A 56320-nucleotide genomic window follows, 5' to 3' on the forward strand; every position below is an offset into this window, starting at 1 on the left:
GAGGTGATCCGCATCGAGGACCGCAACCGGCTCGACATGCCGCGTCGCCTGCCGATCTACAAGGGTGGCAATGCCCGCACCTATGGCGAGGAAGACGCCGACCCCGATCCCAACAAGGGCGGCCTGTTCAACAATTACAACCGCAACAAGCTCGGCATCACCATCAACATGCGCGACAAGCGCGGCCGCGAGCTTTGCGAAAGGCTGATCCGCACCTCCTCGGTCGTCACCGAGAATTTCGCGCCCGGCGTGATGGAACGCTGGGGCCTGACCTACGACGCGGTGAAGGAACTCGTCCCCAACGTCATCATGGCGCGGATGAGCGGCTTCGGCCATTCGGGCCCGCATGCCGAGTTCAAGAGCTTCGGCCCCGTCGTCCAGGCGGTGAGCGGCCTCTCCTATATCAGCGGGCTTCCCGGCCAGGAGCCGTCGGGCTGGGGAATGTCCTACATGGACAACATGGCCGCCTATTATAATGCGGCGGCGCTGCTGATGGCGATCTACCACCGCAACAACACCGGCGAAGGCACCGAGATCGACGTCTCGGCGATCGAGGCGGGCATCAACCTGGTCGGTCCGGTGCTGCTGGACGTGTCCGTCAACGGCCGCAAGACGCGCGACCGCGCCTACCCCACCGGCAACCGGCTGGAGTTTCAGGAGGCCGCGCCCCATGGCGTCTTCCCGACCCGTGGCGATGACCGCTGGATCGCGATCAGCGTCTTCAACCAGAATGAATGGCAGGGCCTCGTCGCCGAGATGGGCTCGCCCGCCTGGGCCTTCGAGCCGCGCTTCGCGACCCAGGCCGATCGCTACGCCAACCAGGATGCGCTGGAAGAAGCGCTGGCAGCCTTCACCCGCACGCGTGAACGCTATGATCTGATGCACCGCCTCCAGGCGCGCGGCGTGGCCGCCTCGGTCGTCCAGAATGCCGAGGACCTCAACGAGCATGACCCGCAGACCGCCGAGCGCGGCCTGTTCTTCGAGATGGACCATCCGGTGATCGGCCCCGCCCGCTTCGAGGGTACGCCGATCCGCTTCTCGCGCCTTGAGCAGGAGAATTGGCGCTCGGCTCCACTGCTCGGCGAGGACAACCGCTATGTGACCCGCGAGATATTGGGTCTCAGCGAGGAGCAATACGAAACCTATGCCGCGGAAGGGGTGATCTGATGCAGGCGACTTCCGAGCGGACCCTGCCCGCGCCCTATGCGGGCCTGAAGGTGATCGAGCTGGCCGAAGATACCGGCGGTGAGTTCCTTGGCCGCACCCTGGCCGAGATGGGCGCCGACGTCACCAAGGCCGAACCGCCCGAGGGATCGCCGACCCGGCGGATCGGCCCCTTCGCCAAGGGCGAGGCGGGGCCGGACCGCAGCCTCCATTTCTGGCTGTACAACAGCAACAAACGCAGTGTGACGATCGATCTTGGCGAGACCGGGATCGAGGCGCTCGCGCCGCTGCTCGACGATGCCGATATCTTCATTTCCACCCTCCAGCCCGCGCGGCTGGCGGCGGCCGGGCTCGATCTCGACGCCCTGTCGGCACTCTTCCCGCGCCTCATTATCGTCTCGGTCACGCCATATGGGCTTACCGGCCCGTGGAAGGACTATAAGGCGTCGAACCTCACCGGCCTCGCCGGGGGCGGCCCGCTGAACATGTGCGGCTATGACGATCATTCGATCCCGCCGATCAATCCGGGCGGCGACCAGGCCTATCACAGCGCGACGGCATTCGGGCATATCGGCACCCTGCTGGCGCTGCTCGACCGGCAGCGCACCGGGCTCGGCCAGATCGTCGACGTCGCGATGCACAATGCCGCGACGATGAACGTCGAACTGGCCAATCCCTTCTGGTTCTATCCCCGGGTCAACGTCCAGCGGCAGACCTGTCGCCACGCCCAGCCCTCGCCCACCCAGTCGGCGCTGTTCCAGTGCGCCGACGGCCGTTACGTCTATTACACGCTGATCCTGTCCGACAGCCGCGCATGGGACATGCTGGTCGCGTGGATGGACCAGAAAGGCATGGCGGCGATGCTGACCGAGCCCGAGTTCAAGGACATCGCCTACAGGCAGCAGCGGTTCGACGAGATCCAGTCGCTCGTCGAATGTTTCTTCCTGTGCCACGACAGCCGTGAGATGTATCTGGAGGGCCAGGCCCAGGGCTTACCGGTCGGGCTGATGAACGCACCCGAGGACCTGTTCGAGGACGAACATCTCCGCGCGCGCGATTTCTTCGTGCCCGTCGACATGGGCGGGGATGTCGGCGTCGTCGAATATCCCGGCGACAGCTACCGCTTCACCGCCTTCGGCAGCGTGCCGCGTGCCCGCGCGCCGAAGCTCGGCGAACATGACCACGAACTGCTTGGCCACCGCGCGGCGGCCGAATGAGAAGGGATCGAGCAGCATGACCAAGCCCACCCCCGGATCGCGCTGGAAGAGCGCGGTATGCGACACCGAAGCGGTCGTCGTGCGCCCGGCCAGCAGCGGCGCGGTGCCCGAATGCGGCGGCGTGGCGATGGTCCCTGCGGCCGAGGCGAAGCCCGACGGCGGCACCATCGCCGCCGGCTTCGACGGCGGATCTCAGATGGGCAAGCGCTATCATGACGAGGCCACCGGCATGGAGGCGCTTTGCACCAAGGCGGGCCAGGGCACGCTCGGCGTCGAGGGCCGCGCCTTTGCCCTGAAGGAAGCCAAGAAGCTTCCCTCTTCGGACTGAGGACTCCCCATCATGAACATCGCGCTGCTCATGGAAATGGCGGCATCAGGCCTGGGCGATCGCACCGCGATCGTCTCGGGTGGCCAGAAGCTGAGCTATGACGAACTCCAGCGCCGCGCGTTGATCAGCGCGGAACTGTTCGCGGCCAGGGCCGGCGAGAAGATCGCCTATGTGGGCGTCAACTCGATCGCCTTCCCGCTCGCGCTGTTCGGCAGCGCGCTGGCCGGCAAGCCGTTCACTCCGCTGAACTATCGCCTGCCCGACACCGAATTGCGTCGACTGGTCGCGCGCACCGCCCCCGCGACGCTGGTGGCTGACGACGACATGGCCCCGCGCGTGGCTGGGATCGACGGGGTCGAAGTCGTCACCGTCTCCGAACTGCTCGCCGCCGCGCCGCAACCCGCCGGCTTCGTCCCCGCCGAACATGAGATCGCGGTGCTGCTGTTCACCAGCGGCACGACCGGCGAACCCAAGGCCGGCGTGCTGCGCCACGCGAACCTCACCTCCTATGTCATCTCGACCGTCGAGTTCATGGCCGCGGGCGAGGATGAGGCGGCGCTGGTCAGCGTGCCGCCCTATCATATCGCCGGCATCTCGGCGGTGCTCACCTCGATCTATGCGGGCCGCACGCTGGTCCAGCTTCCGGCCTTCACGCCCGAGGGATGGGTGGAAGCGGCGGCCGAGCACGGCGTGACCCAGGCGATGGTGGTGCCGACCATGCTGGGCCGCATCCTCGACACGCTCGATCAGGAAGGCAAGGACCTGCCCGCGATGCGCCACCTGTCCTATGGGGGCGGCCGCATGCCCGAGCCGGTGATCCGGCGCGCGATGGCGAAGCTGCCGAATGTCTCCTTCGTCAATGCCTATGGGTTGACCGAGACCAGCTCGACCATAGCCTTCCTGAGCCCCGAGGATCATCGCGCCGCGATTGCTTCCGATGATCCGAAATGGCAACGGCGGCTGTCCTCGGTCGGCATCCCGATCCCATCGATCGAACTCGACATCCGCGATCCCGAAGGCCAGCCGGTGCCGCGCGGTACCGCAGGCGAGATCTGGGTGCGCGGAGAGCAGGTGTCGGGCGAATATCTGGGCCGCTCGGCGCTGCGCGAGGGGGGCTGGTATCCCACCAACGATGCCGGCTGGATGGACGAGGACGGCTATCTGTTCGTCGAGGGCCGACTGGACGACGTGATCGTGCGCGGCGGCGAGAACATCTCCCCCGGCGAGATCGAGGATGTGCTGCGTGAGCATCCGGCGGTTGCCGACGTGGCCGTGCTCGGCGTGCCCGACGACGAATGGGGCGAGGCGGTCGCCGCCGTGCTGGTCGTTCGCGAACCGACCCCGGCCGAGGAACTGCGCGACTGGGTCAAGACCCGCCTGCGCTCGACCAAGGTGCCGGGCCTCGTCCTGTTCCGCGACGCGCTGCCGTATAATGACACGGGCAAGCTGCTGCGCCGGGTGCTCAAGCAGGAGCTGGTTCCCGCCCAGGCTGCGTGAGGCGACAGCTCCGCAACGAGCGTCGGCCCGGCGAAGGCCGGGGGCAACGATATCGATCGAACGCCTCTACGCAAAAGACTAGCTTCAGTCCCTCGTCTCGCTGGTGCATCTCCACGCCGACACAGAGGAGCCGAGCATGACCACCCGCACCACCGACGTCGCAACCTTTCCGACCCATGAGGACCGCTTCCGCCTCGACGGGCGCACGGTGTTCCTGTCGGGCGCGGCTGGGCATCTCGGCCGGGCCATGGCGATCGGCTTTGCCCAGGCGGGCGCGCATGTGATCCTCAACGGGCGCACCGCTTCCAAGCTGCAGGAATTCGCCGACGAACTGGCGGCCGCCGGCCATTCGGCCTCGATCGCCGCCTTCGACGTGATGGACCGCGACGCGGCCAACGCCTTCCTCGGCGGGCTCGACCGGCTGGACGTCCTCGTAAACAACGCGATCACCGGGCTCGGCCCGTCGGCCAGTTCGTCGCTGGAGGCTTTCCGCGCGATGGTCGACAGCGGCCTGATCGCCTCCCAGGACAATGTCACCAACGCCCTGCCCGCGCTCGAGGCGGCAGTCGCCGCGACCGGCTCGGCCTCGATCATCAACATCACCTCGATCTGGGCCCATGTCAGCCCCACACCGTCCCTCTATGAGGGCACCGGCCGCCTGACCCCGCCGCAATATGCCGCGACCAAGGGCGGCCTGCTCCAGCTGACCCGCTATCTCGCAGTGCAGCTCGCTCCCAAGAAGATCAGGGTCAATTCGCTGAGCCCGGGCATCTTCCCCTGGGATGACATCACCAACAACGAGCCGGATTTCGTGGAGCGTATCTCGCAAGGGTCACCGATGCGGCGGCTCGGCGAGGCGTGCGAGCTGACCGGCCCGGCGGTGTTCCTCGCCTCCGACGCCTCGACCTACATGACCGGCGCGGATCTGCTGATCGATGGCGGCTGGACGGCCTGGTAAGAGCCGCCCCCGGCTTCTTCCATAAGCCTTCCACTCTTCCCGCAAGGGCGAGCGGAAGGCTTTTCATTCACCTCGCGCGGCGAAAACGGATCGGTAGCCGCTCGATATTGCGATGGCGCCAGTTGGCCATGTGCGGATTGGGCAGGTCCTCGGCCAGCTCGATATCCTCGATCCGGCGCAGGATGGTCGAGAACGCGATCTGCAGCTCCATCTTCGCCAGCAGCCGGCCGGGGCAGGTGTGCGGCCCGAAGTTGAAGGTGATGTGCGATCCCGCCCCCTGCCGCTCGATGTCGAAGGCATGTGGGCAGGCGAACTTGCTGGGATCGTGATTGGCGCCCGACAGGCACAGGCCGATCAGCGCACCTTTCGGGATGGTCACGCCGTGCATCTCGACCTCGCGGGTGGTGATGCGCGGAAACACCGCGATCGAGGTGTCCATGCGCAGGGATTCCTCGACGAAATTCTTCATCAGATCGGGGTTCGCACGCAGCTTCGCCATCTGTTCCGGATGGGTGAGCAGCAGATAGAGCGAATTGCCGAGCATGTTGATGACGGTGCCGAAGCCGCCGGTGATCACGTCGCGCAGGACATTCTGCAGTTCCTGCTCCGTCAACGGCTGATTGTCGACATTCTCGCCGCTGTTCTCGATCACGATCCGGCTGAGCAGATCGCTTCCGGGCGAACGCTTGCGCTGCTCCATCACCTCATGGAGATAATGCTGCATCTCCAGCTCGGCTTCGGCACACTCGCGCAGTTCCTCCTCGGAGAGGACGTGATTGGTGATCCGCGATGTGGTCGTCGCCCATCGCAAGAAATTTTCGATGTTGTCCGGATCGAAGCCGAGATGCTCGGCGATGATCAGCGAGGGGAGCTGGAAGGCAAACTCGCGCATGAAGTCGCATTCGCCCCGATCGATGAAGCGATCGATCAGCATGTCAGTCACTTCCTGGATGCGCGGCTTCAGCGCCTCGACGTTGCGCGCGTTCAGGACCGAATCCAGATATTTGCGGACGCGCCGGTGCTCGGGCAGGTCGGCGCCGTTGAGCACCCGCTTGATCCCCCATCCCCGGCTCTCGAGAATGTCCTGGTACAGCTTCCACCGTTCGCCCTGGATCATGCCGTAGGACAGGTTGTTCGAGAAGGTGGCCGGATCGAGGCTGATCGCCTTGATGTCGTCGAAGCGCGAGACGAGATACACGTCGGTGCCCGGCATATTATACACCGGCGCCTCCTTCTGGAGGCGCTCGTAGAACTCGAACGACTCCTCCTGGAACTCCTTCGACATCAGGTCATAATCGTCGAGTGCCTTCATGGGCTTCATTCTTCCTCTCCTTCGGTCGCGCTAACCCGGCCGACGCATGTCCTCCGCGATCAGTTCGGCGGCGCGCCAGCCCACCGCCATGGCGGGCGCATTGGTGTTGCCTGAAATCAGGGTCGGCATGATCGAGCAGTCGGCCACACGCACGCCGTCGACGCCATGAACCCTCAGCCGCGGATCGACCACCGCGTCCCCACCCGGCCCCATCGAGCAGGTGCCGGTGGTGTGGTTGCCGGTGCGCGCGGTCAGGTCCATTTCGCGCGCGATCTCTTCGTCGCTGGCGGCCTGCGGGCCGGGTACCGTCTCGTGCGCTATAAACGGGGCCAGCGCCGGCTGTGCGAGCATTGTCCGCGCATAGCGCACCATGCGGATGATGCCGGTGCGGTCTTCGGGGGTCGCAAGCCAGTTGGGATGGATGGCGATCTGCTCGCCCGGGTCAGGTGAGCGGATGGCGACATGGCCTTCGCTGGTGGGCCGCAGCAGATAGGCGCCGGCGGTCAGGCCCGGTTCCGCCTCCAGCCCACCGACATAGCCCTGGCCCGGCACGATCGGCTCCATGCTGATCGGCGCAAAATAGAGCTGCACGTCGGGCCGGTCGAGCGAGGGATCGGTGCGGGCGAACGCCCCGACCTCGAACGGGCCGGTGCTGAGTATCCCGTCGCGCCGGAGCAGGTAGCGCGCCACGCTGGCCATGAGGCCCATGCCGCGCAGCCGCCGGTTGTGTCCCGGCTCGTCGCGAAGCCGGTAGCTCATCGAGAGGCCGATATGGTCGCGCATATGCGCGCCGACGCCGGGGCTGTCATGGACAACCGGCAACCCGAGTTGCTGGAGCAACGCGGCCGGGCCGACACCCGACAACTGGAGCAGTTTGGGGGACTGGATCGCGCCCGCCGACAGGATCACCTCCCGGTCGCAGCGGAACTCGACGACCTTTCCCCCCACCGACGCTCGCACGCCGATAGCGCGGCGTCCGTCCCAGACAATCCGCTCGGCATGGGCATCGCGCACGATATGGAGATTGGGTCGATGGCGAATCGGATCGAGGAAGGCCGCCGCCGCGCTCATCCGGCGGCCATCGGCTATGCTGTGCGCGAAATAGCCGATGCCTTCCTGCGAAAGTGCGTTGAAATCCTCGCTGCGGGGCAGCCCCATCTGCTCGCCGGCCGCGATGATCCTTTCGGCGAAGGGGTAGCGGTAGTGGCCGGCGGTGACGGGCAACGGCCCGCCCGCCCCGCGCGTCTCGCTGGCACCGAGGCTGTGGTCCTCCATCTCGCGGAAGACGCGCCACATCTCCGCGCCGTCCCAGCCCGCATTGCCCCGCGCCGCCCAGTCGTCATAATCCTGACGCTGGCCGCGAATGTAGATCATGCCGTTGATCGAGCTGGAGCCCCCCAGCACCCGCCCGCGCGGCCACATCTCCCCGGCGCGGCCACGATGCGGCTGCGGCTCGGTCGCGAAGTTCCAGGCTAGATCGGGGCGCAGCGCCGCCTTCGCGAAGCCCTTCGGCATCCGGACCAGGAAATGGCCCGGCCTGGCACCGGCTTCCAGCAGGATCACCGTGACGTCCGGATCGGCGCTCAGCCGGTTGGCGAGCACGCAGCCCGCCGAGCCGGCCCCTACGATGATAAAGTCCGCACGCTGGATCATGGTCCCTCCCAGCTTCCAGCCCTATCGAAAGACCCCGCCCGGGCCGGCCCGTTAAAAAGGCTAGGTCAGCGACGGAGGAACCTCCGGACGGCCGGGGACGAGGGCCGCGATGGTCATGAGAAATCGCATTCATGCTCGCTTCACGGCAACTGGCCTTTTGGCCAATGCGGTCGGACGCGCAGAGCCATTATATCGATCATCGCGTCTTCGCATCGACACGATATGCGCGGCGCAACTCAAGAGTGATGGGGCAACAAGACCCACAACGGAAGGGGATTTGCATGCAGGATTTCCGAGCAATGGCGTCGCGCAACCGCGCCAGCCTGAAGAGCAGCACCTTGCTGACCGCCGCCGCACTGTCAGCGGCTTTCGCGGCACCGGCATTTGCCCAGTCCGCTGCCACCGCCCCGCAGGCTGCCGGGGAAGCGGCATCGATCGCCGACGGTAGCGAGATCCTCGTTACCGCCCGCCGCCGCGCAGAGCGCCTGCAGGACGTGCCGGTCGCCGCGGCAGCCGTCAACGCCGCGCAGATCCGCCAATATGACATGACCACCCTGGCCAATATCCGCATCGTCGCACCGCAGATTTCGTTCGATCGCGGCTTCACCGGATCGGGCGCGTCGATCGCGCTGCGCGGCGTGAGTTCGTCGAACCTCGACGCCGGCATCGAGCAATCGGTGCTGCTGGACGTCGACGGCCTGCCGACTAGCCGTGGCCGCCTGCTGAACGACGCGATGTTCGACATCCAGGAAGTCACCGTGATGAAGGGCCCGCAGTCGCTGTTCTTCGGCAAGAACAGCCCCGCCGGCGTGGTCGCGCTGAAGAGCGCCGGCCCGACCTCCAGCTTCGAGGGCTATGCGCGCGTCGGCTATGAGTTCACCAACGACCAGTCGTCGATCGAGGCCGCGATATCGGGGCCGATCAACGAGAATTGGGGCTATCGCGTCGCCATCTACGGAAGCAACAGCGAAGGCTATATCCGGAACCAGAGCCCTGGCATCGCCGATCCGTTCCGCACGACCCCCGCGCTCCAGGCAGGGGGCACCTTCGTACCCGCCGGCTACAAGCGACTGGGCGCGGAAAAGAAGCTCTCCGGCCGTCTGACGCTCGCCTATGACAATGGCAACGGCTTTGATGCGACCTTCAAGCTGCTCGGCTCGCATTATTCCGGCCAGGGCCTGCAGTCCTTCTCCGAAGTCATGGGTTGTCCTGCGGGACGCACCCAGCCCGCCTCGTCGGGCCGGATCGATCCCTATGGCGACTGCAAGCTGAACGATCGCTCCTCGCAGGGCCACCTGCCGCCGGCGGTGGTAGCGGCCTGGCCCGAAATCCGCAGCTGGAACACGGGCGGTCCGTCGGCCCGGAACAAGTCCATCGTCCCGACGCTGTCGATGAACTACAAGGCCGGCGATATCACGCTGACCTCGGTCACCGGCCTCTACCATTATGATTTCCGCAGCTCGGGCAACGCGGATGCAACCGCCTATACCTTCTTCTGGTCGTACAACACGGAGAAGAACACCAGCTTCTACCAGGAAGTCCGCGCTGTCTCGGATTTCGAAGGTCCGCTGAACTTCGCCGCGGGCGGCCATTACGAGAATAACGACCGCACCTTCACGGTCGGCGGCTTCCTGGGCCCGATCGCAGCCGATCCGCGCAACGGCAGGCTGCACAGCCATGACAATATCCAGGACAACAAGAGCCACGCCTTCTCGGTCTTCGGCCAGCTGACCTACAAGTTCCTGGATAACTTCGAACTGGCGGGCGGCGCGCGCTATACCCGGGAAACCAAGAAGGCCGATCTGTCCAATGCCTTCGTGAACCGGAACCAGCTCGGCCTGAAGGCCGAAGGCGATCATATCATCGGCAAGCAGACCCAGACCAACACCTCGCCCGAAGCAACCCTGACCTGGCGTCCGTCGAGCACCCTGATGATCTACGGCGCCTACAAAACGGGCTATCTGTCGGGCGGCTTCTCCAATCTCGGCACGCTCGCCGCCAGCAACAACCTGGCCAATGTGACCTTCGGTGCGGAGAAGGCGGAAGGCTTCGAGCTCGGCACCAAGTTCCAGGCGTTCGATCGTGCCCTGTCCGGCTCGCTCACGGCCTATCGCTACAAATATAAGGGCCTGCAGCTGACCGCGCTCAACGCCGTCACCGCTGTGTTCCAGACCCAGAACGCGGCGAGCACCATCACCAAGGGTATCGAGCTGGAAGGTTCGTACCGGACGCCGATGGATGGGCTCACGCTCCGCGGCAGCGTCTCCTACAACCGCGCGGAATATGAGGATTTCGCGGGTGCGCAGTGCTACGCCGGTCAGACGGCGGCGCAGGGCTGCCTGCCGGTGCCGGGTTCAGCCACCGCGCGCGCGCAGGACCTCAGCGGCCGGGACGTCTATCGCGCGCCGCATTGGACGATCACGGGCGGCGGCGTCTACGACATACCGATGTCGAACGACTATAAGCTGTCGCTCAACGCCGACTATCGCTGGACTTCGGGCTATTATGCCTCGCTCCAGGAAAATCCGGCGGGCTATCAGAAGCGCTATCTGGTGCTGAACGCGGGTGCCCGCTTCAGCCCCGGCAGCGACAACTGGTCGCTGGCGGTGATCGGCCGCAACCTGACCAACAAGCGCTACGCGACGATCGGCGTCGACAAGCCGGGCGGCACCGGCGAGGTGTTCGCCGTGGCCGGCGAGCCCCGCGCGGTGGTCCTGCAAGCGGAGGTCCGCTTCTAGGCATCCTCTGAGATGGGAAAAGGGCCCGGTGCCGGGTGGCGCCGGGCCCTTTTTCTTTGTCCATCGCCCCGGCGGAGGGCGTGGCCGTGAGCGGTTCTTGCGAGCCACACCGGGCAGGGACCTTCGATGGCCCCGGCCTCCGCCGGGGCGGCGCTCTAACCGCCCATCACCGTTCCTGCCGCGCGCAATCCGGTGGTCAACGCCGCCGCCAGACCACCGCCATATCCGCCACGATAGACGTCGCCGACATCGGCGCCCGCCGCGAGCAGGCCGCCGACAGGAGCACCATCCGCCCTCAGCACACGCATCCGATCGTCGCAGCGCAGGCCGGCGAAAGTGAAGGTGATCGCCGGATAGACGATCAGCCCATAATAGGGCGCCCGCGCGAGCGGCTTGTGCGGCTGATGCACGCGGGGCGGCGAGAGATTCTCCCAATCCTCGCGGGCGCAGCGATTATAGTCGCTCAGCGTCGCGAGACATTGACCGCGGTCGAAGCCATGCGCTCCGGCGAAGGAGGCGATTTCGTCGAGCGTGTCCGCCACGATTCCTTCGCCGCCATGCTCCAGGGCGACCTGCATCCGGTCCTCGGGCGGTGCGACCTCGACGACGGCGGTGACGCCATGGGCCTGGTGGATCGCATCGTCCGACACCATCAGCGCCCGACCGCCCGGCTGCTGGAGAGTCTGGTGGGTGTTGGCGTGATCGCCCTCGCTCTCGTCGCAGAAGCGATGACCGGCCTCGTTGAGCAGCACCGTATAATCGCTGTGATATTGCGACAGCCGGGTGAACAGCCGCGGGTCGCCCCAGGCGGGGGAGCCGCTGACCAGATGGCCGTAGAAGCCGAGATTGCCCTTGGGCGCGTCGCCGCCCGCCGCCGTACCCAGCCGCAGTCCGGCACCATCGCTGGTGGGATTGGATCGCAGCAGCACGCTCCGCCCGTTGGGCCCCAGATAGGCTTCGCGCAGCTCGGCCGATCCCTGGAAACCGCCCGTGGACAGCAGCGTCCATGGCGCAAAGATATCCATCTCGCCGTCGGCATGCACGGTGTGCGCGCCGACCACGCGGCCTTCCGCGTCAGTCAGCAGCCGCTCGACCCTTGTATCGCGCACGACGATGCCGCCGGCGCCTTCCACCGTCACCACCGCCTGGGCGAAATGGCCGAGCAGATCGGCCTGGTAGCCCCGCCCGTTGAGTGGATTGACGACGTTGGACATATGCACGTCACGGCCGCGCAGCCAGGCGACGCCATCGCGGTAGCCCTGCGCCACCAGCGCCGAGAAAGCCGGATCGCCGCCGCCATGATAGGCCATCTTGGCGGTGGACTCGAGCGTCCAGAGGATGCCGCCCGACATGGCCGCCGATCCGCCGACCTCGGCCGCCGCCTCTATCACCACGACCCGCAACCCCGCTTCGGCCGCGCGCGCGGCGGCGCTGAGGCCGGCCATGCCGGCTCCGATCACGATTAGATCGAATGTGAGCTGCTCGTCCTGCATGGCCTCTTCCATCATGATTGTCGCGAGGGAGCATGCCGTTCCGGCCCTGATCCCGCCTACCGATCAAAAGGACAGGTCGGCCCGCCATTGGGAAGACCGATTCGAGGGAGGCGGCCTCGGAGAGCGCCTCGGATGGATGGAAAAGGCTGTGACGAAAGCCGCCACCGCACGCTGGAATCTCCATTTGGTAAATCGACCAATTTTTCCAGAAAACTGCCATTTCCAACCAGATTGACGGCTGCCTGGGAACTTTATCCGATCGTCCAAACATCTTAATTCATGATGATGATTGGCAGTTTTTCTTGCCGCCTCACCGGGACTGGGATATGGTTGTCCCCGACAGGCAAACAGCCAGCACAGATCGGGAGTGGTTGCCATGAATCCGCATGATATCGACTCGCTTCGCATCGCCACGCCGGCCGATGTGCGCCCCGCGGCCGAGGCCTTTTACGCGCTGGCGCGCGACCGCTTCGACTGTCGCGTCGCGACCTGCCACAACATCGCCGTCAAGCAGCTGATGCGCGATGCCGAGGGCAATATCCTGGCGACCGACGTGTTCGGCTGGACCGATGACGAGGACGACCGGTGGTGGCGGACCCCGCAGCTCGCGCTCGCCTCCCCGCTCACCACCGCCTGCCGCTATGAGAGCGATCCCTTCTGGTGCAATGGCGACGGCTTCTACACGATGCGTCCCAATCGCTGGCTCGACGGCATCGACCTCACCAATTTCGAGCGCCGCAGCTTCGCCCGCACGGCGATCGTGGTGCCGATCCACATGCCCTTCGGCCAGATCGGCGCGGTCAGCTTCACTTCGACCGATCCGTCGCGTACCGACTTGTCCGAGGAGTTCGCCGCCCATGGCGAGACGCTGGGCCTCTATTCGCGCGCCTTCATCACCTCCTACCAGCGGGTGATGGTCGCGCCCGAGCGGCTGCCGGTCGGCGGCACGATGCTGAGCAAGCGCGAGGTCGAATGCCTGCGCTGGGCGGCGATCGGCAAGACCGATTATGAGATCAGCCTGATCATGGCGCGCAGCCGCGCGACGGTGCGCTTTCACATCCACAATGCGGCGACCAAGCTCGATGCCGTGAACCGCAGCCAGACCGTCTTCAAGGCCGCCCAGCTTGGCTATATCGGGCTGAACAGCTGATCGCGACATAGCCGGGACGTTCCAATGCGGACGATCAGAGCCCAAGCACCGTCTTGGCGATGATCGTCCGCTGCACTTCGTTGCTGCCCCCGAAGATCGTCCAGGCCCGGCCATTGAGCGCGCGGGCCGGGGCAACCTGCGCCTCCTTGCTGCGGATCGGCGCCTCGCCGCCGGGCGCATAGAGCGGCCGCGCCGTCGACAGCTGCAGCCCGGCATAGCCGAATGCCGACATGGTCAGCGAGTCGATCTGCTGATGCAGCGTCGAAGCACACATCTTGACCAGCGACGTCTGCGGCCCCGGCGCCTTGCCCTCGGCGATCTCGGCGAGAATGCGCAGCTCCGTCATTTCCAGGGCCAACGCCTCCAGCTCGGTCCGTGCCAGCCGGGCCGCGAACAGCGGATCATCGAGCAGCGCGCCACCCGCGCCATCGCGCTCCTCCGCCGCGATCCGCCGCAAAGCTCCAAGCTCCGCCAGCAGGCGCGGCGCATGGCAGGAACCGCCGCGCTCGTTTTCCAGCAGGAACTTGGCGATCGTCCAGCCCTGCCCTTCATCGCCCACCCGATCGGCCACCGGCACCTTCACATCGTCGAAGAAGACCGCATTGACCTCATGGTCCCCAGCCATGCCGATGATCGGCTTCACCTCGACTCCCTGCTGCCGCATGTCGATCAACAGGAAGCTCATCCCGCGCTGCGGCTTCACCTCAGCGTCGGTACGCACCAGGCAGAAGATATGGTCGGCGAACTGGGCGTGGGTGGTCCACAGCTTGCTGCCGTTGACGATATAATGATCGCCGTCCCGCACCGCGCGCGTCTTCAGGCTGGCGAGATCCGAACCCGAGGAGGGCTCGGAAAAGCCCTGGCACCAATAATCCTCTCCCGACAATATGCGCGGCAGCAGGCTGCTCTTCTGCGCCTCCGTCCCGAAGGTCCAGAGAACGGGCGCCAGCAGCTTGAGGCTGAGGACGGGAAGATTGGGCGCGTCGGCGAGCGCCAGTTCCTTCTCGAAGATATAGCGCTGCACCGGCGTCCAGCCGGTACCGCCATGCTCGACCGGCCAGTTATAGCCGAGCCAGCCCTTCTCATGGAGAATCCGCTGCCAGACGAGGCCAATGTCGGGCTCGGCGAACACCACCGGGGTCGCGCGAGCGCCGGCGCGCAGATCGGGCGTAAGATGGGTGTCGAGGAATGCGATCACCTCCTCCCGAAAGCGCTGCTCCCCCTCGCTATACTCGAAATCCATTCCGTTCCTCCGGGGACAAGGGCCCCTTCCAATTCCCCTCCTATCGCGCAGGAAACCGGCCGTGGCGTCTGTGCAAAAGGCTAGCCGACATCGAACTAGCTGAAAGCGGAGGCGCAGCGCCGGAACGGCTCGGTTACATCCCGAGGCGAAGGGCGCGGAAGGCGCCTGCATTGGGGCGAGTTCCGACCTTGGATTTCCGACTGAACGAAGAGCAGCAGATGCTGCGCGACATGGTGGAGCGCTTCGTCCAGGAGCGCTTCGATCCCGCCGTGCGTCCGCACCACCGCATTCCCGCCGCCGGCTTCGATGGCGGCAATTGGGTGCTGCTCGCCGAGTTGGGCCTGCTCGCCCTGCCCCTCGCCGAAGAGGATGGCGGACTGGCGGGCGGTCCGGTCGAACTGATGGTTGTCGCCGAGGCACTCGGCCGAGGCGTTGTCGCCGAACCCTATCTCACCGAGATCCTGTTTGCCGGGCAATTGCTGGCCCGCGCGGGAACGCCCGCGCAGAAGGAGCGGTTTCTTGCCAATGTGGCGGCGGGCGCGGTCCATATCGCCGTCGCTCATGCCGAGCCCGCGTCGCGCTTCGCGCTCGACGACGTCGAGACGCGCTTCACCGATGGCCGGATCGACGGGACCAAGACCTTCATCGTGGCCGGCGCCGCGACCGATGCCTTCATCGTCACCGCGCGCGGCGAGGACGGCACGATCGGCCTCTATCTGGTCGAGGCCGGTGCGGCGGGTATCACCCGGCAGGATTACCGCCTGATCGACGGCGCGACTGCCGCACAGATCGGTTTTGCCGGAACACCCGCCGAGCCAATGGCCGGCGACATCTCGATATTGGCCGCGCTGATCGACGAGCTTCGCGTGCCGATCGCGGCGGAAATGCTGGGGCTGATGTCGGCGCTGTTCGACACTACCCTCGACTATATCCGCGTCCGCAAGCAGTTCGGCGCGTCGATCGGCAGCTTCCAGGCGATCCAGCATCGCATGGCCGATCAGTATATGGCGGTCGAACAATCGCGCTCGCTGCTCTACCGCGCCGCACTGGCCGAGGGTGAAGGTGCCGAGGCCGCCAGGATCGGTGCCAAGGCCTATATCGCCGAAGCCGGTGTGCGGCTGGCGGAGGAAGCAATCCAGCTCCACGGCGGCATGGGCATCACCGACGAACTGATCGTCGGCCATGCCTATAAGCGGATGCTGCTGCTCGCCAGCCTGTTTGGCGATCCCGACACGGAGATCAAACGGTACGCCGCCGCGATGCGCTGATCCGTCCCTTTTTCCCTACTGAGGCCGGTCCGGTGTCCAACGCCGGTCCGGCCTTCTTCTGTCTGGAAAACTGTCGGCCCTGCGGAGGCCCGGACCGCGACAGGCTCGCCGTCAGCTTGCCTAAGGAGCCCCTGACGGCCCCGGCCTCCACCGCGCCGACACTTTACCGGGTGAGGATCGTCACCGCCGAGACGCCGGGCGCGCCATAGACATGGCTGTAGGCGGTCTTCGGATCGCCGGCGACCTGGCGCGCGCCTCCGGCCCCGCGCAGCTGGACGACATTCTCATAGACCTGGCGCAATCCCGACGCGCCGATCGGTTCGCCGCAGGCAATGCAGCCGCCATCGGTGTTGACCGGCAGGGAGCCGTCGAGCCGTGTGCGGCCCTCGGCCAGCCACTGTTCCTGCTCGCCATCCTTGCAGAAGCCGTTTTCCGCCATATGCATGATCTCGGCACCGGCCTCGGTATCCTGCAGTTGGGCGACGTCGATGTCCCCGGGGCCGACCCCGGCCTTCTCGAACGCCGCCTTGCTGGCGATCTCGGTTGCCGTGCCGCCGCGCTCGACGTCGAGCGCGGGCGCGAACACCTCGAACGATCCCGCCGGACGGGTGCGCATCGCCGCGGCCGCCAGCCTGATCATCGGCCCGCCCAGTTCACGGGCCTTCTTCTCGCTCGCGAGCACCAGCGACACCGCACCCTCGGCGGGGGAGCAGAACATGAACTTGGTCAGCGGATCGCTGACCATCTGGGAGTTGAGGATAGTGTCGAGGTCGACCTCCTCACGCCGCCACGCATGTTCGGCGCGCGCTCCATTGTGGAAGCTCTTCTCGGCAACCAGCCCCAGCGTCCGGGGGCTGATGCCGTGCAATTCCATGTAGCGCTGGATCTTCATCGCGAAGAACTGCGTGGTCAGCATCAGGCCGATATCGCCATACCAGTCCGGCAGGCCCCACTCGGCAGGCTTGGGATCGAAGGCGCCGCGCGGGTGCTTGTCGAAGCCTACCGCGACGCCAAGGTCATATTCGCCCGACTGGATCGAGCTGGCGGCGGCGAACAGTGCGGATCCGCCGGTGGCGCAGCCATTCTTGACGTTGATGAACTGCACGCCTGTCAGGCCCAGTCGGCTCACCATCGTATCGGCATTGCCCGACGCATCGGAGCCGCCATAGGCGAACTGCACGTCGTTCCATTCCACACCAGCATCGGCGATTGCGCTGCGGACCGCCGCGACGCCCATGTCCAGCCCGGTCATGCCCTCGGCGCGGCCGAAGGGGTGGATACCGATTCCGACGATATAGGCGCTCATGCCGCCGTTCCTTCCACTCGTTCGAAGGCATAGGTGAGGATGGAGGTGCCATCCGCATCCTCGGCGAAGGGCACGATCACCGTGCGATAGCGTTCGCCGATCCGCAGCGCGGCAAAATCCGCCTCGGTCAGCCGCCCTTCGACGATCACCTGGCCGGGAAATTCGACATAGCCGACCGCATAGGGCGTGAACGCCTCGGGCCCGGCATAGGGCGGCGACTTCGGACGGAAACGCTGCACCGTCCAAGACCACAGCGTCCCTTCCGACGCCAGATCGACCGGATCGCAATCCTGCCCCTCCAGACCCTCGGGGAAGGGAAAGACGATCCGCCCCGTGGTTCGGCTTCGGCCCGCGATCAGATGCGGCCGGGGTGTTTCGGCAAACAGATCCTGGGCGATGGGGCGCGTCGTCATGTCAATCTCCGGTTCGATCTCAGGCGCCGGCGTCGAGCGCTTCGATCCAGGCGGCTTCGGCCAGCGGTTCCACCTTCGCGGCCATCTCCCCGGCGTTGGAGGAAGAGGCGTTGCCCGCCGCCGCGCGGGCGGCGACGCCCTGCCAGATCGCGGCGACGCGGAAGAGGTTATAGGCGCGATAGAAGCCCAGATTGCCGGGCATCGGTAGACCCCGCCGTTCGAAATAGCGGACCAGATAGGCGTCCAGAGACGGGATGCCCAGCGCGGCGAGATCCTCGCCCTTCAGCGTCCCGCGCGGATCGATGCCGGCCGGGCGGTACCACTCCATGGCATGATACATCAGGTCGCCCATCGCATCGCCGGTGGTGGACAGTTCCCAGTCGATCACCGCCGCCACCTTGGGCTCGGTCGGGTGGATCAGGATATTGTGGAAGCTGTAGTCGCCATGGACGATCCTCGTGGCGCGCTCGACATCCACCGGGACGGCACCCGGCAGCCACTCGATCAGCCGGTCCATCGCCGGTATGCGATGGCTCTCGGTATCGCGATACTGGCGCGACCAGCGCGCGACCTGCCGGGCGAAATAATTGCCGGGCCTGCCATAGCCCTCAAGTCCAATGGCGTCCGGATCGAAGCTGTGCAGCCGGGCCAGCGTCTCGTTGATCGAGTCGCACACCGCCGCCCGCTCGTCGGGGTTCAGGTCCGGCATGCGGCAATCGAAGAAGATGCGCCCCGGCACATGCGCCATCAGGTAGAAGGGGGAACCGATGACCTCGGGGTCCTCTTCATAGACCAGCGGCTCTGGCACCGGGAAGCCCTGCGCGAACAGCGCGGAAAGGATGCGATGCTCGCGATCGACCGCATGGGCGGAGGCCAGTGTCACGCCCGGCGGCTTGCGGCGCAGCACATAGGTCCGGTCGGGTGTGTCGAGGATGTAGGTGGGATTGGACTGCCCGCCTTCGAACTGGCGCACGCTCATCGGCGTGGTGAAGCCCGCCACCCGTTCCTTGAGGAAGGCTTCCAGGCGTCCGAGATCGAAGCGGTGCGCCGACTTCACCTCGACGATGTCACCGAAATATTTCTTGGGCGCGGGCTCGCTCACCGCTGGCCCCCATCGACGGTCAGCACAGTGCCGGTGGTGTAGCTCGAATGGTCGCTGGCGAAGTAGAGCGCGGCGGTGACCACTTCCTCGGGCCGACCGATGCGGCGCGCCGCAGAGTTGATCGTCTTGTCGGCCTCCTCGCGCCAGCTCTTGGAGATGTCGGTCCAGAAGGGCCCGGCCATGATGCAGTTGACCCGGACATTCGGCCCATATTCGAGCGCATGGCCCTTGGTGATGATGTTGAGCGCGCCCTTGGCCGCGGCATAGACCGCGAACTCGGGCTCGGGGTGGACCGCACCGGTGCTGCTGACGTTGATGATCGATCCGCTGCCCTGCGCCACCATCCGCTCGCCGACCAGCGAAGCGAGCCGGAACGGTCCCTTGAAGTTGAGGCCGACGGTCTTGTCGAACAGCGTCTCGGTCATGTCGGTCGACTTGGCGACCGCGGGCGCGTTGCCGGCGTTGTTGATCAATATGTCGATCCGCCCGGCGGCTGCATAGGCCGCTTCCACCAGTTCGTCGATCGCCTCCCAGCGGCCGACATGCGCCGGGATCGCCCAGCCGCGCCGACCGAGCGCCTCGACCTCGGCCACCGCTTCCGCGCAGCTGGCGGCATCGCGGCTGGTGACGATCACGTCGGCGCCGCATTCGGCGAGCGCCTTCACCATCGCTCGGCCGAGCCCCCGGCTACCGCCGGTGACGAGCGCGACCTTGCCGCTCAGATCGAAATAATCGGCCATCGGCTCAGTCCTTCAGGATACGCGGCGCAACCGAAGACAGGTCGGTGTTGCGATATTTGTTGAACTCGATCCGCGCGATGGCGCGGTTATGCACCTCGTCCGGGCCGTCGGTGAGGCGATGGATACGGTTGTTCGCATAGGCCTCGGCCAGGCCGAAATCGGGCGACACGCCCGAGGCGCCGAACGCCTGGATGGCATCGTCGATCACCTTGATCGCCATGCGCGGCGCGGCCACCTTGATCATCGCGATCTCGGCCTGGGCCACCTTGTTGCCGACCGTGTCCATCATATAGGCGGCCTTCAGGCACAGCAGGCGCGCCATCTCGATATCGGTGCGTGCCTCGGCGACGCGCTGCTCCCAGATCGAATGCTCGGCAATCGGCTTCTTGAAGGCGGTGCGCGACAGCAGGCGCTTGCACATCTTCTCCAGCGCGAACTCGGCCGCGCCGATCACCCGCATCGCATGGTGGATGCGGCCCGGCCCGAGGCGGCCCTGGGCGATCTCGAAGCCGCGCCCCTCGCCCAGCAGCAGGTTCGAAACGGGCACGCGCACATTGTCGAACAGCACCTGGCCATGGCCGCCATGCTGGGCATGGTCATAGCCGAACACCGGGACCATCCGCTCAACCACGACGCCGGGCGTGTCGCGGGGCACCAGGATCATCGACTGCTGACGATAGCTGGACGCCGACGGGTCGGTCTTGCCCATCACGATCAACAGCTCGCAATTGGGGTGCCCGATGCCCGACGACCACCATTTGCGGCCGTTGATGACATAATCGTCGCCGTCGCGAACGATCGAGGTCTCGATGTTGGTCGCGTCGGACGAGGCGACCGCAGGCTCGGTCATGCAGAAGGTCGAGCGGATCTTGCCGTCCATCAGCGGACGCAGCCAGCGTTCCTTCTGTTCCAGCGTGCCGTAGCGCTCCAGCACCTCCATATTGCCGGTGTCGGGGGCCGCGCAGTTGAACACCTCGGGAGCCCAGACATAACGGCCGGTCATTTCCGCGATCGGCGCGAACTCGACATTCTTCAGATGCGGGGTCTCGAACTCGAAGCTGTGATCGACATGGTCCGTGCCGGCGCTGGGCGGCATGAACATGTTCCACAGACCCTGTTCCCTGGCCTTCACCTTCAGTTCCTCGACGACCGGCGATAGCGCCCAGGGATCCCCCTGGCGCAACTCATGCTCGAACCGCTCGTCATTGGGCGCGATATGCTCGTCGATGAAGCGCTGGACGCGGCCGTGCCACTGCTTCGCGTTCTCCGAGAATTCGAAAATCATCGTACCGCCATTCCTATTGTTTACGTCCGCATCTTGCGCCGTCCTGCGCCTGCCTCAAGACGCCGCCGGGCGAAGCTGGCACATTGGACAGGAATGTCCGCCACCCCACCGGAATCCCCGCCTGACAAAAACGACAGTTCGCCTGAGCGACGCTTTGGCCGAACCAGGGCGATATGGTCGCAGGTAATGCGCACCGATCAAGCCCGGGGAAGAGGAAGCCGATGGCCGACACGAGTCTCGACTATCTCGGCGTATCGCCGGTGCTGCGCGCCGAACTGACCGCTTTGTGCACCGAATATGTCTGGCGCGTCGACAATGGCCACGCCGCGCACATCCCCGATCTGTTCACTGCGGAGGGTGTCTGGATCGGGCCCTGGGGGACGATGCGCGGCCAGGCCGAACTGGACGTGGCGTGGAAGGCGCGGGCGCGATGGACCGTCCGAACCCGCCATCTGCTGACCAATCTGCGCTTCAGCGCCTTGGGCCCGGATCGCGCGGAAGGCCATATCAGCCAGATCGTCTTCGCCGCCGACGGCGACGCACCCTGGCCGACCGATCCCTCGGTCATTGCCGAGAATATCGACAGCTATGCGCGCGATGCCGACGGAGTGTGGCGCTTCGCAAGCCGCCGCATCGTCATGTTGGCTGACAGAAACAAGGCCTGAGAGGAGAGAACATCATGCCCACCTTCGCCGTCATCGGCTTCGACCGGCGCCCCAAGGATGCGCAGCTGCGCGAGACCCATCGGGCCGATCATCGCGCCTATGTAAGCGGCAATCTGGAATCGCTGCTCTGCGCGGGGGCGATGCTCGACGACGATCGGTCGCAATGCGGATCGCTCTATCTCTTCCAGGCCGACAGTGTCGATCAGGTCCGCGAATGGCTGGCAAAGGAACCGTTCGTGGCCAACGGCATCTATGAGACGCTGGCGGTGCGCGAGATCGAGACGAGCAAGCTCTGGACGGTCCCGGCCGAGCCCCCGGCCTTCGATCTCTAGGCCATGCACGCCCCGCTGAAGGCCATGGAAAGGACCTGGCAGCCTTCCTCGCTGAAGGCACTTGCGCTGCTCTTCGCGATCGCGGTGGTCAGCTATGCCGACCGCTTCACGATGGGCGTGCTGCAGGTCCCTATCAAGGCCGATCTCGGCCTCAGCGATGCGGAGATCGGCGCGCTGACCGGGCTCGCCTTCTTCGTGCCGCACACGCTGCTGTCGATCCCCATGGCCCGGCTGGCGGATCGCTGGAACCGCAAATATCTGCTCGTCGCGGCGCTGCTGCTGTGGAGTGGCATGACGGCGGCGATGGGCTGGGCGGCAAGCTTCGCGGCCCTGTTCGTGCTGCGGATGGGCGTGGCGATCGGCGAGTCGACTTGCCTGCCGAGCTGTTATTCGCTGATCGCCGACTATTTCCGGCCCGCCCAGCGCGCACGCGCGATGGCATTCTTCGGCCTCGGCCTGCCGGTCGGCAGCCTGATCGGCCTGACCGGGGCGGGCATGATCGCCGCGCGCTGGGGCTGGCAGACAGCCTTTTTCGTCGTTGGCAGCCTGGGACTGCTGCTTGCTCCGATCATCGCGATGGCGCTGCGCGAACCCGCACGCGATGGAGACAGCGGGGAATCCAACACCCCTCCTCCCTTCGGCGAGGCGGTGGCGCTGCTCTGGCGCATGCCCAGCTTCCGCTGCATCGCCATCGGCAACAGCTGCCAGACCTTCATCATCACCGCATCGCTGACCTGGAGCGCCTCTTTCTACACCCGCGCGCATGAGACGACGCTGGGCGAGGCGGCGCTGGTGGTGGGCATCCTCGGCGGGCTCGCGGGCGGGCTGGGCACGCTGAGCGGGGGCTTCCTGACCGACCGTCTCGGCCTGCGCGACCGTCGCTGGCCGATGCGGCTTCCCGCTATCACCGCCGGGCTGACGGTGCCCGCGACCGCGCTCCAGTTCCTGCTCCCGGGTTTCGCTCCCTCCGTGGCGGCGGGCGTCGCGGCGGTGTTTCTGGCCAACATGCACATCCCGGCGGTGTTCGCGACCAGCCAGGGCCTGGTGCCGCCCCGCGTGCGGGCGCTGACGTCGGGCGTGCTGGTCATGCTGGCGGGTCTCGTCGGATCGGTGTGCGGACCGCTGCTGACCGGCTGGGTCAGCGATCTGCTCCAGCAGATGGGACAGGACGACGGCAGCGCCCTTCGCCACGCCATCTGCCTGATGCTGGTCTTCTCCGCGATCGCCTCGGCGGCCTTCTATCGCGCCTCCCGGCACATGGGTCGTCAGCAACCCTGACCGTCGCCCCGGCCATGCCGGAACGGCGGTCTGCTTCATATCGAAGGTCAGCGCAGCGTCAGGACCTGCTTGCCGAAATTCTCGCCCTTGAACAGGCGGAGGAGCGTCTCGGGGGCGTTTTCCAACCCATGGACGACATCCTCGGCATGCTTCATCCGGCCTTCGCGGATCCAGCCTGCGAGACGCTCACGCGCCCAGGGAAACTCTGCTTCATGGTCGAGCACGATCAGCCCTTCCATCTTCGCGCGGCGGAAGACGAGCTGCATATAGTTGGAAGGGCCCGGCGGCAGCGTCGCCTCGGAATAGATCGAGATCGCCCCGCAGACGACGACCCGCGCGTGCATCGCGATGCGCGGCAGCAGCCCGTCAAAGATCGAGCCGCCGACATTGTCCCAGATGATATCGATACCGTTCGGCACCAGCGGCTTGATCTCGCGCCGGACATTCGCGGCGCGATAGTCGAGCGCATGGTCGAACCCGAGCTCCTCGACCAGCCAGCGGCACTTCCGCTCGCCGCCGGCGATCCCGATCACGCGGCAGCCCGCCATCTTGGCGATCTGCCCCACGGTCGATCCGGTCGCCCCGGCCGCCCCGGTTATCACCACGGTATCGCCCGGAAAAGGCTTGGCGATCTTGTTCATGCCGAAGAATGCGGTGTAGCCGGTGACGCCGAGGATGCCGAGATTGGCGGTCAGCATCTCGTCGGGCACCTTGGTCGCGTCCCTGGCGGCAACCGTGGCATAGTCCTGCCAGCCGAACATGCCGGTGACCTTGTCCCCCGCCGCGAAACCCGGATCGCGCGACTCGACCACCTCACCGACCGCAAAGGCGCGCATCACGTCGCCGATCTCGGTGGGCCCGAGATAGTCGGCGACATTCTCCATCCAGCCCTTCTGCGCCGGATCGAAGCCGAGATGATCGACGCGGACGAGCAGTTCGCCGTCGCCGGGCGACCGCACCTCGCCTTCGCCCCAGTCGAAATCGCTCGTCTCGATGGCACGGCCCAGCGGGCGGGCGGCGATACGCCATTGGCGGTTGATCATGCGGCTTCCTCTTCGATGGTTTCGAGCAGGCATTCCACGGCCTGTCTCAGTTCGGTGGCATAGGTGACCGGGCCGATCGCCGACAGCCGCGCGATATCCGGTATCTCGACGCTCAACGCCGCATCGGCGGGCATCGCGCGGAGCATCCCCCTAAGATCCAGTTCCCCAGCGCCCGGCGCCAGCCGATGGGTGCGGGATTCCTTGATCAGATTGGCGGGGGCGGCGCGCGTCGCGTCGCAGAGCTGCAGGCAGCGCAACCGCTCACGGGGGACAGCGGCGACCGCGGCAGCATCGCCACCCGACCGTGCCAGGTGAAGCGCATCGACCAGGATCGCGGCATCGGTCGCCCCCGACGCCTCGATGAGCGCGAGCGCAGCCCCGATCGTTTTCAACTCCGTATAGGGGACGAACTCCAGCTCGATGACCATTCCATGATCGCGGGCAAGGGCGGCCGCATCGGCCAGCCGGTCGGCGGCACGCAGGCTGTCCGGATCGGCAATGCCGACGACCAGATGTCGTGCACCCAGCACCGCTCCCATTTCCAGCATCGGCCGGCTCGCGGCAATATCGGTGTCCGCCGCGATCAACAGCACTTCCAGCTCCGCGACAGACAGGCCTTCCCCGTCGAGGATTCGGCGTAATTCGGGCAGTTCGGCCAGGCTCCGCACGAGACAAGCCATGTCGACAGGCGGGTTGACGGGATCACCGCCGATCAGGCGCAGCGCGACATGGCGATAGCCGGCCTGCCCGGCGGCGCGAACGAAAGCCGCCGGCCCGAGATCGGGCAGCGACAGGGGTGCCAGCGAGACTCGTCGGGCCATCATGACGGCGTCTTTTGGACCGGCCGGGGCAAGGCCGCACCCTGCACATTGGATAGGTGGCCAAAAGCCGAGATTTTCCGGCATGATAGCCTCAATCGATATCCGGGAGAGAGACTGTTTGAGCGCCCCCTATGCCCTGCCCTTTCCGCGCGATCCCGCCTATGGGAACCGCGTGGTGCGGCGCCGTTTCCGGCTGATCAATCACGCGGGACGGGTTGAGGCGCATCTCTCCGATGAATTCCACGAGATGCACTGCACCCTGTGGCATGCCGGCGGGATCATAACCGATATCGACGCGCGCGCATTCCGCATCCCGACCACCGCCTGCCCCGGCGCGGCCGTTGTGCTGCGCGAACTGATCGGCCTGCCGCTGGCGATGCCACGCGAGGAGCTCTACGAAAAGGCACGCGTCCGGCGGAACTGCACCCATATGTTCGACCTCGCCGCCCTTGCGATTGCCCAGGCGGCGCGGCCGCACGAGGCGGGCCGGGTCTATGATGCGGCCGTGCCCGACGAGACCGATGCGCCCGTCACCGTTATCGTCGAATGCGACGGCCAGGTGATCCACCGCTGGCTCGTCCGCGACCACCACATCGTCGAGCCCGAGGCGCTGGCCGGGCGGCCGCTGCTCCGTGGCTTCACCCGCTGGGCGGCGGAGACTTTCGAGGGCGATGCGCTGGAAGCTGCGATCGTGCTGGAGCGCACCTGCCTGATCGCGCAGGGCGGGCCCTATCTCAGCGAGGCATTCACCGGCCGCACCCTGCGCCTCAACGCCGTGATGGCCGGCGTATGCCATGGCTATGCCGAGGCAACCCTCGACAGCAGCTGGTTCATCGCCGGGGCCCGGCGGGATTTTACCGCCGGCGTGGTCGAACAGCCGGTCAACTTTTTCACCGAAGACCACGTCGAGGCTTGGACTGAGGGCGTGACTTGTCGTAGCGACACTGGATCGCAGGCGCTGTCGGGGGACAGATAGGCGGGGATGCATGGCGCAAGACAATGGACATAGTGATCCGGGCGGCCCGCGCCGTACGATGAAGACGGCCGAGATCGTCGCGCTCGACATCGTGCGCGACATCGTCGGCCGGCAGCTCAAACCCGGCGACCGGCTGCCGCTCGAAGCGGAGCTGCTGGTGCAATATGGCGTCAGCCGCTCGTCGCTGCGCGAGGCACTGCGCCTGCTGGAGACCCAGGGACTGATCAAGATCCGCCCCGGCCCCGGCGCGGGAACGATCGTCGCCGAGCCGTCGCCCCGCAATCTCGGCCGGACGATGACGCTCTACTTCCACCTCGCCAATGTCAGCTATGACGAGCTGCTGCGCACCTGGGTGCTGACCGAGCCGTTGCTTGCCGAGCTCGCCGCCCAGAATCCGGACAAGGCGCGGCGTACGGAACTGATGTCGCCCTATCTCGGCTCGACCAGGGAAGGCGAGACGATCGCCATCTCGTCGGGGCTGAGCTTCCATGACGCGGTGGCCGAACTGGCCGACAACAAGGCGCTGTCGATTACCTATCGCGCGATCGGCTTCATCGTGTCGGACCACATGCTGGTCCACAAGGACCGCACCGCGCTGGAACCCTTCATCATCGACGAGCATGCCGATCTCGCCCGTGCGATCATCGACGGCAACGCGAAGAAGGCCGGCAAACTGATGCGCGACCATGTCCAGCATGTCTCGGACGATTTTACCGCCTACTGGCCGCGCAAGGTAGGCGAACGGGTGCTCTGGCGATAGGCGCGATCCCCGGCCTTCTCAACCGCGACGAATCGTGCCGATTGCGGTGGACGCCATGCTTTCCAGTACCTTCGCCTGAGTGGATTCCCAATAAAGTGGCACCTGTCCGGGCGTCGAGCGCGATCCGGCGGACACCGCCCGACCATTTTTTTGCTATCAGACGCCTGCAGCGGGAGGTACTCGCCGGGGCAGCGTTTCCCATTGGAAACTGAGACATTTCGAGACCGCGCTTTCCAGAATGCCTTTCAGAGGCTCTTTTGTCCGGTCTCATTGGAGGTAAGGGTATGCAGTCCGGACAATGGAAGATTGAAGCATGCCCCGTCGCAGGGCGGTGGATAGCGGGCGACCAGTGGATCGATGTCGACAATCCGGCGACGGGAGAGACAATCGGCCGCGTGCCGGCCCTGGGCGCCGCGGAAACCCGGCTCGCGATCGATGCGGCGGAGGCCGCGATGGTGGATTGGGCGGCCCAGACCGGCAAGCATCGCGCCGCGATCCTCCGCAATTTCTTTGACCTGATGATGGCCCACCAGGAGGAACTCGCATGCCTCCTGACCGAGGAACAGGGCAAGCCCCTTGCCGAGGCGCGGGGCGAAATCGCGTATGCGGCGTCCTTTCTCGAATGGTTCGGCGAGGAGGCCAAGCGCCTCTATGGCGATGTTGTCCCCTCCTACGCGTCCGACAAGCGGCTTATCGTCGTGAAGCAGCCGATCGGCGTGGTCGGGTGCATCACGCCGTGGAATTTCCCGAGCGCGATGATCACCCGCAAAATCGGCCCCGCCCTGGCCGCCGGGTGCGGCGTGGTATTGAAACCCGCGCTGCAGACGCCGTTCAGCGCCCTCGCGCTCGCGCGTCTGGGGGAAGAGGCCGGGCTGCCCGCCGGGCTGTTCAATATCGTGACCGGGCGAGCGACCGAGATCGGACGCGAGCTCACCGAAAATCCGAAAGTCCGGAAGATCAGCTTCACCGGGTCGACCGAGGTCGGCGCGAAACTCTTCGCCCAGTCAGCGCCCACCATCAAGAAGCTCAGCCTTGAACTGGGCGGCAATGCCCCCTTCATCGTCTTCGACGACGCCGATCTGGATGCCGCCGTCCAGGGGGCGATCATGTCCAAGTTCCGCAACGCGGGACAGACCTGCGTCTGCGCGAACCGCTTCTACGTGCAGGATGGGGTTTACGACGCCTTCATAGAGCGATTTGCCGCCGCCGCCGAAGCGTTGGTGATCGGCGACGGCGCCGACAAGGCTACCCAGGTCGGCCCGCTGATCGACCAGGCCGCCGTGGAGAAGGTTCGCGAGCATGTCGCCGACGCAAGCGCCAAAGGCGCGAAGCTGGTTTGCGGCGGACCGAGCGACAGAGGCGGCCGCTTCTATCGCCCGACCATCATGCGAGACGTGGACTCGTCCATGCTCGTGGCCAATGAGGAAACCTTCGGGCCGCTTGCGGGCGTGATCCGCTTTTCCAGCGAGCAGGATGTCATCGCGCAGGCCAACGCGACGCCCTTTGGCCTGGCGGCCTATTTCTTTGCCCGAGATCTGGGTCGCGTCTGGCGCGTGGCCGAAGCTCTGGAAACCGGCATCGTCGGCGTGAACACCGGCATCATCTCGACCGAACTCGCGCCGTTCGGTGGGGTCAAGCAATCCGGCCTGGGCCGGGAAGGATCCCGATATGGCATCGAGGACTATGTCGAGATGAAATATATCTGCATGGGGTTCTAGGCCACGAACAAGCGAGGGCCGATGAATGGCAGGCGCGCCGTATCATCGACGCGCCTGCCCCGGCTTGATCGGACGTCCGGCCCGCCCCCTGTCCGTCGGCCCCCGCGTCAGGCCAGCCGCTTCAGCCCATCGGCAAGCGTGGTGACGATCTGATCGATCTGATCGGGCTCGATGATCAGAGGCGGCGAAAGCGCGATGATGTCCCCGGTCACGCGGATCAGCAGGCCCCGCTCGAAACAGTCCACGAACAGATCATGTGCCCGCGCGCCGATCGCCCCGTCGCGCGATGCCAGTTCGATCCCGGCGACAAGGCCGATAGTCCGGATATCGATGACATGCGGCAGCCCGGCCAGGCTGTGCATCGCATCGCGCCATTTAGGGGCGATATCGGCGCCACGGGTCAGCAGCCCCTCCTGCCGATAGATATCGAGCGTCGCCAGCCCGGCGGCGCAGGCCACCGGATGGCCCGAATAGGTATAGCCGTGGAACAGTTCGATCTGCGCTTCGGGCCCCTGCATCAGCGCATCGTGGATCTTCCGGCTTGCGAACACCGCCCCCATCGGAACGCAGCCATTGGTGAGGCCCTTCGCCGTGGTCACCATATCGGGCACCACCCCGAAATGGTCGACGGCAAAGGGGGAACCCAATCGCCCGAACCCCGTGATGACCTCGTCGAAGATCAGGAGGATGCCGTGCCGTGTACAGATGTCGCGCAGCCGCTCCAGATAGCCCCTGGGCGGCGGCAGCACCCCGGTCGATCCGGCGACCGGCTCGACGATCACCGCCGCGATCGTCTCGGCGCCATGCAGGCCGACCAGCCGCTCGAGATCGTCGGCCAGTTCCGCGCCATGCTCAGGCAGGCCTTTGCTGAACGCATTCCTGGCCAGATCATGGGTGTGACGAAGATGATCGGTTCCGGGCAGTTGCGGGAAGACGCGGCGGTTGTTGACGAGCCCGCCGACCGAAATCCCGCCGAAGCCGACGCCATGATAGCCCCGCTCGCGGCCGATCAGGCGGGTGCGGGTACCCTGGCCTATCGCGCGCTGATAGGCGACAGCGATCTTCAGGGCGCTGTCGACGGCCTCCGATCCGGAGCCGGCAAAGAAAATGCGATCCAGGCCCGCTTCAGGCCCGCCCGGCGACATCGCCGCCAGCCGCGCCGCGAAGTCGAAGGCAATCGGATGCCCCATCTGGAAGCTCGGGGCATAATCCATGACCTGAAGCTGGCGCGATACCGCATCGGCGATCGCCGCCCGGCCATGGCCCGCATTGACGCACCACAGGCCGGACGTGCCGTCCAGTATCTCGCGTTCGTCGATGCTCGTATAATATATGCCCTTCGCGGCCGAAAGCAGACGCGGCGCGGCCTTGAACTGGCGATTGGCGGTGAAAGGCATCCAGTAACTGTCGAGGCTGGACGTATTGGCAGGATGAAGGGGCGACATGGGGGGCTCCGCTGGTTCACAAGCAGCAGAAACCGTTCATCGTGCCATAACAAGTCCTTTACTTCACCTTTGGAGGATCCCAGATTTTCAAGGATTTTTGCTTTGACTGTTGCGTGATAGACAACAAGTACAACAGGAGGGATCATAACAGTAATGCTATGAGCCGGGTGCTGACTCGGGCCGGATTTCCCCCTGTCTATGACGGCGATGAAGGCGCCATAAGGGTACGGCGCAAACTCGCGGCAATGATCTCCGCGGAGCAGGAGAGGAGTATCGCCGGCAACTGAACGGCGAAGGGGCGGGTGGCCCCGGGCGATATCGTCCGCGATGGCGCAATCCCCTCCCTCCCCAGGAGGGGGGATTATTTTTCCATCTGGGTCAGCACGAAGGCATAGGCCTCGGCATCCTCGCGCAGCGATTCGAAGCGGCCCGATTTGCCGCCATGGCCCGCCCCCATGTTGATCTTGAGCAGCAGCGCATTGTCGTCGGTCTTGGTGGCGCGCAGCCGGGCGGCCCATTTCGCGGGCTCCCAATAGGTGACGCGCGGATCGTTGAGCCCGCCGGTGATCAACATCGGCGGATAGGCCTGCGCGGTCACATTCTCATAGGGGCTGTAGCTCAGGATCAGCTCGAACGCCGCCTTGTCGGTGATCGGGTTGCCCCATTCGGGCCATTCGCCGGGCGTCAGCGGCAGGCTTTCGTCCTGCATCGTGTTCAGCACGTCAACGAACGGCACATCGGCCACCACCGCGCCCCACAGATCGGGATCGGTGTTGGCGACCACCCCCATCAGCTCGCCGCCGGCCGAGCCGCCGTTGATGGCGATGCTGCCGGCGCTGGTAAGGCCGGCCGCGATCAGTCCGCGCGCCGCGTCCGAGAAGTCGCGGAAAGTGTTCCAGCGGTGCTCGGCCTTGCCCTTCAGATACCAGTCGTAACCGAGGTCGTCGCCGCCCCGGATATGCGCGATCGCATAAGCCCAGCCGCGATCGACCAGCGACAGCCGCACCGTCGAAAAGCCCGGCGGGATCGCATGGCCATAGGCCCCATAGCCATAGAGGAACAGCTTGCCCGATCCGTCCTTCGGAAAGCCCCTGCGATACAGCACCGACACCGGGATCATCCTCCCGTCGCGCGCGGGCACCATCAGCCGCTCGGTCGCGTAGAGCGAGGGATCATAGCCCGACGGTATTTCCTGCACCTTCAACGTCGTCAGGCGACGTGCGGCCGGATCATAGTCGAACACCGTCTGCGGCGTGACCATCGACGCATAATGCAGTCGGTAAGCCGGCGGGTCATATTCGGGATTGCTGCCGAGCCCTGCGGTGTAGCTCGCCTCGGGAAAGGCGATGCGGTGCTCGGTTCCGTCATAGCCGCGCAGGCGGACCTGATCGAGCCCGTCGACCCGCTCGGTGAGGGCCAGATGCTTCGCGAAGCTGGTGATCCCCCGGATATAGACGCTGTCCGAACCGGCAACCACGGTTTCCCATTCCCCGGGTACCGCTGGATCGGCCTTCGCGATCCGGAAGTTCACATGCTCGTCATTGGTGAGGATCCACAGCGCGCCATGTGCGCTGTCGACCGAATATTCGCGCTTCTCCTGGCGTCGGCTGACCAGCATCGGCGGGGCGGCAGGATCGGCGGCGGGGACGAGGCGGATTTCGGTGGTCTGGTGATCGCCGGTCTGGACGACGATCCAGCGTTCGTCCTGGGTCTTGCCGACCCGGACGTTGAAGCCGATGTCGTCCACCTCCTCATAGACGGTCGGATCGTTCGCCGGATCGGTGCCGAGGACATGGAGCCGGGCGCGGAAGGTCCGCCAATTGTCGTTGACCTCGGTATAGACCAGGCTCCTCGAATCCGCCCCCCAGGCGACGGCACCGTTGGTGATCGCGCTGACCGTCTCGATATCCCTGCCCGTCGTCAGATCGCGGATGCGCAGTTCGAACCGCTCGGCACCGTTGCGGTCGGCCGACCAGGCGGCCAGCCGGCCATCGGGGCTGACGCTCAGCACCTGCAGGCGGAAATAGTCATGGCCCTCGGCCTCGGCCTCGGCCGGTTCGTCGAGGATGACCTCGTCAGCGCCGCCGCCGACCGGCCTGCGATACCATAGCCGATATTGGCCGCCGGGCTTGAACGCCCACCAGTAGAGCCAGTGGCCGTCCTTCTGCGGGACGCTGGCATCGTCCTCCTTCAGGCGCGCCTTCATCTCGGCGAACAGCGTCTCGACCAGCGCCTCGTGCGGCTTCATCGCCGCCTCGAACCAGGCGTTCTCGGCGCGCAGATAGCCAAGGATATCCTCGTCATCGACGGTGGGATATTTCTGGTCCTTCAGCCAGGACCAGGGATCGTCGATCGTGTAGCCATGGCGGCTGTAGCGGTGCGGGCGTTGCGCCGCGACCGGCGGCTTCGGCTGGTCGTTGGTCATCTGGATCAGGCCGGCATCAGCGCCGCGAGCTGGGCGCGCTGGGCTTCGTAAAGCGCCTGGAGCTGGACCAGCGCATCGGTGATGGCGGCCTCCGTCGCGCCGTCCCCCGCATCGGCCGCTGCTTCGCGCCGCCGGTCGAGTTCGCCCAGCGCCTCGGCGACCGGCGCCGACGAGGCATCTGCCGCGCTATAGGCCTGCTGGCCGGCAACCCAGGCCTCGCTCCCCTCGGGCGCATTGCGGCCGGCCTCGATCAGGGGTCGGGCCCTCTCCAGCTCGGCCTTGAAGGCCGCGTCGGCGGCCAGGGCCCGCGCAACGATCTCGGCGATCTCGGCCGAGGCAGGGATCGGCGCCGCCTCGGCCGGCGCCGGCACCGGCGGAACCGCCTCGGCGCGCAGCACCTCACGCTCGATCGGGCGCGGCGCAAGCGAGGGAAAGCCGGTGGTCTCCGCACATCCGGCCAGGCCGGCGCACAGCAGCAAGAAGGGCGGAAGAAGATGGTTCCTCATGCCCCAGCGTCTAGGCTGGCGACAAAATCTGCGCAACGGGGTTGCGCCCGCCGCGCTCCCCGACTAGATGGCCCCTCACAGCGCGCCCGTAGCTCAGCTGGATAGAGCATCAGACTACGAATCTGAGGGTCGGACGTTCGAATCGTTCCGGGCGCGCCATTTCAGTTCAAAACCACGAACGCCTAGCACCGCCGCCTCTACGCCAGAGGCGGCGGTGAGGGTGCGAAGCAGTTCGCTGCGTAGGCCGCGAATGCGAACCTCCGTCTTGCTGACCACTTCGACCCGCTGGGCGACGGCCCGGACATGATCGCGGGCGAATGAGCCGTCGCCCTGGCGCAGCTTCCTGCGCGCCGCCATTGCAAAGGCCCGCAGGCTTTCGGGCGTGATGGCCGGGCCGATCTTCTCGATATGCGTCACCGCCCGCTCGGCGTCGCCCCTGGCCTGGTCGCGCGTGGCCGTCAGCTCCGCGATTCGATCTTTGAGCGACAGATCGCTCACATCGATCACGCCATTCTCGATCGCGTCATAAAGCCGCTTGAGCTTCGCTTCGGCCTCGGTCGCGCGGCGCTCCAGATCGGCAACATGGAGCCGTCGCTGCTCCACCCATTCGTCGCGGCGTTCGAGGATCTGATCCATCATCTCCTCAAGCCGCTTCGGATCGAGCAGCCGCCATTCCAGATGCCCGACCACGGCTTCGTTCAGCCGATCCATCGGAACCGTTATGCCGGGGCAACCCTTCGCGCCCTGCCGCGCCTTCGTGGAGCAGGTGTAATAGCGATATTCGCGGCCGACGCTGCTGGTGCCGGTGCGCAGCGTCATGGCCCCGCCACAGCACGCGCAGAAGCAGATGCCCGTGAGCAGCGTTGGGCCGCCCACGGCCATCGGCGGCATCATCTTCGGGCTGCGAGCCTTAAGCGACCGCTGCACGGCCTCGAACTCCGCTTCCGAGACGATGGCGGGCACTTCCATGATGGCGTGCTCGCTCTCGGGCTTGGGCGCCTTGGTGCGATAGTCGCGGTAGTTGAACTTGTGCTGTCCGATATAGGTCGTGCGGGTGAGCACCTGATGCACGGCCCCAAGGCCCCAACGACCGCCGTCGCGGGTGCGGATATTGTTGTCGTTGAGCCAGGTCGCGATGGCCTTGAGGCCCATCGGTCCATTGTCATCGACGCCGTTCAGGGCCATCCGGTAGATGCGTCGCACCGTCTCGGCCTGGATCGGGTCGATCTCCAGCTTCTTCTTGACCTTCGCTCCGCGGTGCCCGGCCTCGATGATCCGATAGCCGATCGGCGGACGCGCTCCGTTCCAGAAGCCCTGGCGCGCGTTCTCTTTCATGGACCGCAGCGTATGCTTGCCATTCTCCTTCGACTGATATTCGTCGAACAGGGTCATGATCTGGCGCATCATCACGCTCATCGGGTCGTCGCCTAAATCCTGCGTGATCGAGATCAGCCGCACGCCGTTTTTCGCCAGCTTGCGGACGTAGAACTCGAACTGGAACTGGTCGCGGAAGAAGCGCGAGAAGCTGTGGACGAGGATTACGTTGAACGGCGACGGCTTCTGCATCGCCGCGTCGATCATCGCCTGGAAAGCGGGGCGTCGGTCATCCGTCGCGGTATTGCCGGGCTCGACGAACTCGGCCGCGACCTCCCAGCCGCGCGACAGGCAATAGCCTTCGATCTGCCGGCGCTGGTCGGGGATCGACAGGTCGCTCTCGGCCTGGCGGCCGGTGGAGACGCGCAGATAGAGCGCGGCGCGGGCCATCGCCATGACCGGCGGGGTGTCCTCGACGCGAAGGGCTGCGTCTGTCATGGCATGAACCTCCTCATCTCACGGCAAGGGTCCGAACAGGTCGTCCAGCTCCTTGCGCAAATGGCCTTCGATGACGCGCAACTCGGCGTCGCCGATCGGAACCCGTTCGGGCCAATCGTCCGTGACAATGATCGGCCCGTTTTCTTTAATGCCGCGTGCGCGGGACGGCGCCCGCTTCGCTGGCGCCTGCATATAGTCGTGCAGGTCGTCGAGACCGTCCGACCAGCCGCGCGGCACGCGACGACGACGTTTGCGAGACAGGGCCATGCGCCGACGCTGATGCCCGGCTGCGCCGGGTGCAAATGGTTCGGCTGGGCGTAGCGCAGATAGGGGCTCATGGCGGCTCTGGCGAGGCCGCCGCCAAGCGCTCCCGTGTTTCCGACTCGCTCGCAGCCGCCAACAACGCCGCCCAATTGTCGGGCGGATTGCCCTTGTCGAGCATCTTGCGGAACACCGCATAGGCGTCCGACTTCGACCCATAGGTGCGCAGCGTGTTCTCGTCGTTCACCCAGGCGAACACGATAACCTTGGCGCTGGTGCTGTAGCGGAAGAACAGCCGGAACCGGCCGCCGCCGAACTTCGCCCGGAACCAGTGCTTGCGGTCGTCGCCCAACGTGCCGCCCTGCCGATAGTCCGGGCGCGTGGGGTCTTGGGGAATTGTCTCGAATACGAGCTGACGCAGCGCTTCCAGCAGCTTCGCATTGGCCGACTTGCGCCAGCCACGCGGGTCTTTCTCCCGCAGACGCGCAACGGCCGCCCCCAGCTTCTCGAACTGATCGAGAAACAAAGGGTGGGCAATAAGCAGCCACCCGTTGACGACCATCATCAGAGATCGACATCGCCGTCGATCGGCGCATCGAGATCGACCTTAACGCCCTCGGTCAGCGCCGCGATACGCTTGGCGAGCGCGGGTGACAGCCCGGTCAGCGCCTCGGGCCGGCGTTTGATGTCCTCGGCCAGAAACGTCAGAAAGCTATCGATCGCCGGATCGTCATGCTCGGCATCGGCGCGATGCACCGACACCCCATGCTCATCGACGCGAAAGGCGATTTTGCCGCCGTAATCGACGCCGAGTGCCTGGCGGACCGACTTCGGAATGGTGGTCTGACCCTTGGCGGTGATGGTGCTGATTTCTTCGAGCAACGCGGGCATGGCTAATCTCCTTCACCCGCAGAATGTAAGGAAATCGCATTACTTTGTCAAGGTGGGGCCTTTCGCTGGCATCACACCATTCTTGGCATCACATCCCGGTGAATCAGTCCGATAGAAGAAGAATCTGCCCGGGTTCTCCTCGTTGGACTTGCCCAAGGTCCGGTACAACATATGGCGAAACCTATTTTCTTCCGGCAGTGTTGCGTGCGGGGCTTCACTATTACAACCGCTGCGAGTCGCGGGGCGGAAACGGGGGCGGGATGATTCTCACTGACAATGAGACAAAGGTCGATCTCCTCAACAACGAGGCGATCGCCAAGACCATCATCGAGCTGCTGCGCGAAAAGCCTGAACGCGCCGTAACGATCGGGGTTCATGGTGATTGGGGTGCGGGAAAGTCCAGCATCCTGGAGATGATCGAGAACGGCCTCAGTTCTGATGAGGACGTGCTCTGCATCAAGTTCAACGGCTGGCGCTTCCAAGGATTCGAAGACGCCAAGATCGCGCTGATCGAGGGCATCGTCACCGGGCTTGTCGAAAAACGTCCATTGCTCACCCAGGCCGGCGTGGCCGTGAAAGACATCTTTCGGCGAATCGATTGGCTCAAGATCGCGCGGCATGGGGGCGGTCTCGCTTTCACCGCGTTCACCGGCATCCCCACAGCCGATCAGATCGGCGCGGTTGTCGGCACCTTAAAGGGCATCTTCTCCGATCCCTCGAAACTCGCCACGCAGGAGAATTATGACAAGGCCATCGACGGTGTGCAGGGGCTCCTGAAACCGGGAGAGTCGAAGAATGTCCCCGAAGAGATCGAGGCGTTTCGGAAAGCCTTTGACGACCTGCTCAAGCAGGCGGGCGTCAAGCAACTGATCGTCCTCATCGACGATCTCGACCGCTGCCTGCCGGACACGGCGATTGAAACCCTCGAAGCCGTCCGCCTGTTCGTATTCACCGCCCGCACCGCGTTCATCGTCGCGGCCGACGAGGCGATGATCGAATATTCTGTGCGCAAGCATTTCCCCGAGCTGCCGGACACGACTGGCCCCCGCGACTATGCGCGCAACTATCTCGAAAAGCTGATCCAGATACCGTTTCGGATTCCGGCTTTGGGCGAGACCGAAACCCGCATTTACGTCACCCTGTTGCTCATCGGCGCCGAGCTTGGCGAGGACGATCCCGCTTACTCGGCGCTCATCATCGTCGCGCGTGAATTGCTCAAACGCCCTTGGCAAACGGCCGGGCTCGACGCGCAGACGGTTAAGACCGCCTTGGGCGACAAAGCCGGTCTGATCCAGAATGCGCTCACCTTGAGCGATCAGATCGGTCCGATCCTGGCTAGCGGCACTCAGGGCAATCCGCGGCAGATCAAGCGCTTCCTGAACACCTTGCTGCTCCGCCATCAAACTGCGCTCGCTCGCGGCTTTGGAGAAGAGGTGAAGCTGCCCGTCCTTGCGAAACTTATGCTAGCCGAACGGTTCCTCTCCAGATTGTTCGACCAGATCGCCAGCGCCGCCGCCCGCGATCCGGACGGCCGTTGCGTAGATTTGGTAGCGCTCGAAGCCGCCGCGTCGGAGGAGAAGCCAGCCGCCAAGACAAAGCGGACCGGGCCGAAGATCAGTTCAGTGGATGACGCCAAGCCGACCGCCGTGCCGGATTCCAAGGACAGTGCCATCCTGACGGAATGGAAAGCGGCCGACGCGATACGGGCCTGGGCGCGGCTGTCACCGGCCTTGGCCGAAGTCGATCTGCGCCCCTATCTGTTCGTGACCAAGGATCGGAAGGACTACTTCGGCGCGGCCTCTGTCCTCGGGCGTCTGGCGGCGGTGGTCGAAAAGCTGCTTGGCCCGAAACTTGCGGTCCAGGCGTTCGAAGGTGAACTCAAGCAGCTCGTTCCGGCCGAGGCCGCGCAGGTCTTCGAGGAACTGCGCGGTCGCGTCATGGGCGGAGACGCTTTCGATACGGCGCCTCCCGGCATCGACGGGCTCGCCGTGCTGGTTCGCGCGCACCCGACACTGCAAGCCAATCTTCTCGACCTGCTCGAAGCCTTGCCGGCCGACCGGTGCGGGCCGTGGCCCGCATCCGGCTGGGAGGGCATCATCAAGGATTCCGACGCCGTAGCTCGATTCGAAAAGCTCCTCCAAGGGTGGTCGACGTCCCAGTCGTCGTTCCTGAAGACGACAGCGAGCGCCGCGCTGCGCACGCGGAAAGGTGGGCGCTGATGGGCACGTCGAACGCCTATGGGGGTGCCGGCGGCGGCACACCCCTCATTCCGAGTTGGCTACAGGGTGACGGTGACGGCGGGGCCGGCACGGGGGCAGGCGATGGCGACGGGGCACAACCCCTGTCATCTGATGGATCGCCTCCTGCAGTTCCGTCCGCGCCGGCGCCTCGGCCAACCGCGCCGGCAGGAGCATCGGATCGCTTCACGTCGGCCCGAAACAATTTCACGCGCTTCGTAAGCTCGGGCGGCAGCGACCGCAGGAGTCTCGGCCGCGCTGTCTCGCAATATGTGTCCAAATCGGCGGGCGGTTCGCGCCAGGCCGCGCAGCGCATGGGCTCATCGCGGGGCTCGGGCGCCGGGCTCGTCCGTTTCCTCAACGACGCCAGCGCCAATGGCGTTCGCGAAGCGCTGCGAACGCTCAACCTCGAAAGCCTCGCCGGGCGGCCGATCGAGGAGGTGTTCGCGGGACTCGCCGATTACATCTGCCCCGAGGGCGGGTCGATCGACGAGGGCATCGCGCGAGACGCTTTTGTCGAGACGATCGCCGATCTCGCCGGTGCGGGCATCGCCGACATCGACGCGCTGACGCCCGGCCAAATCCAGACCGTCTTCGAACTATACGCGACCCACGCGATCGAGGCGCGCATCTGCAACGACATCGGCACCAAGGTCGTCACCTTGCCGGCCGACCCACGCGCGGCCGAGAGGGTTCAAGCGCAACTGCGTGATTTCATCCAGCGCGGAGTCAGCGACGCCATCAACGCCGCGGGCGTCAACATCCAGTCGCTGACCCCTGATGCGGTGATGGGCTTCGTGACCAACGTCTATCAATCCGCTTTCGACGTGTTGCAGACGATGGGCGATGGGGAGGCAGCAAAATGAGGCGTCACGTCATCATCGGTCGTTTCGGCGAGGACGATAAGACCCGCGTCCCCAAGGCGCGCGACGAGGTTGCATCGACCTTGCAGTTGGTGGCGGGCAAGCGTCTCGATCACGGGATCGGTCGCGCATTGGCCGACCTCAAGGCGCTGCACCTGACCCCCAGCGAAATCGGCGCGGACATGCTCGTGGTCGCGGCGCATGTTCACGCAGCGGATACCCGCATCTCCCGTTCGACGCAATCACAGGATTCCTGGACGCGCGAGATTCGGCTGGTCGTTCCCGTAAGCGATCCGGTGCGATGGACAGCTGCCGCGCCCATTCTGGTCCGCGCCTTGAACTTCCTGACCGGCGACAGGTGGGATGTCGGATTCCGCAAACGGGCCAAGGGCTATGCGAAGCTGGTTCCCGCCGCGGCACCCACCCTTATTCCCGTCCCGTTCGATGGTGTGAGTCTGTTCTCCGGCGGCCTGGATAGTCTGATCGGCGCGATCGACAGCTTGAATGCGGGCGAGACGCCGCTCCTAGTCAGCCATGCGGGCGAAGGGCTGGTGAGCAAGTCGCAGGAGCACTGCTTCGAAGGGTTGAAAGCCGCTTACAAATCATCCGCATTCGATCGACTGCGGGTGTGGATGAGCTTCGATAGCGGGCTGGTAGAGGATGTCGGATCGGAGGACACCACGCGCGGCCGCTCGTTCCTATTCTTCTCACTGGGCGTCGCCGCCGGGACCGCGCTCGACCGCGACTTCGTGCTCAAGGTTCCGGAAAACGGCTTAATCGCGCTCAACGTGCCGCTTGATCGGCTTCGGCTCGGCGCGCTCAGCACTCGGACGACGCATCCTTTCTACATGGCCCGGTGGAACGATTTGCTCAGTGCGCTCGGCGTCGAAGGGAAGGTCGAGAATCACTATTGGGACAAGACCAAGGGGGAGATGGTCGCCCAATGCGCCAATCCGGCCCTGTTAAAGCAGCTCGCCCCGCTGTCGCTATCATGTTCGTCACCAACGAAGGGGCGCTGGACCAAGAAGCCGCAGGGGCACTGTGGATACTGCCTGCCATGTCTCATTCGGCGGGCTTCTCTGCGAGGCAAGGATTCGACAGTTTATGGTGTTCCCGACCTGAAGGCCGACACATTGGACACCAGGCAGGCCGAAGGTCAGCAGGTCCGATCCTTCCAGATCGCAATCGCGCGGCTATCAAAGCGCCCGGAACTCGCAAAGGCCCTCATCCACAAGCCGGGGCCGCTCTATGATGATCCATCACGCCACGATGACCTGGCCGATGTCTATCGCCGGGGATTGAAGGAGGTTGGGCGCTTGCTGACTGGCGTTCGCGCCGCACCGTCGTAAGAGGCCCCATGCGATCGGGTCTCGTCGATTTTCATTGCCACCTCGATCTCTACCCCGACCACGCGGCCGCGGTGGAGCGTTGCGAGCGCGATGGCGTGTTCACCCTCACCGTGACCACTACGCCAAAGGCTTGGCCGCGGAACCATGAACTGGCGTCGGCCACCCGTCACGTCCGAGCGGCTCTCGGCCTGCATCCTCAACTGGTCGCCGAACGTGCTCATGAGATCGGGCTATGGGAGGAATTGCTGCCGCGCACTCGCTATGTGGGCGAGGTCGGGCTGGACGCCGGCCCGCGGTTCTACAGGTCGTTTGAGACGCAAAAGGAGATTTTCGCTCGCGTGCTGACGCTGTGCGCGGCGGCGGGGAACAAGATCGTCACGACGCATAGCGTCCGCGCGACCAAGGCCGTCCTCGATATGATTGAGCAATACATGCCGCCCCCGCGTGGGCGCGTGGTGCTTCATTGGTTCACTGGTACAGCAGCGGAGGCCAAAAGAGCTCTCGATCTCGGCTGCTATTTTTCGGTGAACGCGGAGATGCTCACCAATGAAAAACGCGCGGCGGTAACCAAGGCGCTCCCGTTGGATCGCGTTCTGACTGAAACGGATGGACCGTTCACTCAGACCGACGCCCGTCCGACCACGCCGAGCGATGTCTGGATCGCTGTGGAAGGCTTGGCGCGTCTGCACGGAATTCCGCCGGCCGATATATCCGCCACGATCATGCGGAATCTGAAAAGTTTGCTTGTAGAACAAGCATAGACGCCACCCATAGGACCGAGGCTCTATCTCCGCTGCCTGGGCACAGGTCGCCTCAGGTTTCGTTATCCTGCTCGCGCCGCAATTCTCTAATTCGCTCGATAACGGGGGAGCTGATCGTGGGGCGATTGATGTCCCGGAACAGCCGATTGACCTTGATGACACCTGAGTCCTCAAGGATCATCCGGCGTGTTTCTCTCCAATCCCGTCGGAATTGCGCGAGCCGCGCTTGCCGCTCGCTTTCTATCAGGTCGCGCAGGTCTTCCACGCCCATGAAAAGCGCGGTGCAATGGGCGCCCAGTTCCTCGTCTATATAGAGGACGCTGCGCGTTGTGTGTTCCGCGATCGGCATGATGGCTGCGGAGATCAGCTCGTGCCGCTCGGCCGCCGACAGTTCCGGATTGTCGATCACTTCGTTCGCGATCCGATGGCTCTCGAATAGGATATTTATAAGGGTGTCGTAGGCTTCGAGACGCTTGGCGAAGATCGCCGCTGCGAATTGTTCTGCTCTCTGCCGTCGCCTCAATAATTCTCCCAAGACGATGCCCAGAGGAACCCCCACGAGACCGATCAGGGCTCCGGTTAGTTGTGACCAGTCCATTGCCCCTCCAGAATGACAACACTGCCGCAGATGCGATCTAATTCCGCCAGCCACGCGCCCCGCTGTTGCCGGTCATAGATTGTGCGCGTGCATGGCGATTGCGGCGGCGCGTCGTTCATGAACGCGAACGGTCCTGAATATCGAAATCCGGTTGGGAGAGGCCGACGATCATGTCGATGAAGCGCTTGGCCTCGGCGATAACCTCGCCTGCCTCGGCGGCATTGCTGAAGCGCCCCTGATGGACCACCTCGTTGCGGACCTTGTTGATTTTCTCGGCCGACGCGATCAGCGCCTTCGCTGTCTTGCTCTTCTTCGGCCGCGCGAAATAGATCGGGACGAATAGCCGTTCGACCTTTCCGCGAAGGCCATTGGCCCACATCAGGAATTGATCGACGATGACCGCATCGAACTCGGTCTGTCGCGCCCATTCATGCCGGATCGCATAATTCGCCGCGATCTCCGCTGCGGTTGAGCATCTCACGATCGCTGCGGACGGCTCATCGCGAAGATGCAGCCCGGACAGCTTGTTCCATTGGGACTGCAATTTTTCGAGGTCGGAGCGCTCATTATAGGGCGTCTTCCTCTTGGGCCGATGACCTTCATCCGGTCCTTGCATCTTGTGTCTTCGCCCCCAACAGACTCGGCCTCGATACTCTATCGCGACATTTCAACTTAGCGAGCCTGTCCCACTTCGGCCAGATAATGCCGATAGGCGAACCCGATCAGATCCCGCACCAGTTCCAGGAGGCCGCCCGTGGGCAAGCCGTCGAACGGATCGCCGTGCGCCAAGGCATTACGGCGATCGGCAAGGGTCGGCTTCGTCTCGCCGGTCAACTGGCCGATGGCCGTGCCGCCGCACCGGGCGATCATGGGAATCTGCCCGTCGGTTAGCCCGTCCTTCGTGACCATATCCTTGAGCAGCGCATTGAACGAACGTCGGGGCGGGGTCGCCATTAGCGCCGTGGACGGATCGAGTCGCTTCCTGGGAAGCGGCTTGACGTCGGCCCCGTAGCGATCGTTCAGAGCCAGCTCCAAGGCTGTCAGCGCAACCAGCTCACCGGCCTTCACCAAATCAAGGTCGATCCAGCCCAAGAGATAGAGCTTCTGAGCCCGCGCATATTTGGCCTGCACGATCTGCGGAATGAGCGGGTCGAGAGCGAGGCTGGCGACGAAGGCCCGCCACTGTTCGGCGTCGTCGAACTGGATAAAGCCGCCGGGCCGGCCCGGCGCTGGCCAGGGCAATAACAGCGGTTCCGATCGTGGCGGCGGAACCAAGTCCGGCGGCCAACTCGTCATTCGGAGCGAGCCTTCCAAATCGCGGCGATCCTGTTCCAAGCCCTGCGCCACACCGACATGGTTGAAGGAAGCACGCCCGGCCCCCTTCGCGTGATGGTCGCCTTCACATTGTCGAACGCCCCCTCGTGGAACCCCATCAGGAACAGGGCGCGCAGTTTGTCTGCGGCCAGCGGCATCGGCTGCACCGTATCAGCCTCGCGGCGTGCGTAGTCGAGCAGCAGTTCGCAGCGCGCATGAATATCGGCGATGTCCTGAATATATTCTTCGATCTCGGACTTGAGGATATTGCGGCGGCCGGCTGTGCCCGCCACCACATCGGCGTGCAAACCGCGAAGTCGGCCGACTTGAACTTGCAGGCGACCGAGCAAATCGGCGATCACCTCCGCCACTTCATTGGACGCGGCTTCTATCACCTCGGCGAGCGCGGCCGTCTCGCCTTGCGGCAATGGCGGAATCTCCCAGGCAATCAGCGCCTCGCGCTCAATATGATTACCCGGCGCGGCCAGATAGAGACGGCGCAGGTCTCTGGCGACGGTCCGCGCATATTCCATGATGCTGCTGAGCACGAGCGGCAAGGTCGAGCGCGCGGCGGCATGGCGCCGGCCCAGCCGGTCCAACTCGAACCTGCGCGCCTGGCGTGTCTGGTGATAGACGAAACCGGCGCCGATCAGCGCCGCTAGGATCGCCAGCCCGCTTGAGATCAGCGTCTGCCACTGGTTCGCGAATGCCCCCCAATCGGTCACACCATCACCCCTCCGGCAGCGCGATCGAAACCGCAATCGCCGCCGCGATCGGTCCCGAGCGCCGCTCGATCAGCCGTCCGACGATCTCCTGCCGATCCTCGCCAAACTGTTGACCCACCTTGCAGCGCAGCAGCAAATCGGCCGCCCAGGTCTCCAGCCGCCAGTTGCTCGCCGGTCCCGCCGCTTCCAGCGCGGCAAGAGTCGGCGCAGCGCCTTCGTCCAACGCTTCCAGAACGCCATCGACGTCCGCCATCGAATAAACCCGGCAGCCGAGCGGAGGGTGGTTCACGCTCTGATAGGACGCCACTGGATAGCGCACGGTCGTCGGGATCATTGGAGGATTGTAGAACAGGTAATAGACGGCATCGCCGAACTCGTCATTGAGGCGCCGGATCACCTCCACCTGGTCGCTGCCGGCAGTGAGCGCCCCATAGGTGCAATCCACCGAGAACTCGAATTGGCGATGCGCCTTGCCCAGTGGTGATTTCGGATCGCGGCGCAGAAAGGCGTTCATGCCATAGGCGAAGCCGACCGGATCATCGTCCTCGACATCATTGTTGAGGGGGTAGAGCCGTTTGGATTGCAGCAGCCCGATCTTCTGCGCGAGCAATGTCCCGGCGCGATAGACGAAGACCAGCACCGCGATGTCCGCCGTTTCCCAGCGGCCCAAACGGCGCAGGCCCCCGATATTGTGGACGTTCATCTCGACGATCGCGCCCGAGGACAACAGCCGCGGCGGAGAAAAGGGTATCACCGCCTCAACCAGCCCATCGTCGAGGGCGGTCTCGCGAATATTGGGCACATTGACCAAGCGTTCGGTCACTTTGCGGTTCGCCTCGGCGAACACGGCGCGAAACCAGTCGATCGCGTCTTCGGCAATGTCGGGCCAAGTCGTCATGTCTCAAGCATAGCAATCGTCGAACTTCACGTCGTTCCAAAATCCGACGGCATTGGAGCGGCAGGAGCAAGTATATGGGAAGGCAGATACTTTGGCGCCTCCCTGCGGGACCGCCGCTCTATCTCCGCTTCGCTCCGACCGAGCCCCTAACGGGTCTCGTCCGTGCCGGTAACGATCAGCATGGCGGGATTGGCGCTCGCGCGCCGAATGGCAAATCCGCCGACGCGGATTTGTGTCTTTCCCAAGCTGCGGAGATCGGGCCAGGGCTGCGCCGGCCCGATCGCTTTGACGGTCGTTGCACTCCCCGAGATGGGGTGGGCGTCGCTTCCCTCTAGGCCCGCCGCGCCGAGCCGCAACGCGCGTTCCGCGCTTACCTCCTCTGCGTTCCGGTCCTGCGGATGCTGCCCGGCTCCGCCGGCGAGCCTTCCGGTCGCTCTTTCGCCGCCCACCCCATTCCGGGGTGCGTGTGGTTTTGAAGGAGAAGTGTGATGAACGCTGTTACCGAAACAGTAGCCGCCGAGCCTGTGTCGGGCGTCGAGATTTTCGTGCCGCTGGCCAAGCTCAAGAAGTCCCCGCGCAACGCGCGCAAGGTGCCGCATGGGGAAGCCGCTATCGAGGCGCTGGCCGCTTCGATCCAGCACAAGGGGTTGATCCAGAATCTTGTCGTCGAGCCGGAGGTCAAAGAGGACGGCACGCCGACCGGCTATTATCTCGTCACCGCTGGCGAGGGCCGCAGGCTGGCGATGCTGCTGCGCGCCAAGCGCAAGCAGATCAAGAAGTCCGAGCCTGTGCGCTGCTGGCTGGATACGCAGAACGATCCCTCCGAGATCAGTCTGGACGAGAACGTGACCCGGACGCCCATGCACCCCGCCGATCAGTTCGAGCGGTTCGCAGAGCTTTCCAATGACAAGGGTTGGGGCGCGCAGGAGATCGGCGCGCGGTTCGGCGTGTCGGCTTCCGTGGTGAAGCAACGACTTCGTTTGGGCGCTGTCAGTCCTAAGCTGTTGCAGGTCTATCGCGACGATGGGCTGACCTTGGACCAACTTATGGCCTTCGCGATCACCGAGGACCATGCCCGGCAGGAGCAGGTATTCGAGAACCTGCATCACAATCGCGAGCCATGGATCATCCGGCGCGACATGACCGCCAGCAATGTTCCGGCCACCGACCGGCGCGCGGTGTTCGTCGGGGCCGACGCCTATGTCGAGGCGGGCGGCAATATCATCCGCGACCTGTTCAGCGAGGACCGGGGCGGGTTCTTCGAGGATGCGGGCCTGCTCGACATGCTCGCCGCCGAGAAGCTGCGCGAGATCGCAGGCGAGGTTCAGGCCGAAGGCTGGAAATGGGCCGAGGCGCATATCGACTATCCCCACGCCCACGGGATGCGGCGCTTCTATCCGCAGACCATCGCCCTGTCCGACGAGGACGAGGCACGGCTGGAGGCGCTGTCCACCGAGCATGACGAGCTTGCCGAAGGCTATTCGTCCTATGACGAGATGCCCGAGGACGTTGCGGAGAAGCTGGAGGCGGTCTCCGACGAGATCGACGCCATCTCCGAGAAGCGCCATGCCTACGACGCCAACGTGATCGCGCATGGCGGCGTGTTCGTGGTGCTGAACCATGACGGCGTTCCCCGTCTCGAGCGCGGTTTTGTCCGTCCCGAGGATGAAGCGCCGGCCGATCCGCAGCCGGAGGACGAGGGCGACGCAATCGACCCGAAGGCCGTAGAGAATGAGCCGACCGAGGACGGTGACGAGGACGCGCAGGAGATCGAGGACGAGGACGAGGACGAGGACGAGGAACCGGGCAAGCCGATTTCCGACAGCCTTACCCGCGACCTGTCCGCCCACCGGACGCTGGCTTTGCGCGTGGCGCTTGGCGAGCGGCCCGATCTGGCGCTGATCGCCTTGACCCACACGCTCACGGCGCAACTGTTCTACAGCTATGCCGAGGCCGGTTGCCTTGAGGTTCGTCCGACCGTGACGCCGCTTGGCAGCCATGCGGACGGGATCGAGGACACCCCGCTGGTCGCCACCGCGAACGAGGCCCGCGAGGCATGGGCCGAGCGGATGCCGCGTGATGTTGCCGACCTGTGGGGCTTCATTGTTGGTCTGGACGATGAGAAGCGATTGGCGCTGTTGGCGCATTGCGCATCCCGCACCGTCAATGCGCTGCGGTTGCCGTGGGACCGCAAGCCCCGGACGCTGCAAACGGCGGACAGGCTGGCGACCGCACTGGCGCTGGACGTGGCGAAGGACTGGGCGCCGACCGTGGACAGCTACCTTGGCCGCGTCACCAAGGCGCATATCGTGGCGGCTGTGTCCGAAGGCGTGTCGGAGGATGCCGCTCGCCGTATCGCGGACATGAAGAAGCCGGACATGGCGCAAGCCGCCGAGCAGCTTCTGGCCGGGAGCGGCTGGCTTCCCGCCGTGCTGCGGACGCCGAAGCCGGAAGCAGAGCAGCCCGCATCCGTCGAGGTCGAGGACGTGGAAAGCGTGGAGCAGCCGTCCGAAGTGGAGGCTTCCGATACCGAAGCGGAGAACGGCGAAGCGTCCCACGCCGTCGCCGCCGAATAGCGGCTTGGGCCGGGATCGCGTGAGCGGTCCCGGCCTTCCTTTTGTCGCCGGCAAAAAATCGCGGCCGCGCCCTTTCCGGGCGCGGCGCTTTTCCTCGCGCAAGATCAGGGACGCGGCGGCATATGGCCGGCATCGAGCCGACGATGGATGAGGGAGACGAGCGTCAGAAGATCTTCGGCGTCGGTCTTGGTCATAAGCCAATGGATACGCGCTTCATGGGCGGTCGGATTACGGAACATCCCGAACACCCCTTTGACCAGGTTGGCGAAGCCGCCTTGCTCGCTGCGCTCGCTGGCCGTGCCGCGCGTATTGATCGCCAGCATCGGGGGATCGCCGCCCAGCACGCGGTCCACCAGCGTTCCCCCATCATCTGACAGGCCCGTCCTGACCCGCATCTTGTCGGCGACGCTTTTCACCGCCTCCTGAACCGCGTGGAAATAGTCGTCGGCTAGCAGCTCCGCGCGGCAGAAGCGCAGCACGTCCGGGTGAACGCCGCGCGTCTCCAAATCGGTGCGCAATTCCTTCGCGCGGCGCTGCGCTTCCGGCAAGGTGGTCGCCTGTTCGACTGTTTCAATCTTTCCGGCTTCGCTAACCACGAGGCCGGCGAAGGCGAGGGCCTGGTTGAGACTGGCGCGCATGGGCTCGTAACGGTGCGGCTCGCGACTATAGCGGGCGGGGCTCATCGCATGGCGGATGAAGCCGAGGATGCGGGTGCGGTCCTGCCGGGAGTTCTGGCTAGCGGCGAAGGCGTTGTAGATGCGGTGCCGCTTGGTCATCTCGCCCGGATCGGTCATCTGACAGGTCGCTATCAGCATCGCAATCTCGGTCCCTTTGAGTCCCGTTTCCGTGTCGCCTAGCGCGCCAGCGATGGCTTCGAGCTGATCCTGCGAAAACAGTTGCGCCACCTTTTCCTTCTCCCCCTTGTGAACCTCCGCGGTCTCCTCTGGTCGAATCGGCAAATCACCTTGGAACGTAGGATGAACATCGCGCAAGGCTGTTGGCAGAGTTGCCGACATAATCGCCGATCATACGAAACTCCCTGACTTCTGAGCCGGACACCCGGCGGCCTCCCCAATGGCTTGTCTGACCGAAGCCGATCGCCTTCCCGCAAGGGTGTCGTCCGGCTTTTTTCCGCCGCCTACGGCTTTGCATCGCGAAGCAAAAAAACCGCCCGCCACCCAACCTCCACTGCGTTGCGGCCGCAAGCGGTGCGGGGTCGATCGCGCCCCGGCCGACGCCGAGCCATCGAGGCCGCGATGGGCGTGGCCCGAGCAAGTAGGAGATTACGACATGGCCACGATCGGCACATTCACCGCCAACAGCAAGGGCGAGTTTACCGGCGTTATCAAGACGCTCACCCTCAACACCAAGGCGACCCTTCGCCCGATCGAGAAGGAAGGCGAGAAGTCCCCCGACTTCCGCATCCAGTCCGGCAATATGGACATCGGCGCCGCCTGGAAGAAGACCAGCCGCGAAGGCCGCGACTACATCTCGGTCAAGCTGGACGATCCGAGCTTCCCGGCTCCCATCTACGCTACGCTGTCCGAAACCGACACCGCCGGTGAATACGCGCTCATCTGGTCCCGCTGACCCCGACACGGCGCCCCGCTCCATCGGAGCGGGGCGCCTTCGTGCGTTTGTTTCGCCGGTTTTCAAAGCGGACGGGCCGTAGGCCCGGCATGTTGTCAGAGGTGCTTGGGGCGCTGCCCCCAGCGCCCTTCGGAGCGGCTTCCGCCCAGCTTCCTCCACGGCTGCGCCGTTCCGTGCAGCCGGTTCCCCGCGAAGCCGCCCACTCCGGTTGCACCCCCGGTCTCGCCGACGGGCAGGGTTTCAGCGCGGCGCTCCGCTGCGCGGAAACCCAAGCCCAAGGAGGTCAAAATGCACTACCAGCTTGCTACCCGGTTCGGCCGCAACGCCCATCAGATCAGCGGCCGGGAGCCGCTCGACAACGAGGCGCTCTATCGCCACGTCCCGTCCATCTTCGCCCGCGAGGCGCATGACAGCCGTTCGGAGCGGTATGTCTATGTCCCGACCATCGACATCGTGGAGGGGTTGCGCCGGGAGGGATGGTTCCCGTTCTTCGCCGTTCAGTCGGTTCCGCGCGACGGCAGCCGTCACGGTCACGCCAAGCACATGCTGCGCCTTCGCCGCGACGACGGTATCGGCAAGCCGGAGGCCGCCGAGGTCATCATCGTCAACAGCCATGACGGGACGAGCGCCTATCAGATGTTCGCCGGGATGCTGCGCTTCGTCTGCACCAACAGCATGATTGCGGGCGAGCGGTTCGAGGAAGTCCGCGTGCCGCACAAAGGCAATATCGAGCATGACATCATCGAAGGCGTCTATACCGTCGCCGAGGACTTCCCCCGGCTGATCGACGCCAGCGAGTCGATGAAGGCGATCCAGCTTTCCCCGGACGAGCAGCGGTTGCTTGGCGAGGTAAGCCTTGTTGCCCGCTACGGCGACGACGAAAGCCCACTCCGGCCAGAGCAGATCATCGAGCCGCGCCGCCGCGAAGATGTGGACCGCAGCCTTTGGACCACCTTCAACGTCATTCAGGAGAATGTCGTTCGGGGCGGGTTGCAGGGCCGGAAGCGCAACGCCGAGGGCCGCATACGCCGGGCGCAGACCCGCGCGATCAACGGCATCGACCAAAACGTGACGCTCAATCGCGCCCTCTGGACGCTGGCCGAAGGGATGCAGCGCCTCAAGGCCACCTGACTATCCGCCACCGCAGGGCCGGAGTTTCCGGCCCTGCGGCTTCGCCATTTTTGCGCCGATCCGCCGCAGCGGATCGGCGGCGATCGCGCGTCCTGGAGTCCGCCCGGCCGCAAGCGCGCTCGCCGGGCTGCCGCCCGGCTCGCGCTAGGTGGTGGCCAAATACTGCACATTATTCTATGACGAGAGCGGGCCGCTACGCGGCGGCCTGGGGTGTGGAAACCCCACGTTTAGCGGTTCGGCGCCGGCCGTGACGGTGCCGCCATCCTTGACCACATGGTCGGGGAGCCTGTGATGTATACAACAGGCTTCCGGGCTAAAGGTCACAGGAACCGACTAAACGCGGTTTTCCAACTCCCCGACTACGGGTCTAGGAGCTGTTTGCGGGGGCGCACCGCAAACCAGCAGGTCGTGCGGGATTGGTGTGGCTGTGCGGATTCTGCTTGCAACTATGTCGAACCGGCGGATCGAAATTGGTCCGCAAGGATCGTATTGGTTAACGCCTGCGACTATTCGGGGGCAGCATGGACGCAGATAGATTCGACGATTGCGCGCCTGATTGTTCGCAGCTCACTAGCTACGACGAATGCCATCTCGCGGCCTACCTGCGATTGCTCGATGCCGAGGAGGATGGTGCCGATTGGCGTGACGCTGCCGCCGCCATCTTCAACATTGACGTAGCGGCGGAACCTGATCGCGCCCAGACGATGCACGCGACCCATCTTGCCCGCGCGCGTTGGATGACCGAGGTCGGATACGCGCACCTGCTTGGCTGCGAACAGCGGCTAAACCGTTAAGATTTAGCTCCATTTTGGAAGCATTCTCTCTGCCCTCGCTGCACGGTTGTGCGCGGTCTTTGCGCTATTCTAGCTAGGACAACCGGAAGATGTTGCGCTCCGAAATCCGTGCCAAGCGCGGTTGGGAGGATGCAATGCCGACGCCGCCAGGGCGTCGCCAGCGGAGCGCCGGCGGACTGCCCGACGCCCTCGGGCGCGCCGATTTAGCCGCCGAGTTTCTACGCCGAAACCGCACCTACCGCGCCGAACATACGCAGATGCAGAAGCGCATCGCGGACGGCGCCGTCGCAAAGAACGCCGCCGAGACGGCGTTCGCGCGGCGATGGGGGTTGTCCTTTCGCCACAGCGCCAGATGACCTTTCAGACCCGGTTGTCTGGCGCCCAGAGCTAACCGCCGTCACGGTCATTCTCGACGCCGCACCGGATGGATTCGAGACCGCCACTTCGGTTGATCCCCGCGCACTCGGCGAGTTGCTCGCCGATCAGGCTGGAATTGAAGGACGCCATGTCATCGTTGCCGATGCCGCTGGTGAGCATCGGCTATGGCTGCGCGATCCGCAGCCCGGGCGGCCGCTCGCCGCCGTCATACCGCTCGACAAGGATTTCATCACGCGCATCGCCAGCCTGCTGCGCTTCCACCGCCGCTTGCTCGGTCGGGCGGAAGGGCCGCTGCCGCGCGGTTGGCCGCTTACCGCCTATCGGCTGGCGCGCCTCGACCTTATGCTCCGCGCGCTCGACCTGCGCGACGAGGGCGCAACCTATCGTGAGATCGCAACCGCCCTGGGCCGCGACGACGCCGCCCGGCTGTCGGCGAGCGACTGGAAAATGTCGGCGTCACGCTCATTCGTGGTGCGCCTGGTCCGCGACGGCATCGCCATGATGAACGGCGACTACCGCAAACTGCTCCGCATCCGCTGATCCGAGCCTTCTGCGTGACCCCCTATAGGGGGGTCGCATCCGTGCAGCAGCACATCTTCATACCCCACCCGGCCGCGTTCATTCTGACAATTACGCCTCCTGCCGCCACCGCCCGCAGGAGCCGTCACTTGTCCGATACGCCCACCAATCTCCCGCCCCGCTTCCTGCGAACACCGGAAGCCGCGCGCTTTCTTGGCCTCTCGGGACGCACGCTTGAGAAGCACCGCTATTTCGGCACCGGCCCGGCCTACCGCCGGATCGGGGGCCGCGTCGTCTATTCGGTCGATGATCTCCGCGCCTGGGCCGATATCGGCATCAAGCATTCGACCTCCGATCCGGGGCAAGACGACCTCATGCCGCGCGCGGACTCTGCCATCGCCCGGAGCCGGCGATGACCGTCCCGCCGTCACCCATGCGCCACCGCCAACCGTCCGACGACGGCATGACCCGTGTCGAGCTGACCTGGATCGAGAAGCGGATCGAGCACTGGATCAGGTTCGGCCGCGTCGCGGTGGACGAGATCGTCGATCGCCGCCGCCGCATCGTTCGCTTCCGCCCCGGCGCGATCTTCGCGTTCGTCCGCTGGGCGGCGAATGACTACGGCACGGTCAGCTCGCGCATCGACATCGTGCGCGCGGTCGGCACCGGCGAGCCGTTCACGACGCTGCCGTTCGTGCGGCCCGGCGGCGACATCCTGCTCAAGATCGAGGGCTGGCCGAAAGTCAGTCAAGTGCTCGCCGCGATCGACGCGACGGAGGCCGCCGGCGTCGATCCCTGCGACGCCGCGCCCGACCACTGGCGTCATGTTCACAATCGTATCTCCGCCGGACACGAGCCGCGCCCTTACACGCTGGAGCGTCATCGCGCCTGGCTGAAGCGCCGGGAGATCGAACAGTGACGCGCCGGGGCTGGACGATTGCGACGGCCACGGCGGCTTCGCTGTTCGGCGCATCATTCGCCGCCATCGCTTTGTTCGATCCGCTACCGCGCGTCGTCTGGAATGCGAGCGCGAGTGCGCCGACCGGGCTGTATCGTATCGAACCCGTGCGCGATCCCCCGCACGGCGCGCTGGTCGCCGTGACGCCGCCCGCGCCGTTGGCGCGGTGGCTGGCGGAACGTGGCTATCTCGGCGAGCGCGTGCCTTTGTTGAAGCACGTTGCGGCCAAGCCGGGGCAGCGCGTGTGCCGGATCGGCGCCGTCGTCAGTGTCGATGCGCGGCCCGTCGCCATCGCCCGCGAGCGCGACGGCCGAGGCCGTCCATTGCCGACCTGGCAGGGCTGCCGGACGTTGGGCGTCGGCGAGCTGCTGATGCTGAATCCCGATCACGCCGACAGCATGGACGGCCGCTATTTCGGGCCGTTGCCGGCCTCGACCGTGCTTGGCCGCGCCATTCCGATCCTCACCCGCGACACCCCCGACGCGCCGCTCATTTGGCGCTGACCCGCCTTCTCAACTGCCAACCAAAGGAGATCACCATGCAGATCGGCAGCTTTTTCCGCACCGCCAGCGGCTACGAAGGCATCATCGAGACGGCGACGCTCGACATCCGTATCTCGATCGTTCCGGCCGAGCCGAGCGACGCCGACAAGGCGCCGGACTGGCGGGTCCATCGCGGCGATAGCGGCGAAGGCCCGGAGATCGGCGCAGGCTGGAACGAGACTGGCGAACGCGCCGGCGATTACGTCTCGCTGCGCATCGACGATCCCGCCTTCGCGCAGCCGATCCGCGCCGCCCTGTTCCAGAGCACGGGCGACAAGTCGGCCTGGTCGCTGCGCTGGAACCGCCAGCCGAAGTCGCGCGAGCAGGACTGATCGGATGCGCTTTTCCATCATCCCTTTGTTCGCGGGAAAGCCGTCTCATCCCTTCGTCCCGCTCGGTCGCGGGCCGGCCGGCGCGCGCAGCGTAGATCAAGGGCGGCCGCAGGCCGGCGCAGCGCGCGCACCCTTGAACGTAGCGAGCACGCTGGCAGGCTGGCGGCGGAGCGGAGTCGGATCGGCGGTGGCGTTGGGCGTCGCGCTGCTGTCGGGTGGCGCTGCGCCTGTCGCGGCGACGGCGCAGAATTTGTCGGCTGCGCGATCGGCAGCGGCTCATCCCTACGCCGGTCATGTTGCCGACGCCGCGCGGAGGTTCGGCATCCGCGAAGCATGGATATGGGCGGTGATGCGCGTCGAGAGCGGCGGCAACGCCCGCGCGGTCTCGCGCGCCGGGGCGATGGGATTGATGCAGATCATGCCCGCGACCTGGGCCGACCTTCGCGCCCGATACGGTCTCGGCCCCGACCCCTTTAACGTGCGCGACAACATCATGGCGGGCGCGGCCTACCTGCGCGAGATGTACGACCGCTACGGCAATGCGAGCGCGATGCTAGCCGCCTACAATGCGGGACCGGGCCGCTACGACGATTACCTGTCGCGCGGCCGTCCGCTGCCGCCCGAAACGGTCGGCTACCTCGCCCAGCTCACGGCCATCGCTGGCACGGCTGGCGCTGCGGAGGTGGCGGTGAGCGCGCCACCCGATCCGTTCGCCTGGCGACGAGCTGGGCTGTTCGTCCGCACCGCCAGCGCCGCTTCGGAAGCGGTGGCTGCGCAGCTCGGCAGCGAAGAAGCTGCGTCCGATCTGCCGACCGATCGGCGAACATCCGGCGACGCGGACTCCGCCGCTCCGCCGTCTAATGAGCCGGCCGACACGCTGTTCGTCCCCCGCGCCCGCGCGGGCCGACCGCGATGACCCGCGCCTTATCCCCATCATCCGTCCCGAGCAGGAAAGTGGCTGGGGAGGGAAAAAACGGCAGGGACAGACGAGGGCAAGATACAAGGCCCGCCCCGTTTCGCCGAAAAGCCGAGGCTTTTCCGTGGCTTCACGCGGGGGCGTCGGTCGGCGCGCGTGCCGCGCGGAAGAGAAAAGCCAGCAAAATCAACGCCTCGAATAGCACCATAGGCCATTCTCGGCCGAAAGCACCCCGGCCGTGAGCGAGGAAAGCGACTTCCGCGTCCGGCCGGGCAAGGCCAAGCGCAGCAAGGCGCAGGCCCGCAACGCGCGCGGCCTGGTCGCTGAGGTGCTGCGCGCCGCCGCCATGAGCGGCGGCAACCCGCGCCGCGCCTGGAGCGGACCGACCCGCCGCGGCCAGTCCAACTTCGGCCGGGGCCGCACCGCGTTCGCGCGCAGCCGGCTGTTCGGATCGGGCCGGCGCGTCCTGGTAAAGGCGCTGCCCGTCAACCACCGCGGCCGGGGCGGATACCGCATGGCGCCGCTGTCTGCGCACGTCGCTTACTTGAAGCGCGAGGGCGTCACCCGCGACGGCTCGCCGACCCGCATGTTCGACGCGGCCGGCGACAATGCCGACGATCGCGGCTTCGCCGATCGCTGCAAGGACGACCGGCATCATTTCCGCATCATCGTCTCCCCGGAGGATGCGGCCGAGCTGACCGACCTGCGCGAATACACGCGCGACCTCGTGCGCCAGATGGAAGCGGACCTGGGGACGCGGCTTGATTGGGTCGCGGTCGATCATTGGAACACCGACAACCCGCACGTCCACCTGCTCGTGCGCGGCGTCACCGACACCGGCGCCGATCTCGTCATGGCGCGCGACTACATCAGCCACAATCTGCGCTCCAACGCCGAAGAGCTGGCGCAGGCCGAACTCGGACCCAAGCCTGAGCATGAGGTTCAGCGCACGCTCGAACGCGACGTGACGGCCGAGCGCTGGACCCGGCTCGATACCGAGATCAAACGCGCGGCCGACGAGCTGGGCGTCATTGACCTGCGCCCCGACCGCCCCGGCCCGGACGACCCGCAGCTCCGCCGGTTGATGGTCGGGCGGTTGCAGTATTTGGAGTCGATGGGACTCGCCGCGCAGGGCGAGCCGGGCGAGTGGGCGGTAGCGGAGGGCGCGGCAGCGAAGCTGCGCGAGCTGGGCACGCGCGGCGACATCATCCGCACGATCGGCGCGGCGCTCCGCGAACATGGTCAGGACCGGCCGCTCGACAGCTACGCCGTCGTCACTAGCGCGCCCGAGAGGCCGATCGTCGGCAGGCTGATCGACAAGGGCTTGCACGACGAGTTGACCGGCACGGCTTATGCGGTGATCGACGGCACGGACGGGCGCACTCACCATGTCCGGTTGCCCGGCATCGAGGCGCTGGAGCACAGCCCCAAGCTCGGCGGGATCGTCGAGTTGCGCGTGATCGGCCAGCCCGGTGAGGATAAGCCGACACTGGGGCTCGCCACGCGCTCGGACCTCGACCTCGCCGCGCAGGTCAAAGCGCCCGGCGCAACTTGGCTCGACCATCGACTGATTGAGCGCGGCGCCGGCGTTGCGGACGGCGGGTTCGGCGCCGAGGTGCGCCGCGCGATGGACGCGCGCACCGACCATCTCGTCAAGGAAGGGCTGGCCCGCCGTTTCGGCGAGCGCACGGTGTTCGAGCGCGGAATGCTCGACACGCTGCGCAAGCGGGAGCTGGACGCGGTTGGCGGGAAGATCGCGGGCGAGACCGGCCTTGCCTACCGCCCCGCCGCATCCGGCGAGAAGATTGCGGGCATCGTGCGCCAGCGCCTCGCGCTCGCGTCCGGCCGCTTCGCCATGATCGACGATGGCCTCGGCTTCCGGCTCGTGCCCTGGGCCAGCACCCTCGAACAGCAGCTTGGCCGTCAGGTGTCCGGCGTCGTCCGCGCCGGCGGCGGCATCGACTGGACGCTGGGCCGCAAGCGCGGCCTCGGCATCTGAATCAGGAGACCACTATGGCTGCGACCAAGATACTCTGGGG

54 protein-coding genes and 1 tRNA gene (2 of these 55 running past the window's edge) are annotated in these 56320 nt (G+C 65.6%); 32 read left to right on the top strand and 23 right to left on the bottom strand.

Annotated features, from left to right (window positions below):
- The 5 genes from CMV14_RS18955 to CMV14_RS18975 form a co-directional block, all read left to right on the top strand.
- On the top strand, positions 1-1167 hold the 3' portion of the coding sequence (locus CMV14_RS18955) for a CaiB/BaiF CoA transferase family protein (RefSeq protein WP_066961177.1). It extends 168 nt beyond the left edge of the window; 1167 of the gene's 1335 nt are visible here — the last part of the coding sequence; its start codon lies beyond the left edge, outside the window; the stop codon is at positions 1165-1167.
- Positions 1167-2381 (top strand): CaiB/BaiF CoA transferase family protein, encoded by a 1215-nt coding sequence (locus tag CMV14_RS18960; protein WP_066961181.1) that lies wholly within the window; start codon positions 1167-1169, stop codon positions 2379-2381. Before CMV14_RS18955 ends, CMV14_RS18960 begins: the two co-directional genes overlap by 1 nt.
- A 16-nt stretch (positions 2382-2397) precedes the next feature.
- Positions 2398-2709, top strand: a complete 312-nt coding sequence (locus CMV14_RS18965) for a hypothetical protein (protein WP_066961527.1) — start codon at positions 2398-2400, stop codon at positions 2707-2709.
- Between the two features lie 12 nt (positions 2710-2721).
- Positions 2722-4206: a class I adenylate-forming enzyme family protein gene (locus tag CMV14_RS18970; RefSeq protein WP_066961185.1), complete on the top strand. Its 1485-nt coding sequence runs from the start codon at positions 2722-2724 to the stop codon at positions 4204-4206.
- Positions 4207-4342: 136 nt separating this feature from the next.
- Entirely contained in the window at positions 4343-5164 is an 822-nt protein-coding gene (locus tag CMV14_RS18975) for an SDR family NAD(P)-dependent oxidoreductase (protein ID WP_066961188.1), read from the top strand.
- Positions 5165-5231: 67 nt separating this feature from the next.
- On the opposite strand, the gene CMV14_RS18980 is transcribed toward CMV14_RS18975, so the two are convergent.
- Together CMV14_RS18980 and CMV14_RS18985 are read right to left on the bottom strand one after the other, a co-directional pair.
- Entirely contained in the window at positions 5232-6485 is a 1254-nt protein-coding gene (locus CMV14_RS18980) for a cytochrome P450 (RefSeq protein WP_066961190.1), read from the bottom strand.
- 21 nt (positions 6486-6506) lie between these two features.
- Entirely contained in the window at positions 6507-8129 is a 1623-nt protein-coding gene (locus CMV14_RS18985) for a GMC family oxidoreductase (protein WP_066961193.1), read from the bottom strand.
- A 281-nt stretch (positions 8130-8410) separates the two neighbouring features.
- Between CMV14_RS18985 and CMV14_RS18990 the strand changes: the two genes are divergently transcribed.
- Positions 8411-10867: a TonB-dependent receptor gene (locus CMV14_RS18990; RefSeq protein WP_176489051.1), complete on the top strand. Its 2457-nt coding sequence runs from the start codon at positions 8411-8413 to the stop codon at positions 10865-10867.
- Between the two features lie 155 nt (positions 10868-11022).
- Here the strand turns inward: CMV14_RS18990 and CMV14_RS18995 are convergent, their stop codons facing one another.
- Positions 11023-12360 (bottom strand): FAD-dependent oxidoreductase, encoded by a 1338-nt coding sequence (locus CMV14_RS18995; protein ID WP_066961531.1) that lies wholly within the window; start codon positions 12358-12360, stop codon positions 11023-11025.
- 376 nt (positions 12361-12736) lie between these two features.
- On the opposite strand from CMV14_RS18995, the gene CMV14_RS19000 reads away from it, so the two are divergent.
- Positions 12737-13510: a helix-turn-helix transcriptional regulator gene (locus CMV14_RS19000; protein WP_066961198.1), complete on the top strand. Its 774-nt coding sequence runs from the start codon at positions 12737-12739 to the stop codon at positions 13508-13510.
- A 34-nt stretch (positions 13511-13544) separates the two neighbouring features.
- On the opposite strand, the gene CMV14_RS19005 is transcribed toward CMV14_RS19000, so the two are convergent.
- Positions 13545-14753, bottom strand: coding sequence for an acyl-CoA dehydrogenase family protein (locus CMV14_RS19005; protein ID WP_066961201.1), 1209 nt, complete (start codon positions 14751-14753; stop codon positions 13545-13547).
- 188 nt (positions 14754-14941) lie between these two features.
- Here CMV14_RS19005 and CMV14_RS19010 point away from each other — a divergent pair, with 188 nt between their 5' ends.
- Positions 14942-16021, top strand: coding sequence for an acyl-CoA dehydrogenase family protein (locus tag CMV14_RS19010; RefSeq protein ID WP_066961204.1), 1080 nt, complete (start codon positions 14942-14944; stop codon positions 16019-16021).
- Positions 16022-16184: 163 nt separating this feature from the next.
- Here CMV14_RS19010 and CMV14_RS19015 read toward each other — a convergent pair whose 3' ends face one another.
- From CMV14_RS19015 to CMV14_RS19035, 5 genes are read right to left on the bottom strand one after another with little or no spacing between them, the layout of a single operon-like run.
- Positions 16185-17327, bottom strand: a complete 1143-nt coding sequence (locus CMV14_RS19015; RefSeq protein ID WP_066961207.1) for a thiolase family protein — start codon at positions 17325-17327, stop codon at positions 16185-16187.
- Complete coding sequence (locus CMV14_RS19020; RefSeq protein ID WP_066961210.1) at positions 17324-17740, bottom strand: Zn-ribbon domain-containing OB-fold protein; 417 nt, start codon at positions 17738-17740, stop codon at positions 17324-17326. The genes CMV14_RS19015 and CMV14_RS19020 overlap by 4 nt, the downstream gene beginning before the upstream one ends.
- Before the next feature lie 19 nt (positions 17741-17759).
- Positions 17760-18842, bottom strand: a complete 1083-nt coding sequence (locus tag CMV14_RS19025; RefSeq protein ID WP_066961213.1) for a phosphotransferase family protein — start codon at positions 18840-18842, stop codon at positions 17760-17762.
- Entirely contained in the window at positions 18839-19582 is a 744-nt protein-coding gene (locus tag CMV14_RS19030; protein ID WP_066961216.1) for an SDR family NAD(P)-dependent oxidoreductase, read from the bottom strand. Before CMV14_RS19030 ends, CMV14_RS19025 begins: the two co-directional genes overlap by 4 nt.
- A gap of 4 nt (positions 19583-19586) precedes the next feature.
- Positions 19587-20867, bottom strand: coding sequence for an acyl-CoA dehydrogenase family protein (locus CMV14_RS19035; RefSeq protein WP_066961219.1), 1281 nt, complete (start codon positions 20865-20867; stop codon positions 19587-19589).
- Positions 20868-21088: 221 nt separating this feature from the next.
- On the opposite strand from CMV14_RS19035, the gene CMV14_RS19040 reads away from it, so the two are divergent.
- From CMV14_RS19040 to CMV14_RS19050, 3 genes are read left to right on the top strand one after another with little or no spacing between them, the layout of a single operon-like run.
- Positions 21089-21532: a nuclear transport factor 2 family protein gene (locus CMV14_RS19040; RefSeq protein ID WP_066961222.1), complete on the top strand. Its 444-nt coding sequence runs from the start codon at positions 21089-21091 to the stop codon at positions 21530-21532.
- Positions 21533-21546: 14 nt separating this feature from the next.
- Entirely contained in the window at positions 21547-21864 is a 318-nt protein-coding gene (locus CMV14_RS19045; protein ID WP_066961225.1) for a YciI family protein, read from the top strand.
- Between the two features lie 3 nt (positions 21865-21867).
- The gene (locus CMV14_RS19050; RefSeq protein ID WP_066961228.1) at positions 21868-23142 is read left to right on the top strand and encodes a spinster family MFS transporter; all 1275 of its coding nucleotides are present in this window, start codon (positions 21868-21870) and stop codon (positions 23140-23142) included.
- 47 nt (positions 23143-23189) lie between these two features.
- Here the strand turns inward: CMV14_RS19050 and CMV14_RS19055 are convergent, their stop codons facing one another.
- On the bottom strand, positions 23190-24185 hold the full coding sequence (locus CMV14_RS19055) for an NADP-dependent oxidoreductase (RefSeq protein WP_066961231.1): 996 nt from the start codon (positions 24183-24185) through the stop codon (positions 23190-23192).
- Positions 24182-25009 (bottom strand): sugar phosphate isomerase/epimerase family protein, encoded by an 828-nt coding sequence (locus CMV14_RS19060; RefSeq protein WP_176489052.1) that lies wholly within the window; start codon positions 25007-25009, stop codon positions 24182-24184. The genes CMV14_RS19055 and CMV14_RS19060 overlap by 4 nt, the downstream gene beginning before the upstream one ends.
- Before the next feature lie 115 nt (positions 25010-25124).
- On the opposite strand from CMV14_RS19060, the gene CMV14_RS19065 reads away from it, so the two are divergent.
- The 3 genes from CMV14_RS19065 to CMV14_RS19075 all read left to right on the top strand — a co-directional run bounded on the left by CMV14_RS19065 (position 25125) and on the right by CMV14_RS19075 (position 28460).
- Positions 25125-25982, top strand: coding sequence for a DUF2889 domain-containing protein (locus tag CMV14_RS19065; RefSeq protein ID WP_066961235.1), 858 nt, complete (start codon positions 25125-25127; stop codon positions 25980-25982).
- Between the two features lie 10 nt (positions 25983-25992).
- The gene (locus CMV14_RS19070; RefSeq protein WP_083215758.1) at positions 25993-26742 is read left to right on the top strand and encodes a FadR/GntR family transcriptional regulator; all 750 of its coding nucleotides are present in this window, start codon (positions 25993-25995) and stop codon (positions 26740-26742) included.
- Between the two features lie 284 nt (positions 26743-27026).
- Positions 27027-28460, top strand: coding sequence for an NAD-dependent succinate-semialdehyde dehydrogenase (locus CMV14_RS19075; protein ID WP_066961242.1), 1434 nt, complete (start codon positions 27027-27029; stop codon positions 28458-28460).
- A 107-nt stretch (positions 28461-28567) separates the two neighbouring features.
- Here CMV14_RS19075 and aptA read toward each other — a convergent pair whose 3' ends face one another.
- From aptA to CMV14_RS19090, 3 genes are all read right to left on the bottom strand, one after another.
- A complete protein-coding gene (gene aptA, locus CMV14_RS19080; protein WP_066961245.1) occupies positions 28568-29905 on the bottom strand; it encodes an omega-aminotransferase AptA in 1338 nt (445 codons plus the stop codon).
- A 361-nt stretch (positions 29906-30266) separates the two neighbouring features.
- Entirely contained in the window at positions 30267-32330 is a 2064-nt protein-coding gene (locus CMV14_RS19085; protein ID WP_066961248.1) for a S9 family peptidase, read from the bottom strand.
- A 5-nt stretch (positions 32331-32335) separates the two neighbouring features.
- Entirely contained in the window at positions 32336-32836 is a 501-nt protein-coding gene (locus CMV14_RS19090) for a hypothetical protein (RefSeq protein WP_066961251.1), read from the bottom strand.
- An 82-nt stretch (positions 32837-32918) separates the two neighbouring features.
- Here CMV14_RS19090 and CMV14_RS19095 point away from each other — a divergent pair.
- Positions 32919-32995, top strand: a tRNA-Arg gene (locus tag CMV14_RS19095).
- On the opposite strand, the gene CMV14_RS19100 is transcribed toward CMV14_RS19095, so the two are convergent.
- From CMV14_RS19100 to CMV14_RS19110, 3 genes are all read right to left on the bottom strand, one after another.
- Positions 32951-34648: a recombinase family protein gene (locus CMV14_RS19100; RefSeq protein ID WP_083215788.1), complete on the bottom strand. Its 1698-nt coding sequence runs from the start codon at positions 34646-34648 to the stop codon at positions 32951-32953. The two genes, CMV14_RS19095 and CMV14_RS19100, sit on opposite strands and share 45 nt — an antisense overlap.
- Before the next feature lie 334 nt (positions 34649-34982).
- Positions 34983-35474 carry a type II toxin-antitoxin system YhaV family toxin gene (locus CMV14_RS19105; RefSeq protein WP_066961253.1) on the bottom strand — a complete coding sequence of 164 codons (492 nt, stop codon included), beginning with the start codon at positions 35472-35474 and terminating at the stop codon, positions 34983-34985.
- Positions 35474-35800 carry a type II toxin-antitoxin system PrlF family antitoxin gene (locus tag CMV14_RS19110; protein ID WP_066961256.1) on the bottom strand — a complete coding sequence of 109 codons (327 nt, stop codon included), beginning with the start codon at positions 35798-35800 and terminating at the stop codon, positions 35474-35476. The genes CMV14_RS19105 and CMV14_RS19110 overlap by 1 nt, the downstream gene beginning before the upstream one ends.
- Before the next feature lie 260 nt (positions 35801-36060).
- Between CMV14_RS19110 and qatA the strand changes: the two genes are divergently transcribed.
- From qatA to qatD, 4 genes are all read left to right on the top strand, one after another.
- Entirely contained in the window at positions 36061-38019 is a 1959-nt protein-coding gene (gene qatA / locus CMV14_RS19115) for a Qat anti-phage system ATPase QatA (protein WP_066961537.1), read from the top strand.
- Positions 38020-38351: 332 nt separating this feature from the next.
- Entirely contained in the window at positions 38352-38903 is a 552-nt protein-coding gene (gene qatB, locus CMV14_RS27230; RefSeq protein ID WP_238147092.1) for a Qat anti-phage system-associated protein QatB, read from the top strand.
- 89 nt (positions 38904-38992) lie between these two features.
- A complete protein-coding gene (gene qatC, locus CMV14_RS19125; protein WP_238147313.1) occupies positions 38993-40249 on the top strand; it encodes a Qat anti-phage system QueC-like protein QatC in 1257 nt (418 codons plus the stop codon).
- Positions 40250-40257: 8 nt separating this feature from the next.
- Positions 40258-41010 carry a Qat anti-phage system TatD family nuclease QatD gene (qatD, locus tag CMV14_RS19130; RefSeq protein ID WP_066961265.1) on the top strand — a complete coding sequence of 251 codons (753 nt, stop codon included), beginning with the start codon at positions 40258-40260 and terminating at the stop codon, positions 41008-41010.
- A gap of 52 nt (positions 41011-41062) precedes the next feature.
- Here the strand turns inward: qatD and CMV14_RS19135 are convergent, their stop codons facing one another.
- From CMV14_RS19135 to CMV14_RS19155, 5 genes are all read right to left on the bottom strand, one after another.
- Complete coding sequence (locus CMV14_RS19135) at positions 41063-41608, bottom strand: hypothetical protein (protein WP_066961267.1); 546 nt, start codon at positions 41606-41608, stop codon at positions 41063-41065.
- Between the two features lie 115 nt (positions 41609-41723).
- Complete coding sequence (locus CMV14_RS19140) at positions 41724-42224, bottom strand: hypothetical protein (RefSeq protein WP_238147093.1); 501 nt, start codon at positions 42222-42224, stop codon at positions 41724-41726.
- Between the two features lie 56 nt (positions 42225-42280).
- Positions 42281-42904, bottom strand: coding sequence for a hypothetical protein (locus CMV14_RS19145; RefSeq protein WP_066961270.1), 624 nt, complete (start codon positions 42902-42904; stop codon positions 42281-42283).
- Positions 42901-43683, bottom strand: coding sequence for a hypothetical protein (locus tag CMV14_RS19150; RefSeq protein ID WP_139114691.1), 783 nt, complete (start codon positions 43681-43683; stop codon positions 42901-42903). The genes CMV14_RS19145 and CMV14_RS19150 overlap by 4 nt, the downstream gene beginning before the upstream one ends.
- Positions 43652-44545, bottom strand: coding sequence for a hypothetical protein (locus tag CMV14_RS19155; RefSeq protein WP_066961287.1), 894 nt, complete (start codon positions 44543-44545; stop codon positions 43652-43654). The genes CMV14_RS19150 and CMV14_RS19155 overlap by 32 nt, the downstream gene beginning before the upstream one ends.
- A 488-nt stretch (positions 44546-45033) precedes the next feature.
- Between CMV14_RS19155 and CMV14_RS19165 the strand changes: the two genes are divergently transcribed.
- Entirely contained in the window at positions 45034-47121 is a 2088-nt protein-coding gene (locus tag CMV14_RS19165) for a ParB/RepB/Spo0J family partition protein (protein WP_066961293.1), read from the top strand.
- Positions 47122-47225: 104 nt separating this feature from the next.
- Here the strand turns inward: CMV14_RS19165 and CMV14_RS19170 are convergent, their stop codons facing one another.
- Positions 47226-48137 (bottom strand): TIGR02391 family protein, encoded by a 912-nt coding sequence (locus tag CMV14_RS19170; RefSeq protein ID WP_238147094.1) that lies wholly within the window; start codon positions 48135-48137, stop codon positions 47226-47228.
- A gap of 274 nt (positions 48138-48411) precedes the next feature.
- On the opposite strand from CMV14_RS19170, the gene CMV14_RS19175 reads away from it, so the two are divergent.
- From CMV14_RS19175 to CMV14_RS19230, 12 genes are all read left to right on the top strand, one after another.
- The gene (locus tag CMV14_RS19175) at positions 48412-48711 is read left to right on the top strand and encodes a DUF736 domain-containing protein (RefSeq protein ID WP_066961296.1); all 300 of its coding nucleotides are present in this window, start codon (positions 48412-48414) and stop codon (positions 48709-48711) included.
- A 288-nt stretch (positions 48712-48999) separates the two neighbouring features.
- Positions 49000-49842 (top strand): DUF932 domain-containing protein, encoded by an 843-nt coding sequence (locus CMV14_RS19180; RefSeq protein ID WP_066961299.1) that lies wholly within the window; start codon positions 49000-49002, stop codon positions 49840-49842.
- 521 nt (positions 49843-50363) lie between these two features.
- On the top strand, positions 50364-50636 hold the full coding sequence (locus tag CMV14_RS19185; RefSeq protein WP_066961302.1) for a DNA -binding domain-containing protein: 273 nt from the start codon (positions 50364-50366) through the stop codon (positions 50634-50636).
- Between the two features lie 89 nt (positions 50637-50725).
- On the top strand, positions 50726-50992 hold the full coding sequence (locus CMV14_RS19190) for a transcriptional regulator domain-containing protein (protein WP_238147095.1): 267 nt from the start codon (positions 50726-50728) through the stop codon (positions 50990-50992).
- A gap of 49 nt (positions 50993-51041) precedes the next feature.
- Positions 51042-51554, top strand: coding sequence for a DUF2285 domain-containing protein (locus CMV14_RS19195; protein WP_408014388.1), 513 nt, complete (start codon positions 51042-51044; stop codon positions 51552-51554).
- A gap of 128 nt (positions 51555-51682) precedes the next feature.
- Positions 51683-51949 (top strand): helix-turn-helix transcriptional regulator, encoded by a 267-nt coding sequence (locus CMV14_RS19200; RefSeq protein ID WP_015459426.1) that lies wholly within the window; start codon positions 51683-51685, stop codon positions 51947-51949.
- Positions 51946-52452 carry a DUF2840 domain-containing protein gene (locus tag CMV14_RS19205; RefSeq protein WP_066961305.1) on the top strand — a complete coding sequence of 169 codons (507 nt, stop codon included), beginning with the start codon at positions 51946-51948 and terminating at the stop codon, positions 52450-52452. Before CMV14_RS19200 ends, CMV14_RS19205 begins: the two co-directional genes overlap by 4 nt.
- On the top strand, positions 52449-52994 hold the full coding sequence (locus tag CMV14_RS19210; RefSeq protein WP_066961308.1) for a S26 family signal peptidase: 546 nt from the start codon (positions 52449-52451) through the stop codon (positions 52992-52994). Before CMV14_RS19205 ends, CMV14_RS19210 begins: the two co-directional genes overlap by 4 nt.
- Before the next feature lie 35 nt (positions 52995-53029).
- Entirely contained in the window at positions 53030-53365 is a 336-nt protein-coding gene (locus CMV14_RS19215; RefSeq protein WP_066961547.1) for a DUF736 domain-containing protein, read from the top strand.
- Positions 53366-53369: 4 nt separating this feature from the next.
- Positions 53370-54281, top strand: a complete 912-nt coding sequence (locus tag CMV14_RS19220) for a lytic transglycosylase domain-containing protein (protein ID WP_066961310.1) — start codon at positions 53370-53372, stop codon at positions 54279-54281.
- 238 nt (positions 54282-54519) lie between these two features.
- Positions 54520-56280: a relaxase/mobilization nuclease domain-containing protein gene (locus CMV14_RS19225; RefSeq protein WP_066961313.1), complete on the top strand. Its 1761-nt coding sequence runs from the start codon at positions 54520-54522 to the stop codon at positions 56278-56280.
- 14 nt (positions 56281-56294) lie between these two features.
- Positions 56295-56320, top strand: partial view of a conjugal transfer protein TraG gene (locus tag CMV14_RS19230; RefSeq protein WP_066961315.1) — the 5' end (the start) only. 1948 nt of this gene lie beyond the right edge of the window; only the first 26 of its 1974 coding nucleotides appear in the window; it begins with the start codon at positions 56295-56297; the stop codon falls past the right edge of the window.

Source organism: Rhizorhabdus dicambivorans (assembly GCF_002355275.1).
GTDB lineage: Bacteria > Pseudomonadota > Alphaproteobacteria > Sphingomonadales > Sphingomonadaceae > Rhizorhabdus > Rhizorhabdus dicambivorans.

Excerpts from the sequence above, each read along its gene's own strand:
- CMV14_RS18960 (WP_066961181.1), top strand. The coding sequence starts at position 1,167 with ATGCAGGCGACTTCCGAGCGGACCCTGCCCGCGCCCTATGCGGGCCTG.
- CMV14_RS18965 (WP_066961527.1), top strand. The coding sequence starts at position 2,398 with ATGACCAAGCCCACCCCCGGATCGCGCTGGAAGAGCGCGGTATGCGAC.
- CMV14_RS18970 (WP_066961185.1), top strand. The coding sequence starts at position 2,722 with ATGAACATCGCGCTGCTCATGGAAATGGCGGCATCAGGCCTGGGCGAT.
- CMV14_RS18975 (WP_066961188.1), top strand. The coding sequence starts at position 4,343 with ATGACCACCCGCACCACCGACGTCGCAACCTTTCCGACCCATGAGGAC.
- CMV14_RS18980 (WP_066961190.1), bottom strand. The coding sequence starts at position 6,485 with ATGAAGCCCATGAAGGCACTCGACGATTATGACCTGATGTCGAAGGAG.
- CMV14_RS18985 (WP_066961193.1), bottom strand. The coding sequence starts at position 8,129 with ATGATCCAGCGTGCGGACTTTATCATCGTAGGGGCCGGCTCGGCGGGC.
- CMV14_RS18990 (WP_176489051.1), top strand. The coding sequence starts at position 8,411 with ATGCAGGATTTCCGAGCAATGGCGTCGCGCAACCGCGCCAGCCTGAAG.
- CMV14_RS18995 (WP_066961531.1), bottom strand. The coding sequence starts at position 12,360 with ATGCAGGACGAGCAGCTCACATTCGATCTAATCGTGATCGGAGCCGGC.
- CMV14_RS19000 (WP_066961198.1), top strand. The coding sequence starts at position 12,737 with ATGAATCCGCATGATATCGACTCGCTTCGCATCGCCACGCCGGCCGAT.
- CMV14_RS19005 (WP_066961201.1), bottom strand. The coding sequence starts at position 14,753 with ATGGATTTCGAGTATAGCGAGGGGGAGCAGCGCTTTCGGGAGGAGGTG.
- CMV14_RS19015 (WP_066961207.1), bottom strand. The coding sequence starts at position 17,327 with ATGAGCGCCTATATCGTCGGAATCGGTATCCACCCCTTCGGCCGCGCC.
- CMV14_RS19020 (WP_066961210.1), bottom strand. The coding sequence starts at position 17,740 with ATGACGACGCGCCCCATCGCCCAGGATCTGTTTGCCGAAACACCCCGG.
- CMV14_RS19030 (WP_066961216.1), bottom strand. The coding sequence starts at position 19,582 with ATGGCCGATTATTTCGATCTGAGCGGCAAGGTCGCGCTCGTCACCGGC.
- CMV14_RS19035 (WP_066961219.1), bottom strand. The coding sequence starts at position 20,867 with ATGATTTTCGAATTCTCGGAGAACGCGAAGCAGTGGCACGGCCGCGTC.
- CMV14_RS19040 (WP_066961222.1), top strand. The coding sequence starts at position 21,089 with ATGGCCGACACGAGTCTCGACTATCTCGGCGTATCGCCGGTGCTGCGC.
- CMV14_RS19045 (WP_066961225.1), top strand. The coding sequence starts at position 21,547 with ATGCCCACCTTCGCCGTCATCGGCTTCGACCGGCGCCCCAAGGATGCG.
- CMV14_RS19050 (WP_066961228.1), top strand. The coding sequence starts at position 21,868 with ATGCACGCCCCGCTGAAGGCCATGGAAAGGACCTGGCAGCCTTCCTCG.
- CMV14_RS19055 (WP_066961231.1), bottom strand. The coding sequence starts at position 24,185 with ATGATCAACCGCCAATGGCGTATCGCCGCCCGCCCGCTGGGCCGTGCC.
- CMV14_RS19060 (WP_176489052.1), bottom strand. The coding sequence starts at position 25,009 with ATGATGGCCCGACGAGTCTCGCTGGCACCCCTGTCGCTGCCCGATCTC.
- CMV14_RS19070 (WP_083215758.1), top strand. The coding sequence starts at position 25,993 with ATGGCGCAAGACAATGGACATAGTGATCCGGGCGGCCCGCGCCGTACG.
- CMV14_RS19075 (WP_066961242.1), top strand. The coding sequence starts at position 27,027 with ATGCAGTCCGGACAATGGAAGATTGAAGCATGCCCCGTCGCAGGGCGG.
- aptA (WP_066961245.1), bottom strand. The coding sequence starts at position 29,905 with ATGTCGCCCCTTCATCCTGCCAATACGTCCAGCCTCGACAGTTACTGG.
- CMV14_RS19085 (WP_066961248.1), bottom strand. The coding sequence starts at position 32,330 with ATGACCAACGACCAGCCGAAGCCGCCGGTCGCGGCGCAACGCCCGCAC.
- CMV14_RS19090 (WP_066961251.1), bottom strand. The coding sequence starts at position 32,836 with ATGAGGAACCATCTTCTTCCGCCCTTCTTGCTGCTGTGCGCCGGCCTG.
- CMV14_RS19100 (WP_083215788.1), bottom strand. The coding sequence starts at position 34,648 with ATGACAGACGCAGCCCTTCGCGTCGAGGACACCCCGCCGGTCATGGCG.
- CMV14_RS19105 (WP_066961253.1), bottom strand. The coding sequence starts at position 35,474 with ATGATGGTCGTCAACGGGTGGCTGCTTATTGCCCACCCTTTGTTTCTC.
- CMV14_RS19110 (WP_066961256.1), bottom strand. The coding sequence starts at position 35,800 with ATGCCCGCGTTGCTCGAAGAAATCAGCACCATCACCGCCAAGGGTCAG.
- qatA (WP_066961537.1), top strand. The coding sequence starts at position 36,061 with ATGATTCTCACTGACAATGAGACAAAGGTCGATCTCCTCAACAACGAG.
- qatB (WP_238147092.1), top strand. The coding sequence starts at position 38,352 with ATGGGCTCATCGCGGGGCTCGGGCGCCGGGCTCGTCCGTTTCCTCAAC.
- qatD (WP_066961265.1), top strand. The coding sequence starts at position 40,258 with ATGCGATCGGGTCTCGTCGATTTTCATTGCCACCTCGATCTCTACCCC.
- CMV14_RS19135 (WP_066961267.1), bottom strand. The coding sequence starts at position 41,608 with ATGGACTGGTCACAACTAACCGGAGCCCTGATCGGTCTCGTGGGGGTT.
- CMV14_RS19140 (WP_238147093.1), bottom strand. The coding sequence starts at position 42,224 with ATGCAAGGACCGGATGAAGGTCATCGGCCCAAGAGGAAGACGCCCTAT.
- CMV14_RS19145 (WP_066961270.1), bottom strand. The coding sequence starts at position 42,904 with ATGACGAGTTGGCCGCCGGACTTGGTTCCGCCGCCACGATCGGAACCG.
- CMV14_RS19155 (WP_066961287.1), bottom strand. The coding sequence starts at position 44,545 with ATGACGACTTGGCCCGACATTGCCGAAGACGCGATCGACTGGTTTCGC.
- CMV14_RS19165 (WP_066961293.1), top strand. The coding sequence starts at position 45,034 with ATGAACGCTGTTACCGAAACAGTAGCCGCCGAGCCTGTGTCGGGCGTC.
- CMV14_RS19170 (WP_238147094.1), bottom strand. The coding sequence starts at position 48,137 with ATGTCGGCAACTCTGCCAACAGCCTTGCGCGATGTTCATCCTACGTTC.
- CMV14_RS19175 (WP_066961296.1), top strand. The coding sequence starts at position 48,412 with ATGGCCACGATCGGCACATTCACCGCCAACAGCAAGGGCGAGTTTACC.
- CMV14_RS19180 (WP_066961299.1), top strand. The coding sequence starts at position 49,000 with ATGCACTACCAGCTTGCTACCCGGTTCGGCCGCAACGCCCATCAGATC.
- CMV14_RS19185 (WP_066961302.1), top strand. The coding sequence starts at position 50,364 with ATGGACGCAGATAGATTCGACGATTGCGCGCCTGATTGTTCGCAGCTC.
- CMV14_RS19190 (WP_238147095.1), top strand. The coding sequence starts at position 50,726 with ATGTTGCGCTCCGAAATCCGTGCCAAGCGCGGTTGGGAGGATGCAATG.
- CMV14_RS19205 (WP_066961305.1), top strand. The coding sequence starts at position 51,946 with ATGACCGTCCCGCCGTCACCCATGCGCCACCGCCAACCGTCCGACGAC.
- CMV14_RS19215 (WP_066961547.1), top strand. The coding sequence starts at position 53,030 with ATGCAGATCGGCAGCTTTTTCCGCACCGCCAGCGGCTACGAAGGCATC.
- CMV14_RS19220 (WP_066961310.1), top strand. The coding sequence starts at position 53,370 with ATGCGCTTTTCCATCATCCCTTTGTTCGCGGGAAAGCCGTCTCATCCC.